This is a genomic window from Streptomyces sp. NPDC058092 (assembly GCF_042884935.1).
Taxonomy (GTDB): domain Bacteria; phylum Actinomycetota; class Actinomycetes; order Streptomycetales; family Streptomycetaceae; genus Streptomyces.
In genome coordinates this window covers 57672-113017 of record NZ_JBHVSY010000018.1, presented here as the reverse complement: position 1 = coordinate 113017, position 55346 = coordinate 57672, and the positions used below count along the sequence as shown (strand labels likewise).

The following is a 55346-nucleotide window of genomic DNA, read 5'->3' as shown; positions in this document are numbered from 1 at the left end:
ACAGTGGAGGAACCTGGTGGCCGTGGACCTTTCTTTCTACAAGTCACCCCTCTCGGAAGAAATCCGGGACGAAGGCCGCGCAGAGGGCCGCGCAGAAGGTCGTACGGAAGGTCTCGCGCGGGGCATCCTGCTGTTCCTTGCTCAGGCCGGTATCGATGTACCCGACGAGGCCCGCGAACGCATCACGGGCTGCACCGACCTTGACGCTCTGAGCCGCTGGCTCCTGCGTGCTCCCACTGCCACATCGGTCGAGGACGTCTTCACCGAGAAGTAGGTGGACTGCGGCCGGGACCCGCCGATGGCCCATACGAACCGATGGGTCCCGGCCGCACAACAGTGGAGGAACCTGGTGGCCGTGGACCTTTCTTTCTACAAGTCACCCCTCTCGGAAGAAATCCGGGACGAAGGCCGCGCAGAGGGCCGCGCAGAGGGCCGCGCGGAAGGTCGTACGGAAGGTCTCGCGCGGGGCATCCTGCTGTTCCTTGCTCAAGCCGGTATCGACGTACCCGACGAGGCCCGCGAACGCATCACAGGCTGCACGGACCTTGACACCCTGAGCCGCTGGCTCCTGCGCGCCCCCACTGCCGCAACCGTCGAGGACGTCTTCGCAGTGGGGTAGCCGCAGCCCGACGAGGAGGAGCGCACCGGCACCTCTTTGGCGGTAGGGCGTAGCGAGAGGGCAGGGGGGCGCCAGAGGGCTGTGCGACATCCCGCACGTTCCTCTGAGGTCTGCTGAGAGCTTGCCCCTGTGGCCAGGGGCTTCTTCCTCCGTCGGGTGCCCTTCCGTCCGGTGACGGATCTTCTGGATTCTTGAAGCTTTCTCATCTCGCCCGACCGGCCTGCGGTCTGAGCGAAGGCGAGGAGGCTCGGGCCGGCGGCACTGGCAGTCGCAAGAGGCCCTCGCAGCATCAGGCGCCGGCAGGCCGCCCGCTACCCGGCCCGGCGGGGTTGACGCCTCCTGCGCGGGGCGATGGCCGGGCGGGACCGGCAGCCGTCGACCTCGTCCGGGGACCGACCGCTGATCGCCGCGCAGAGGTGACTGGTCTTGTGCTCGGCGACACCGGGCCCGCGCAGATGAACGTAGTTTCTGCCGCTCCTGGGGAAGCTATTTGATCTTCGCGGCGATGGTCCGGACGAACTCAGGGAGCACATCGTCCCGCCAGACGAAAGGTGCTGGGGCCGACACGCCCTTGAAGGTCACGCTGCTCTGCCCGCCCACGGTGAACAGCAGCGGACCTTTGCGGCAGTTCCAACTGCCCTCGTAAATACCGGTGATGACGCAGTGATCAGCGCCCTTTGCACCCTGGTTGGTATTGGTTCCGGACACGACGCGATCTCCGTAGCTGACAATCAACTTGGGGTCGGCCACGGCCTCGATGCGGAACCAGAACTGGGTAGCGGCGTAGGTCTCGCCCGGAAGGCGCATGCTGTAGAGGCACTGGCCGGACTTGGACCTGTCACTCTCCTTCCACGAGGAGTCCGCAGCGAAGTCCTTGATCGACAAAGCGCTGATCGGAAGGCTCTCCCGTTCGATGTCCTTGGCGCCAGGGAAGATCGCCTTGATCTCCTCCTGGTTCACGAACGAGCACGCGTCCGGCCACTGATCCGCGGCCAGGATTGCCCCACCCTTGAGTTCAGGAAGGTTGACAGTCGCATCTCGGGGGGCGGCCTTGCCTATCGCAACATCACCCTCGGACGGCATGTTCGTAGCGACCAGGAGCGTCAGCAGGACGACATTTGACATCAGCAGGGTGAGCACCATGGCTCTGTTCTTCCACATGGCGGCCGATTCTCCCCGAGGAGCGAGCTGATCGTCGACCGCATCCGCTGCACCGAGGCATCCCGCTGCCGGGAGATCCCGGACACAGCCGCAGAGCAAGACCGGCCGTCGGTTCCCGTGAACCCGAGGGCCAGAGCCGCCGGACAAGGCTGAAGACCAATGAGTTCGTCCCAAAACCCCTACAGTTCGCGTGAACTCATGGGCCTTTTCGGGTGCGAGTAATTGAGGTACCGGAAGTAGCGCTGAGATCGATCTCGGTCGCTGAGCCGGCTGTCCCTGTGGCCGGCGGTACAGCAGGGGTCCTCGGCGATGCCGTGGCCCTGTCGGCGGTGGCCGGCAACAACTGGGCCCCGCGCACACAGCACCCCAGGAAAGATTCGTTATCGTGCGTTGCGTATCCCGAGAATGTATGCCGCAGTAAGCGCAACGGCACGGTCTTCGTCATGTGACAGATCTGCGAGGGCACGTGACGCTGTGATTCCCGGGATATCCGCGAGTGCCTGTGCCAGCCGTCGACGTGCAGACGATTCAACGGTGCCGTGGGCGAGGCAATCAACGAGCCCGGTAGCGATCTGATCCGCCAACGCGGGACGACTCGCCAGCGCGCTCAGTGCATCGGCTGCATCGACGTCGTTCGTCTCCTCGACGACCATACCGAGGAGCGTCGGGACCGCGTCGGCTACTCCACGTGCCCCGAGCGCCAGAGCTGCATACCTGCGGACCACGATGTCGGGGTTCGTGAGGGCGTCCTGCAGCAGTGCGGTCGCCTCACCGTTCGGAATCTCGGCGATGGACTGGACGGCACGTTTCCGCACCTCGGCCACTGGTGAGCCGAGGCCCTCCGCCAGCAGCGCCGATGCGCCATCACCCGATTGCGCCAAAGCCCATCGAAGGGCCCCGGCGACGTTCGGGTCCGTCTCGCTCAGCACTGCCTCGACCAGTGCTTCCACGGGCACCGGAACCTCTTCGATCGAGGACAAGGCCGCGCGCTGGCGCGTCCCAGCGCTCTTTGACCCCAGCGCCTGGAGGAGTGCAACGATCTGGAGGACGTCCTCCCAGCCGGCGGGTTCCGCGGCACCGATCCGACGGAGTCGCGTGAGCAACTCCGTCTCACCCGCAATGCGTTCTCGCGTCTCGCGGATGAGGTCGTCGACGAGCTCCGAGGGCGTGAAGCCCTGATCGTCGAGCGCGCGCCCGACTTCACGCAGCGACAGCCCCAATGACCGCAGGCTCTCGATATGGAAGATCCGTCGGATGTCCTCGCTGGAGTACTCGCGATAGCCGGCGTCGGTACGACCCGTTGGCCGCACCAGGCCGAGCGAGTCGTAATGCCTGAGCATGCGGGCGCTGACCCCGGACCGTCGTGCCACATCACCGATCAACACTGCCTATCCCCCCTCCTGGCTGGTCGTGCCGAGGGCTACGACGCGCTTCGCCTCCTCGATCGTGAACTCGAATCCGGCATCCGGGTCGCGCAACAGCCGTTCCGTGGCGATCGCGTGCGCCCGCACGCGAGGGTCGAGATCCGTCATCGCAGCGCGCAGAGTTGGCAGAATCACCTCACCGAGCGCGATCAGCGCCCGGCTGAGACTCAGCTGCGTCTCACGTTCGCCGCGTCCGAGCTGTGCCGACAACACTGCGGCCAGCTCGGGCTCTTCACCCTCGGGCACGAGCACGACCGCTGCCCGCCAGGCGCTCCGCGCCACCTCATCGTCGGCGTCGGACAGAAGCGCCCGTGTGATCGCCGGCCACGCTTGCCGATCCCCGATCTTGGACAGCGTGTGCAACGCCTGGCTTCGTGCCTGCGCACGCTCCGAGCGGACTTCATCAAGAAGCTCTGGGACCGTCATTGATGCTGAGTGGCGGGTGAGTGCCCACGTAAGCATTTCGCGCACGTAGAACTCGGGTTCGATCGCGCATCGTTCGATGAGTTTGTCGATGAACCGCGGGTCAGGGGTCGTGCCGACCGCCAGGGCTGCCCGCAGCCGCACTGACGAGCGGCTGTCCTCCAGCCCCTGGAGAGCTCGAATCGTATCCGTGTCCTGTTTCGGCATGGTCATCGGGACCACCTCCTTGACACAGTGAAGACCTTGTCACTGTGTCAAGGTCAAGCGGGGCCACGCCGCGAGACCACCAGGCACCCTCTGTCCACCGAGTTCGGTGCGTGTCACGTCGGATGAGACGTGCGTGACGTTATGACGCACGTTCACGTGTACGCCGACATCACGCAACGTCACGAATCAGGAGCTGTGACACAGGCACTCAGCTTGTTCTTTATGGTCCGGCCTGGTCGCGTTCGGTGATGGAATCGGGTCGTCCGGCTGTTCTGCCTACGTCGTAGCGGGTGGCGGGTCGCCGGTTCTTCGAGCCGATCGGCCTGCCAGGGCCGGGCCGGTCGGGTTTCGGCGCGGCGTCGATCAGCCAGGTCCAGCGGTCGGCTGCCTGTGGGGTGCGGAGTTTCGGGCGGGTCCAGCCCAGTGTCTGCTTGATCATTCTGAAGGTGTGTTCAAGGTCGGAGGGACGCCGGAGGGCGTCCGGGGCCGCTCACAGTCCCCGGTACTTCGGCGTACGCCGTTCAACGAAGCTCGCCACGCCCTCGTTGGCGTCGTGCGTCGTCATATTGATTTCCTGGGCCATCGCCTCGGCCGCGAACGCCGTCGCCCGGTCGGAGTCCAGTGATGCGTTCACCAGCTGCTTGGTGAGGGCGATCGCGCGGGTCGGGCCGTCGGCCAGGCGCTGGGCCCACGCGCGGGCCCTCGCCGTGAGTTCCTCGTCCGGGACCACCCGGTTGACCAGACCCAGACGCTCCGCCTCCTTCGCCGGGAGCGAGTCGCCGAAGAACATCAGCTCCTTGGTGCGCTGCGGGCCGATCAGGCGCGGCAGCAGGTACGCGCCGCCGCCGTCCGGTACGAGCCCGCGGCGCACGAACACCTCGATGAACTTCGCCGACTCGGCGGCCAGCACCAGATCACAGGCGAACGCGAGGTGGGCGCCGATGCCGGCCGCCGTGCCGTTGACGGCCGCGATCACCGGCTTCTCGCAGTCCAGGACCGCGGCGATCAGACGTTGTGCGCCGAGCCGGATCGTACGGGCCACATCCCCCGGCACCCGGTCACCGGTCGCGGGGGCCCCGCGCAGGTCGGCGCCCGCGCAGAAGCCGCGGCCGGTGGCGGTGAGGACGACGGCCCGGGCCGCCGGGTCGGCGGAGGCCTCGGCGAGCAGGGCGATGACGCGTTCCCGCTGGTCCCAGGTGAGGGCGTTCATCGCTTCGGGGCGGTTGAGCGTGATCCGGGAGACGCCGTTGTCAGTGGCGTGGAGTATCAATGATTCAGGCGACCCGGACGGGTCGGCGGTGTCTTCGGGGGAGGACGGCATGAGGCAGCTCCTGGGTAGGTGGCCGGGAAATCGGCGGGGCCGGTCAGCGGCAGACGGCGAGCGCGTCCAGCGCCACCGCGCCCTGCCCCCGCCCGAGCACCATCAGTGGGTTGATGTCGAGTTCGGCGAGGTCGTCGCCCAGTTCCAGGGCCATCCGCTGCACCCGCAGCACGACCTCGACGAGCGCGTCCACATCCACCGGCGGACCGCCGCGTACGCCCTCCAGCAGGGCCCGGCCGCGCAGTTCGCCGAGCATCGACCGCGCCTGGTCCTCGCCGAACGGCGGCACCCGTACCGCCGCATCGTGCAGCACCTCGACCAGTACGCCACCGAGCCCGACCGTCACCGTCGGCCCGAACAGCGCGTCCTGCGTGACACCGACCATCATCTCGACGCCCCGCTCGACCATCTGGCAGACCAGGATCCCGTCCAGCTCGACGCCCTCGTACCGTGCGATGTCGGTCAGTTCGCGGTACGTGTCCCGCACCTGGCTGGCGGAGGTGAGCCCGACCTTGACCAGGCCCAGCTCGGTCTTGTGGGCGAGCCGGGCGCCCGAGGCCTTCATGACGACGGGGTAGCCGACCTGCCCAGCGGCCCGGACGGCCGCCGCCGCGCTCGTCACCAGCTGCTCGCGCGGAACGCGGATTCCGTACGCCCGCAGCAGCTGCTTCGCCGCGTGCTCGCTCAGCTGTTGGCCGGGGCGCATCAGTGCCTGCGCCTTGCGGAACGAGGGCGACGGCGTGCGCGGCGCCTCGTCGAAGGGCGAGCGGTACGAGGCGACGAAGCGGTGGTGGTCCAGATAGGCCTTCACGGCGGTGATGCAATTGCCGAAGGTACGGAAGGTGGCGACGCGGGACGAGCCGAGCAGCGTCGTACGGTACGCGTCCTCCGTACCGACCGGCGAGCCCCACACCACGCACACCAGCTTGTCCGTGGTCTTGGCCGCGTCCACCAGGTCCTGCGCGAGTTTGTCGCTCATCGGGGGGAAGGGGCCGGTGATCGGGCAGATCAGCACCCCGACGGCGGGGTCGGCGAGGATCGCGTCGATGATCTTCCGGCCGCGCCAGTCGCCGACCGGATGGCCGCCGTTGTCGACCGGGTTCGCCACGCTCAGATAGCCGGGGATCCACTCGTGCAGCTCGCGCTGCTTCTCCTCGGACAGAGCGGGAAGCCTCAGCCCCGCGCCGGTCGCCAGGTCCGAGAAGTGCGCGCCCGTGCCGCCCGAGATCGAATACACGACGACGCCGTCGGCCAGCGGCTTCCGCGCCCGGGCCAGCAGGGCCGCGGTGTCCTGGAGTTCGTCGAGCCCGTCCACCCGGATCACGCCGAACTGCCGCATCGCCGCGTCCACCACCTGGTCGGCGCCGGTCAGCTTGCCGGTGTGTGACGCGGCCGTCCTGGCCCCCGCCTCCGTACGCCCCACCTTGACCGCCACCACCGGAACCCCGGCCCGCGCCGCCCGGTCGGCGGCAAGGAGAAAGGAGCGCCCGTCCTTGAGCCCCTCCACGTAGCAGGCGATGGCCCCGACCTCGGGGCGCTGCGAGAAGTACGAGATGAAGTCGGCGGTCTCCAGATCCGCCTCGTTGCCCGTGGGCGCCCAGTGCGAGAGCCGCACACCCAGCTCCTGAAGGGTGTAGACGGGGCGCCCCTGATGGCCGGACTGGCTGATCAGCGCGATCGCCGGCCCGTCCAGATCGTCCCGGAACTCCTCGAAGGCGTTGAGGTTGGTGTTCGGCCCGAGCAGCCGCAGCCCGGACCGCTCCACCGCCGCGGCCAGCCGCGCCTGGGCGGCGGCGCCCTCCTCGCCGGTCTCGGCGAACCCGGAGGCGAAGGCGACGGCGAACTTCACCTTGGCCTGCGCGAGCTCCTCGATCACCGGGAGCGGATCGCCGACCAGCAGCACCGCCAGATCGACCTGCTCCGGCAGGTCCGCGACGGAAGGAGAACAAGCCCGCCCGAACACGGACTTCCGGCTGGGATGCACCGGATGCAGTCGCGCCCCGACCCGCTCGGCCCAGCCGATCAGCTGCCGGGTGATCCCGGTGTTGGGCCGTCCCTCGGTGTCGGACGCGCCGATGACGGCCACGGACTCGGGCCGGAAGAACCGGTCCAGATCCGGCACGGGCGCGTGCAGCGGGCGGCCGCTGACATCGAGATCGCCCTCCGCGGCGGCGGCCGCCATGCTGTGGACGATGGCATACGGCTCTTCGCCGCAGGCCACCACCCTGGCGCGGAAGTCGGTGGTGAGGGTGCCGTGAGTCGATCCAAGCATCGTTCCGCCCACTCCTGCTCGAAGTCCGTCGGGTGATCGTGCCCGGCCAGCCTGAACCTGACACTCTGTCAGGTTACTGAACTGACGGCCCGTCAGGAATGGGTGTGCAGGCAAAAGCTGGTCCGAGGATCGGACGTGGGACCACGCCATCTGCGGGCAGCTGTACAGGCCTTCGGCGCGGAGCGGCAGCATCACGGTCTGGAGATGCTGCAGCTGTACAGGCCTTCGGCGCGGAGCGGCAGCATCACGGTCTGGAGATGGAGATGCATGCCGATATCGCCCCACTGGGCCGAGCCCATTTCGCAGTCGATGTAACAGAGCAGCAGGGCGGGGCGCCGAAGCACTGCCAGTTCTGGGCGACGGCCTCCGGGTGTGCCTGGGCGTCCTCGCGACGGATTCCGGGCGCGCCGAAACGCTGTGCCGCGGCAGCGGAACGCCGCACGCGTGTTGTCCACGCCAGGGGGGTGAGCCGGTTGGGGCTCCGGGTCGAGTCGGTATGTCCCCGCCAGCTCGCGGGTATTTTCGGATCGATACAGTCAGAACTCGTCGAACTCGTCGAACTCGCCGATCCAGGTGTCTTCCAGGTCGCCCGTGGCCTCTTCGGTGTGCCGGACGCGGAACACGGACAGGGTGCGGCCCTTGCGGAGCAGCGGGGTGACGCGCTGGAGGGCGAGCCTCGTCAGGCCCTCCCAGGGGAAGGCCCCGGGGCGGGCGTCGAGGTCGATGTCCTTCCGTTCCAGGGCATCGGGGCCGATGCCGAAGGCATCGATGACGTCTTGCGGAGTGCCTTGGCGGTCCCAGTCCTCCTTGCCGCTCCACCCCGCGGCGAACAGGCGTGCCCCGTCCGGGTGGTAGATCACGTGGGTGCCGTAGGTCACGTTGTAGTCGATCGTCGCCGAGCCGATGACGACCGCTCCGGGGAAGCGCTCGGCCAGCTCGTCCGCCTGCTCCGCGAGAGGGAAGGTCCCCCCGGTGAACACCAGGGCGGGATCGTTGATCTCGGTCACCGTTCCCCAGCACCCGACACTGACCCGGTCGAGGTCCGCGCGGGTGGCGAAGGGAAGCCGCTCGGTCGCCTCGATCCGGTCAACCTCCTCCACCACCGTGTCGATGGTGCCCAAGGCGGTGGCGAACTCTCGCGCCCGTGCCGGGTCATGAGCGGGCAGAACCCCTCCGCCGGTGGGGAAGGGCCGCTCGATGAGGGTGAGCCTGAACTCCCCGTGCTGCGCGACGCACTGCTCCGGCGGGCACTCCCAGAAGTCGTTCTCAGTCATCGGATTACCTCCGCGGCCATCAGGAAGGATCACGGCGCGGGCCGTGAGAATCCCCTCCCTCGAGGGAGGAGAGCGTCAAGGGCGCCACGAGGGTGAGGGCCCTTGACGGACCGTCGCGGCGGGGAGTGCGGGACGGTCCGGCCGACCTCCCTTGCGGGGGTGGCCCTGGGAACGCCCCGTACCGGGCGGTCTCAGCGCGGGTGCGCCAGCCTCTTGGCGATCTTCCGTGCGTCCAGGGCCAGTTCGCGGAACATGCCGCTGATCGGGTTGGTGAACCCGGTGAAGTACAGGCCGGGGGCCTTCTTGGGGGGTGCGGGCGCCGTGCGCCACCGGCCGGCCCCGGGCGTCCAGGACGCCGAGGTGGCCGACCAGGCTCTCCAGGGCCCGGTGGTAGCCCGTCGCCGCGATGACCGCGTCCGGGGTGATCCGGCCCCCGTCGGCCAGCACCACCGCGTCCTCGTCGAACGACTCGACGGCTGCCACCGGTACCACCCGGCCGTCCTTCACCGCGTCGATCAGTCCCACGTCCTGCACCGGGATGGCGCCGTCCCTGACCCGTGAGTACAGGCCGGTGTCGGGGCGCGGGAGCCCCTGTGCGGCGAGGTCGGGCACGGCGATCCGGGCCATCAGCCCCCCGGCCCGGTCGACGAGACGGACCGGCAGCCTGCGTACCAGGATGCCGGTCGCCTGGGCGGGCCAGCCGGCGGTCGAGCGGCGCACGATGTGCGGCACGGTGCGCACGGCGATCCGTACCCGGGACGCCCCGCCCTCCACCAGGTCGACGGCGATCTCCGCACCCGTGTTGCCGATGCCGACGACGAGGACGTCCCGGCCCGCGTACGGGCCCGGATTGCGGTATTCGGAGGCGTGCACGAGGTCGCCGGTGAAGGTGTCGCGCCCGGACCAGTCGGGGATGCGCGGGGTGTGGTTGTAGCCGGTGGCGACGACGACGGCCCGGCCGGTCAGCATCCGGCCACCGGTCGCGGTCAGCTGCCAGCCGGCGCCGTCCGGGGCCCGGTCGATCCGGGACACCTCGACGCCCGTCACCACTTCCAGCTCGTGGTGCTCGACGTACTTCTCCAGATAGCGCACCACATCGTCCCTGGCCACCCAGCGTCCGAACCGGCGCGGCATCGCGAGCCCCGGCAGCGCGGACCGGCGCCGGGTCGTGTGGAGGTGGAGCCGGTCGTAGTGGCGGCGCCAGGACGCCCCCACGTTCTCGGACCTCTCCAGCACGACCGCTCGTACCCCCCGCTCACGCAGGGCCGCGGCGGCGGCGAGACCGCCCGGGCCGGCGCCGATGACGTATACGGGCCGGTCCTCGGTGAGGTCGGTGGGGGCCGGGGCGGTGCCACCGGCGGTCAGTGCGCTGTCGGGCATGGTTCGGAGCGTAATCGCGCACGTGCTTGATGGGTCTCGGTCAAGAGGGGAATCGATTGCGAATTGATCACTGGTGCGCGCTCCTGAGCGCCTCGGCCGGCCAGTTGATTGCGCACGCCTCTTGCGGCAGCCCTCGCCATCAGGTGAACTGACGTACCGTCAGATTCTGGTTCCAGTGAGCGGGAGACCCATGCAGACGATCTGGCTCGGTGGCGCCGAGTGGCTCGCCGTCCTCCGGATAGGCCTCGGCCTGTGGTGGCTGGAGAGCTGGCGGCACAAGGACAAGAAGGGGTGGTTCGAGCGCGGTACGGGCATCGCCTGGGCCGCCGACGTCGCGGGCAGGCACCGGTGGGCGGCCGTACACACGGGCTTCCGGCGGATCGTCGCCCCGCGTCCCAAGGCCATGGCCTACCTCGTCGTGTACGCCGAACTTGCCCTGGGCCTCGGCCTGATCGCCGGATTCCTCACCCCCGTCGCGCTGGCCGCGGGACTCCTCCTCAACCTTCTCTATCTCGTGCTGATGATCCACGACTGGGCCGAGCAGGGGCAGAACGCGATGATGGCGCTCATCTCGCTCGTCGCCTTGTTCGCGATGTCCTGGCAGACCTGGTCCCTCGACGAAGCGATCGGACTCTTCCTGTGACCACGGCAGCGTTACGTTTCGACCTCCCCGAGCCCGATGCCTTCACCCGCCCCTACTGGGACGCCGCCGCCCAGGGGCAGTTGCTGCTGCGCCGCTGCCGCGCATGCGGGCGCGCACACCACTACCCGCGCGAGTTCTGCCCGCACTGCTGGAGCGAGGACGTCACCTGGGAGCGGGCGAGCGGAGACGCCACGCTCTACACCTGGTCCGTCGTCCACCGCAACGACCTGCCGCCGTTCGGCGCCCGGGTCCCGTACGTCGCCGCCGTGGTCGACCTGGCCGAGGGGCCGCGGATGATGACGGAGATCGTGGGATGTGAGGAATCCGGCCTCGCCATCGGTATGGCGCTGCGGGTGGTCTTCCGGCGGGAGGAGGGGGAAGAGGCCGTTCCGGTCTTCCACCCCGGAGACCGCTGAGGTTCCTGAGGCTGCTGAGTGCGTTTTGCACGTGCTGGTCGCAGCCACTCGTTGATGACTGCGACCAGCACATCGAGATCCACTTCTGGAACGCGCGAACGCGCGAACGCGCGAACGCGCGAACGCGCCCTAGTTCCGCTGTGCCGGCCCGAGGGTGGGTGGCCTCTGGTGGTCCCCGGCGGGGCCGACGTCGCCGCTCTCCCATCCGGGGTTGTAGGCGCAGGGCACGGTGGCGCCGCCGGTGAAGTACTCCCGGTCCGGGTACCAGGCGAAGGACATCCGCTCGGCCCCGTCGTCCCGCTGGACGAACAGGTCCCAGTCCTTGCCCTTCGCGCCCTCACGGTAGGACGTGACCTCCCAGCCGTTGTCCTTGAGGTGCTGGTGCAGCCGGCGGAGGCCGGAGACGGCCCGGCTCGCGGGCACGTGGTCCAGCGCCCAGCTGTGGCTCATCCGGTAGGCGCCGTCGACGGTCTTGTCCTCCAGCCCCAGCAGGCCACCGTCGTAGCAGAAGTCGGAGCTGAACGTGTTCTCCGTGCTGACGCCGATGTCCTTGACGCCTGGTTCCACGGTGCGCGTGAACCCCGCGACGTCGTACGCCTCCTGGGAACGCTGGAAGGCGCGGCCGGCCATGTCCTCGGGCGTGACGCGGGGAAAGTCCGTCGACCCCGATGAGCCCCCTGCGAGCGGGACGACCAGAACGAGAACGAGTACGACGACGAGCGCGGCGCAGCCACATCCGAGGGCCCCGAGGACGGAAGAGGGGGACCTGGACCCGGTCGGGGCGGGGGTGGTGTCGGTGGGTACGGTCTCCTCGGGCATACGGGGACGGTATGCCGACGGCGGAGCGCGGCGGATGGGTGCGATCACCCGGCAAGGAGTAGGTAGGCGTACTCAGTTGATCCGCGTTCGTATGCTCGAAGGACGACGGCTTGAGAAGCTGGGCCCGGCGCGAGTCGGTGCGACTCAGGACTCGATGCTGCGCAGCTTGCGGCGTTCGCGGAAGTTCGGGTGGCGGACGACCACACCGCCCATGCCGCAGGAGCCCGTCAGCCGGAGGAGCGGGGCGCCGGGCGTTCTCTTGTCCATGGTCCTGTCCTTCAGGCCGCCGAGGCCGTGATCCAGGTTGTCGGTGTGCACGGTCCAGCCCTCCGGGATCACGATCTTCACCCCGGCCATCTCTCCGCGCACTTCCAGCGCGATCTCGCGCAGTCGGCACTCGGCGCGGGTGAAGTCGATCCGGACGCCGCCGATGCCGCCCTGGGCGCGTATCACCGGGGGGACCTTCCAGACGCCCGAGCGCGTCACGCCGTGCATGCCGCCCTTGAGGACCAGCGGCTCACCCGTCGCCACCTCGATGGGGACCAGATCCTCGGTGAGGGGTGCCAGTTCGGCGTAGGTCTTGGCGGACAGCGCCAGCCCGAGCCGGGTGTCCAGCTCGTCCATGTCGATGCGGCCCTCGGCCGCCGCCTCCCGCAACTGCTCGACCACCGCCTCGCGATCGGCATCCGAAGCGCGCATACGGTCGGCGGAACGGGAGGGCTCAGCAGTCATGGAAACGATGATACGGGCGGGTGCGACGCCGGGCCCCTGTCATCGGCCCTCCCCGCGTCACAGCCCCGGCGCCCCCCATACCGGGAACCACCGGGCCAGGTCCTTCTCCATCCGCAGGTCGTCCCCGAGCACCGCCCTGACCTGCAACTCCAGCTGGTTGTCCCGCTTCTCGGCACCGCCAGGCACCGGCGCGAACGGATAGAACGTGCCGCGCTTGTAGAGGTAGACCAGGGCCAGCGGACGGTCCCGCGCGTCCCGGAAGCCGATCAGGGAGCAGAGCAGCTGCGGCCCGAAGCCACCGTCCTGGAGCAGGGTGTTGACCGCGTGCAGGTCGTTGACCAGGGAAGCGGTGTCCTCGGCCGGCTGACGTGCGAGCAGCCAGGTGTAGCCGTACGTGTCCTGGCTGAATTCCACCGGGATGCCACCCCGGTCCGTGTCGGCGTCGAGCAGCTCGCGTACGTCCTGCTGGATGCGGGCGAAGGTGCCGCCTTCGGCGCCGGCGAAGCAGACCGAGCCGAGACCGGTGGGCTCGAACCCGGCGCCCGCCTGGAGGGTGAGGGCGGCCGAGGGCACCGCGAAGAGCTGGTCGAGGTCGGGGCGGACCGGTTTGCTGCGGCCCAGGATGGTGTCGAGAAGACCCATGGACGCTCCTCAGGGGCGGTCGAGGTCGGCGGAGATGCGGGCCAGCTGGTCGAGACGCTGTTCGAGAGTCGGGTGGGAGGAGAGCAGCCGGCTCAGGCTCTCCTTGGAGGAGAACGCGGGGACGAAGTAGAAGGCGTTGTACGGCTCCGCCTTGCGCAGGTCCTCGGTCGGGATGCGCGCCATCTGACCGCTCACCTTCGTGAGGGCGGAGGCGAGCGCCGAGGGGCGGCCGGTGAGCAGGGCGGCGGCGCGGTCGGCGGAGAGCTCGCGGTAACGCGAGAGCAGCCGGGTGAGCAGGAAGCTCAGGGCGTACACGACCGCGCTGATCAGCGGGATCAGCATGACCACGATGCCGACGGGGTCGTTGCTCCGGCTGCTGCGGGAGAGGCCGCCCCACAGGGCGACGCGGGTGATGATCCCGGCGAGCACACCGAGGAACGAGGCGATCGTCATGACGGCCACGTCGCGGTGCGCGACGTGCGACATCTCGTGCGCGAGCACGCCCTCCAGCTCCTCCGGTTTCAGTCTGCGGAGCAGACCGGTGGTGGCGCAGACGAGGGCGGTCTTCTCGCTCCGGCCGGTGGCGAAGGCGTTCGGGACATCGCTCTGGGCGATCGCCACCCTTGGCTTGGGCATGTCGGCCAGCGCGCAGATCCGGTCGACGGTGCCGTGCAGTTCCGGCGCCTCCTCGGGGGTCACTTCCCGGGCGCCCATGCTGAAGGCCGCGATGCGGTCGCTGAACCAGAACTGTGCGATGAAGAGTGCGCCGGTGAAGATCAGAATGATCGGCCAGGCGCCGCGCAGCACCGCGAGCAGCACGCCGACCAGGACCACGTACAGCAGGCCGATCAGGAACATGGTGGTCACCATGCGCGTGGTCAGACCGCGGTCCGCGGCGTAACGGGAACGGGTTCGGCTCATCGGTGCCTCCAGCCCTCATCGGGACCTGTCTCCGCCTGTCTCCCATAGTGCCCCTTCACTGTTGAAACCGAATAAGACAGAGCGGGACGGCCGATATCAGGATTCTGTGGTGGCTGCCCTCCCTACGGCCAGAGCAGTTCGCGCATCCAGTCCGTGCCTTCCCGGCGGTAGCGCAGCCGTACGTGCCTGCGCCGCGCGTCGCCCTGGAAGAACTCGACCTCCCGCGGCTCGACCACGTACCGCGTCCAGCTCGCGACCTCGGCGTCCGGCTCGGCCTGCGCCCGCTCCCAGGCGGCGTCGGCGGCCCGGGTCAGTTCCGCCTGTGAGCCGAGCACCTCGCTCTGTGAGCCGGTCAGCGCCGATGCGAGCGCCCCGGTCGAGCGGGCGTGCAGGTCGGCCAGGCTCTCCGCCCGGCTCGTCTCGGTGACCGGCCCCCGTACCCGTACCTGCCGGCCCTGTACCGGCCAGTAGAAGCCGAGCGCGGCGTACGGGTGGTCGGCGAGCTGGCGGCCCTTCGTGCTGGTGCGGTGCGTGGCGAAGTGCCAGCCGCGCTCGTCCGCGTCGTGCAGCATCAGCGTCCGCACGTCGGGCCGGCCGGCGGCGTCGACGGTGGCCAGCGACATCGTGTGCGGCTCGGCCTGCCCGGCGGCCACCGCCTCGGCGAACCAGGCGTGGAAGAGGGGGAGCGGGGCGGGGGGTGCGCCGGCCGGGTCGAACGCGGGAAGCTCCACGTCCCAGACGCGCTGGGCGTGGAGCAGGTCCAGGAAGCTCTGCCGCGCGTCGCTCTGCCGCGCGTCGCTCTGCCGCGCGTCGCTCTGCCGCGCGCCGGACTTCGGTGCGTCGGTCTTCTGCGCTTTGGGATTCTGCGCGTTGGTTTTCTGTACGTCGCTCATGGCCCCATTGCAGCGCATGGGGTCCCGCCCGGGACCTCACCCCCGTCCCAGCACCACCGTGCCCGACGAGCAGAACCAGCCGCCCGTCCCCGACGCCACCGCCAGCTCCGGCAGCCGGCCGCCGGCCCTGCGCACCTGGCGATCGCCCGCCTCGCCGCGCAGCTGCCGTACCGCCTCCACCAGCAGGAACAGCCCGCGCATCCCGGGATGGCAGGCGGACAGGCCGCCGCCGTCCGTGTTGACCGGCAGCTCGCCCGTCAGGCCGGTCCGGCCCTTCTCCACGAACGCGCCGCCCTCGCCCTTCGCGCAGAAACCGAGGTCCTCCAGCGTCACCAGCGTCATATAGGTGAACGCGTCGTAGATCTCGGCGAGGTCGATGTCGCCCGGCCGCACCCCGGCCCGGTCGAACGCCAGCCGGCCGGAGACCGCCGCGGGGGAGACCGTGAAGTCGTCCCACTCGGACATCGTGGAGTGCGAGACGTGCTCACCGGCACCGAGGATCCACACCGGTTCCTTCGCCGTGTCCGGCACGTACTCCTCGGCGGCCAGCAGCACCGCGCAGCCGCCGTCGCTGCGGATGCAGCAGTGCAGCTTGGTGAACGGGTCCGCGATCACCGGCCCCGACAGCACGTCGTCCACGGTGATCGCATCACGGAACATCGCGTCCGGGTTGGCCGCCGCGTTCGCCCGCGCCTGGACCGCCACCTCGGCGAGCTGCTCCAGTGTCGTCCCGTACTCGTGCATATGGCGGCGGGCGGCCATCGCGTACTTGGCGATCAACGAGTGCCCGTACGGCACCTCGAACTGGAGCGGGCCGCGCGCCCCGAAGGAGAGGTTGGACGTCCGGCGGCCCGCCTTGATGTCCGCCCGGGCCGTCGACCCGTACACCAGCAGTACGGCATTGGCGTGCCCGGCGGCGACGGCGTCCGCCGCATGGGCCGCCATCACCTCCCAGGTCGAGCCGCCGACCGCGGTGGAATCCACCCAGGTGGGTCTCAGCCCCAGATACTCGGCGACCTCGACCGGAGCGAGCGTGCCGAGCCCGGCGGAGGCGAAACCGTCGACGACGGACCGGTCCAGCCCCGAATCGGCCAGGGCCCGGCGGGCGGCCTGGGCGTGCAGGGCATACGGCGTGGCCTCGTCGACGCGTCCGCAGTCGGCGAGGGATATGCCGACGACAGCGACCTTGCGGTGGGAAGAAGGCATGAATCTGACGGTACATCAGATAAGTGCCGAGCGGACCGCCGAGTGGGCCTCGGAGTGGGGCGCGGGGCGGGGTGCCGGGTGGGCTGCCGACGTGCGTGGCTCTGGGCATCTCGGAGATTCACCCCTAGCATGACGGACCGTCAGATCAGAGGCCGAACGCCCCTGAGGAGAAGGAGCCCGACGATGGATGCCGCCTTCACCGCGGAACAGGACGAGATCCGCCGCGCCCTGCGCGAACTGCTCGCCGAACACGGCGGACCCGACGACGTCCCGAGCGCCGCGCGGACCGCCGACGGGTACGACGCGGCCCTGTGGCGGCAGCTCGCCCAGGACCTCGGGCTGCCCGGACTCGCCCTCCCCCAGGAGTACGGGGGCGTCGGCCGCGGCCTCGCCGACCTCGCCGTCGCCTGCGAGGAGACCGGCCGCGCGCTGCTGCCGTCACCCCTGATCGCCACCGCCGCGCTCGCCGCGCCCCTGATCGCCGCGCTCGGCACCGGGGCCCAGCGCGCCGCCCTGCTGCCGCGCATCGCCGCCGGGGAACTGACCGCGACGCCGGCCGTCCCCGGCGGCTCGCTCGGCACCGCGCTCGGCCTCACCGGTGACCCGACCGGCGGCGCCTGGGCGGGTGGCGGCCGGGCGGGCGGCGTCCAGGCGAGGCCGGTCGGCGGCGGGGCGGGCTGGCGGCTGTACGGGGAGGCCGACCAGGTCCTCGACGGGCACAGCGCGGGGCTCCTCCTGGTCGCGGCCCATGCCGGCGGCTTCCCGCGCAGCCGTACGCTCCTCTTCCTGGTCCGCCCGGACACGGCGGCCGGAGTCGTCCGCACCCGCCGGACCTCGTTGGACGAGACCCGCCCGCTGGCCCGCGTGGAACTCCGCGACACCGAGGCCGAGCTGCTCGGCGCGGACGACACCGCGGACGTGACCGGCGCCCTCGCGGCAGTCGGACACGGGGCCGCCGCCGTGCTCGCGGCGGAGGCGGTGGGGGCGGCGGCGGGCGCACTGGAGCGGACCGTCGAATACGTCGAGGCGCGCGAACAGTTCGGCCGGGCGCTCGGCTCCTTCCAGGCCGTGAAGCACCGTCTCGCGGATCTGTACGTACGGGTGCAGGCGGCCCGTTCCGCCGCGTACTACGCGGCCTGGGACCCGGCCACGGCCGGGGGGCTCGCTCTCGCCCAGGCCCTGGAGACGCTGCGGATCACCACCGCCGAGGCCGTCCAGCTGCCCGGCGGGAACGGCTTCACCTGGGAACACGAGGCACATCTGTACGTCAAGCGGGCCGCCGCCGATGAACTGCTCTTCGGTCCCGTCCACCGGCTCCGCGACCATGCGGCGCAGCGGGCCGGGCTCTTCGCCGCCCCGGAACCGGCCGCCCCGAAACCGGTCACCCCGGGCCCGGCCGGGCAGGTGGCGGTCTGATGGCGCCCGGCGTCCGGCTGATCCAGAAGGTCTCCTCGACCCGCACGTTCGCGAGGATCGCCCCGCATGTCGTGCCCGCCATGGACCGTACGGTGCACCGGCTCACGCGCGGCAAGGTGCTGCTCAGCGCCCGGATGCTGCCGGGACTGATCCTGACGGTGCCGGGCGCGAGGAGCGGGCAGCTCAGGACCACTCCGCTGGCCTGCATGCCGGAGCGAGGGCCGGAGCCCGGACGGGGCAACGGGGCGGAGCAGAGCTGGATCCTGGTCGGCAGCAACTTCGGCCGTACGGGGCACCCGGCCTGGACCGCGAATCTGCTGGCCGGTCCCGACGCGGCCGTCGTCAACTGGAAGGGCCGGGACATTCCGGTGCGCGCCACGCTGCTGAAGGGTGCCGAACGGGAGGCGGTGTGGCAGACGGCGCTGAAGTTCTGGCCGCCGTACGCGGCATACCAGGCGCGGGTCGAGCGGGAGATCAGGCTCTTCAGGCTGGAACGGCGGGACGGTGCCACGACCTGAGACGGCCGGACGCAGCGGCCCGAGGCGGCCGGACGGGGCCTTACGCGGCCGGAGGCGGAATCGGTGCGCCGGACTCGACGGCTCGGAATCGGTGCGCGAACACCGTGTGCGGGAGCGGCCGTTGGGGCGATCACCGGAACGGTCCGGGTGCGCCGACGGCGGACCACCTGCGTGGTCCGCCGTCGGAGAGACAGGACCTGGGGCGCCCGGAATCACCGCGCGGTGCCCAGTACGGGGAAGGGGCCCGACGCGGCGCTACTTCGTAGGCTTCCTGCCGGTGATGCCCAGATGCACCAACAGTGCGAGATTCGGCTTGAGTTCGGCCTGCTTGACGCCCCAGGTCGTGAAGCCCTTCTGGTGCGAGGCGACCGCGGCCAGCATCGCGACCAGCGAGCCCGCCATCGCGGCGGCGCTCACGTCCTTGTCGACCTTGCCCTTGGCCTGGAGCTCCTTCACCGAATCAGTGAGGGAGTTGGTGACCGAGTTCAGGATCTTCATGCGGATCTTGTAGAACCGTTTGTCGCCCTCGGCCGCTCCGAGGTCGACCACGCGCAGGATCGCGTCGTGATGTCGCCAGAAGTCGAGGAATCCCTCGACGAGTTCTTCGGCGGTCTGCCAGCCGCCCTTGCCGACCCAGGAGCGGCCTGCGACCAGTTCGGTCAACCCGGCACCCTCCTTGGCCATTTCTTCGGCGATTTCGAGGACGGCGCCCTCGACGTCGGGGAAGTATTGGTAGAACGTCGCGGGTGAAGTCCCCGCCTTCCGGGCCACGTCGATGACTTTGACGTCCCGGTACGGCGAGGAACTGAGCATCTCGCTGAGGCAGTCGAGCAGCTTCTGCCGCGTCGCCTGTCCGCGTCGACCGGCCACGCGGCCGTCGACGGTGCGTACTTGTCCTGTCATGCCGTCAGCTTACCGAGGGGGGGTCGGAGCGCGATTCGGCCGACTGCAAATGGGGAGCGCCGCAGACGGGGTGGGGGGAGTGGCCGGATATCGACGCATGCGCCCCACGGGGCGATAAGTCTTATCAACAGCCTGTGGATAACTTCCGTGGATAACTTTCCGTGACGCCGTGAGCAAGGAAGTCCCCTGTCGAAAATCAGTTCGATGTGGATGGGTCGGGGCGCGGTGCGTGCCGCCGCCGGTTACGTTTGCCGTGACGAGCGTCACTCGCCGCGTACGACCGTGACGGAAGGACCCGGGCCCATGGCCGCATTCGCGCAATCCGCGCCGTGCTGGGTGGATGTGCAGCTCCCCGACCTCGAAGCGGGCAAGCGCTTCTACGGCGAGCTGTTCGGCTGGACCTTCCGGGCCGGCGACGGCCCGTACGCGGACGCCTTCAGCGACGGGAAGCTCGTCGCCGCACTCGCCGCCAAGCAGGACGGCCGGATGCCCACCGCGTGGGGCGTCTACTTCGCCACCGACGACATCGTCGCGACCGTCGCCCGGATCAGGGAGGCCGGCGGCCAGGTGATCACCGACCCCGTGCGGGCCGGCCGGGCCGGAGTGCTCGCCCAGGCGGCCGACCCCGGCGGAGCGGTCTTCGGGCTCTGGCAGGCCGGTGAACGCGAAGGCTTCCAGAAGCAGAACGAACCGGTTTCCTTCTGCTGGACCGAGGTGTACACCCGCGAGAAGGACCGCGTCGACGCCTTCTACGAGGAGGTCTTCGGCTTCCAGGGCACCGACCTCGACACCTCGGGCGCCTCCGAGCCCGGCGCCTCCGAGCCCGGCGCCCCCGAGCCGCGCGCCTCCGAGCCCCGCGCCCCCGAGCCGCGCGCCTCCGAGCCAGGCACCCCTGAACCTCGCGCCCCCGAGCCCGGCGCCTCCGAGCCCGGCGCCTCCGAGCCCGGCGCCTCCGAGCCCGGCGCCTCCGAGCCCGGCCTCGACTTCCGCATGTGGTCCCCGGCGGGCACCGAACCGGGACCGGACACCGCGATCGGCGGGCGCAGCGTCATCACCGACGCCTTCCCGGCCGAGATGCCCAGCTACTTCCTGAGCTACTTCGCCGTCGCGGACTGCAACGCCACCGCCGGACACGCCGTACGCCTCGGCGGCCGCATCTCCGCGCCGCCCTTCGACATCCCGTTCGGACGGATGGCGGTCCTCCAGGACGACCAGGGTGCCGTGTTCGCCGTACTTCAGCCCCCTGTGTCCGGGAAGAGGGCAGAGTGAGCTATGACACCCCGGTCGGCCCCCGGGTTCGCAACCAGGGCCTCAGCCAGGAACAATCGGGGTGCGCACCGCCGGGTGGTGCCCAGTGGTGAGACGCCGTACAGGGCGGGTTTTCGCGGGCTTCTGTTCCTGAGGCCCGTACGGGGAGGTGGCAGGGCAAGTGGTGGAGCAGCTGACGCAGCACGACCCGAGAAGGATCGGCCCGTTCGAGGTGCTGGGACGGCTCGGGGCCGGTGGCATGGGGCTGGTCTATCTCGCCCGCTCGGCTTCGGGCCGGCGGGTGGCGATCAAGACGGTACGTACGGAGCTCGCCGAGGACCAGCTGTTCCGGGTCCGCTTCACGCGTGAGGTGGAGGCCGCCCGGGCCGTCAGCGGCTTCTACACGGCCGCGGTGGTGGACGCCGATCCGAGGGCCGCCGTGCCGTGGCTGGCCACCGCCTATGTGCCCGCACCGTCGCTCGAGGAGATAGTGAATGAGTGCGGGCCCATGCCGGTCCAGGCGGTGCGCTGGCTGGCCGCCGGTATCGCCGAGGCGCTCCAGTCGATCCACGGTGCGGGCCTCGTCCACCGCGACATGAAGCCGTCGAACGTGCTCGTCGTCGAGGACGGCCCGCGGGTGATCGACTTCGGGATCGCGTCCGGGGTCTCCAACACCCGGCTGACCATGACGAACGTCGCCGTCGGCACGCCCGCGTACATGTCGCCCGAGCAGGCGCGGGACTCGCGCAGCGTCACCGGCGCCAGCGATGTCTTCTCGCTCGGCTCGACGCTGGTCTTCGCCGCCACCGGCCATGCGCCGTTCCACGGCGCCAACCCCGTCGAGACGGTCTTCATGCTGCTGCGCGAGGGCCCCGACCTGGAGGGCCTGCCCGACGAACTGCGGCCGCTGATCGAATCCTGCATGCAGATGGACGCCGGGCTGCGGCCCACCCCCGCCGACCTGCAGGCCCAGCTCGCCCCGCACCTCTTCGCCTCCGGCGGCGACGACAGCGGTACGGCCTCGGCCTGGCTGCCCACCTCCGCGACCGCGATGATCGAGCAGCGCCGCGGCGGCGGCCGCAAGGCCGCGGCTCCCTCTCCGGCGCCCGCGCCCGCCCCGGCCCCCGTGCCGCCGCCGCAGCAGCAGCCGCCCGGCGCCGACCGGGGCCCCGCCTGGCGCAGCGGCGCGGACCTGCGCTCCCCGGCCGCCGCTGCGGCCCAGCTGTCCGACGGGGGCGGTCCGGTGCGGCTGCCCGGAGCGAAGGTGCCGATCGGCCCCGGCCCGCGCGCCCAGGACGTCCGGGCCGCCGCCACGGCCACCGCGGACGCCGGCCCCGCGACCGGCTGGGTGCGCCCGCCCGCCGGGGTGAACGGCGCGGCCCCCGCCGCCCCGCCCGCCCCCCTGCCCGGACCCGCGCACGCCCCCGAGTCCGCGCCCCCGGACCCGGACCGCTGGCGGCCCTGGCGGTTCCGGATGTCCAACGACGTCTGGGGGACGCCCGTCGTCGCCGGGGACCTCCTCTACGTCACGTCGTTCGAGGTGCACGCCCTGGACGTCGGCAACGGACGGCGCCAGTTCAAGACCCGGGACGTGGCCTGGGTGATGGCCGTCGAGGGCGGCCGTATCCACGCCTCCGACGGGCCGTCCCTGTACGCCCTGGACGCGGCGACCGGCGCCGAACGGTGGCGGCTGCAGACCGACGCCTGGGTGTACTCCCTCAAGGCCGACCGCGGCACCGTCGTCACCGGCACCCGGGGCGGGGGCGTCCAGGCCTGGGAGGCGTCCACGGGCGAGAAGCTGTGGGAGAGCGGCGGCGTACAGACCGACTTCGAGACGCCGGAGGCCGGGCCCGTGATCCACGACGGCACGGTCTACCTCTGGCAGGACGCCCGGCTGCGCGCGGTCGACGCCCGTACCGGCATCGAGCGCTGGTCGTACCCCATCGGCGACGCCACCTCCTGCGGCGGAGTGCCGGTCCGGGTGACCTCGGCGGCGGACGGCTTCGTGTACGTCAGCGCCGGGGCCCGGGTCCTGGCCGTCGACACGGTGTCCGGCCATGTCCGCTGGCACTTCGAGTCGCCCGCGGTCTTCCTCTCCCCGCCCGCGTTCGCGCCGGGGCCCGCCGTCACCGGCGGCGGTGTGTACCTGGCCGACTACCTCGGCACGGTGTACGCGCTCGACGCCGCGACCGGCAAGGACCGCTGGCGCATCGCAACGGAGGCCCGGCAGTCGATCGAACCGGTCCTGGTGGCGGCCGGGAACGTCCACGTCGGCAGCGGCAGCGCCCTGTACACGCTCGACGCGGTCACCGGCACCCCGAAGTGGCGGTTCGCGGCGGGCGGCGAGGTGGTGGGGGCCCCGGTGGTCGCCGACGGCCGGGTCCACTTCGGCTCCGCCGACCACGTCCTGTACACCCTGGACGCGGCGGGCGGCCAGCTCCGCTGGAAGCTCGCGACGGGCGGCGAGATCACGGGCTCGCCGGTCGCCCGGGGCGGTGTCGTGTACGCGTGCAGCAAGGACCGCTGCGTGTACGCGCTGGACGCGCTGAAGGGCACCGGCACGGGCAACCGCGCCCGGGCATAGCGCCTCGGGGCGTCGTGCGCCTCAGGGGCGCGGGGGCCGGTGAGTGTCAGGGCCCTCGTCCGGCAGGGAGGGGTGCGGCGCCGTGTCCTGGTCCTCCGGCCGGCCCCTCGTCCGCGGGCCCTCCGGAGGCGGCCCCGTGTACAGGTCCGGCTCGGGCTCCGGCAACGGACTCGTCTGCACCGAAGGCCCCGGCTCCTGCGTCGGCGGCCACGTGTCCGGGTTCTCCGAACCGGGCGCGGCGTACGGCTGGTCATGACCCCCGCCGACAGGCCGCCGCCCGCCACCGCGCCGTCCCGACATCACCGACGCGCCCAGCAGCATCAGTACCGCGCCCGCCGTCGCGTCCGCCACTCCCCACCGCAGCCCGGAACCGTCGCCCGAGACCGTCAGACTGCCCACCGCCTCCCCCTGGCGCACCATCCACAGCACGGTGAACCCGAGCGTCACCGCACCCGCGGCCGCCACCAGCAGCCGCGACCGCAGCACGACGCCGACCACCGTCAGCAGAGCGGCGAAGAGGAAGACGAGCAGGATCGAACCCAGCGGTCCGGGCCGGCTGCCGGTGATACCGGTGAACAGCTCGTCGATCCGGTAGTGACGCCCGAGACGGCCGTCGTACCAGTGACGGAAGGGGCTCAGCACGGCGGCCGCCGCTCCCAGGAGAGCGAGGAAGGAGCCGAGGACGTTGCGGATCACCATCGGCCTCCTGCCTGTGCGCGGACCGGCGTCACGGGTCTGTACCGCTACCGCCCCCGACGCTACGCCTGGCCTCTGACCGCCGCATCCTTGCGCTACGGTGTCGCGCGGTCGTTCGACACAGGCAGAAGTCCGACAGCAGCAGAAGAGCTCGACACCAGCAGAGACGGACAACAACTCAAGGGGGGCTGCATCGATGATGCGGCAGCACATAAAGCTTTCCGCGGTACTGGTCGTGGTGGTACTCGCACTCACCGGCTTCTCGACCTCCAGCCACGGCGGCCGAAGCGGCAAGAGCAAGGGGTCGAGCGGCAGCGGGGGCGGCTGCTCCAACTCCAAGAAGAGCAACAGCGGCTACCACCGCAGCGACTACGACAACAACAACGACGACTACGACTCGTCGAGCGGCTCCTCCGGCAACGCCGGCTACGAGACGCCGGCCCCGAGCGCCTCGGACGCGCCCCAGGCGTACGTCGTCCGCTGCGCCCAGCCCCGCAAGGGCAAGCGCAAGGCCGTCACCACCTCCACCGTCAGGCTCACGGCGGAGGCCCTCGGCTCACACACGTACGACGTCGACGTGGCCTTCCTCGACGCGCAGGGCAACACCATCGACCGCGGGGAGGCGAGCGTGGCGGCCGAGGGCGGCGAGACGAAGACCGTCTCCGTACGGATGGACAGCCCGCGCAAGGTCTCCAAGGTGAAGACGTGCCGGGTGGAGGCCGAGCTGAGTTACTGACCTCAGCGCAGCCGGAAGCCGCTGCCGCCCCGCCCCCGGAACAACTCGGCCTGCCGCTCCGGTGCCAGGTTCCCGAGCGCGATCAGGTGCGGGGCGTGCGCCATGGCCTGCGCCCTGGCCGCCTCCTTCGCGGACCACACCGCCCGAACCGTCCCCTGGACACCATCCGTCGGGTACGAGGCGATCACCGCCGCCGCCCGCAGCGCCGCCGCCACGGCGCCGCCGGCCGCCGTCACCTCACTGACCAGCCCGGTCTCGTACGCCCGCCGGGCCGTGACCCGTTCGGCCGTACCCATCAGGGACATCCGGGCCACCTCGCCGAACGGCATCCGCTGCGCCATGGAGATCGCCTCGTACGCGCTGACCATGCCGTACGTGGTGTGCGGGTCGAAGAACGTCGCCTCCTCGGACGCGATGACGAACTCCGCCTCGCCCAGCAGATAGAACGCCCCGCCGCAGGCCATCCCCTCCACGGCCGCGATCACCGGCTTCCACAGGTCGTTCGCCTTCGGCCCGATCGCGATCAGCGGATCGTCGATCGTGTACGGGGACGAGGGCTGCGGCACCGTCACGCCCCGGTCGATCCCCGTACAGAAGGCCCGGCCGCCCGCACCGGTGACGACGACGGCCCGCACCCCGTCGTCGAAGCGGAACGCCCGCCAGGCGGCGGCCAGTTCGACGGCCGTAGCCAGGTCGATCGCATTGTGCTTCTCGGGCCGGTCGAGGGTGACGAGCGCGACCCCGGTCTCCTGGTCCGTCTCCGTCCGCAGCGCCATCGCCGGTCACCTCTCCAGCAGCCAGCGCACCAGCGTCACCCCGGACCGGGACGGGCAGAACACCGCCCGCACCGGCGCCCCGATCCGCAGCCGCCCCGGATCGACCGAGTCCAGCGGGGCATCCGGACCGCTCACCACGTTCCCGACCAGCCGGATCTCCGGGGCGTCGGCCAGCTCGACCACGACGGCGTTGTACGGGGCCTGCGCGGCGTACGCGGGCAGCAGCGGCGGATGCGGCAGCACGTACGACCAGATGCGGCCGCGTCCGCTCATCGGCCGCCACTCGCTCGCGAAGGACTGACAGCGCGGGCAGCACGGCCGGGGCGGGAAGCGGAGCCGTCCGCACTCCGGGGCGGCGCACGCCTGGACGCGGAGTTCGCCGCGGGCCGCGTACTCCCAGAAGGGGGCGCCGTCCTCGTCCACGACCGGCATCAGCAGAGCATCCGTTTCAGCACCCATGTCGGCTCCTCAACTCCTCAGCAGTACGGCGGAGGTGGGCACACCTTCCCCGGCGGTGACCAGGCACGTTCCGGCGTCCGGGACCTGGGCGGTGGAGACGCCGCGCAGCTGCTTCACGCCCTCGTTGATCAGGTTGAAGCCATGCACATACGCCTCGCTGAGCCCGCCGCCGCCGGTATTGATCGGCAGCCGCCCGCCGCTCTCCAGCGCCCCGCCCTCGGTGAACGCGGCGCCCTCGCCGCGCCCGCAGAAGCCGTAACCCTCCAGCGAGAGCGGAATGAGCGGGGTGAACGCGTCATAGATCTGCGCGACATCCACGTCGTCGGGGCCGAAGTCGGCCTGCTTCCACAGCTGCCGGGCGGCCGTCCAGGCGGGGCCGGTGAGCGGGTCGTCGTTCCAGTAATTGACCATGCCGTGGTGCTGGGCGGGCAGCCCCTGGGCGACGGAGTGGATGTAGACGGGCTTCTGCCGGCAGTCGCGGGCCCGCTCCGCCGAGACGATGACGCAGGCCAGCGCGCCGTCCGTCTCCAGGCAGTTGTCGAAGAGGCAGAGCGGCTCGCTGATCCAGCGCGAGGTCATATACATGTCGCGGGTCAGTGGCCGCTCGTACATCACCGCGGCCGGGTTCTGGTTGGCGCGGTTGCGGCAGGCGAGGGCGACGTTGAAGAGATGGTCGCGGGTCGCCCCGTACTCGTGCATGTACCGCCGCGCCAGCATCCCGATCTCGTCGGCCGGCCGCAGCAGTCCGTACGGCCGGGTCCACTGGGCGGGGGTGGGCAGTTGCACGGTGGTGTTCTTCCAGGGCCGGGGCCCCGATCCCCGCTTCCGCGACCGCCAGGCGACACCGACACTCGCCTGCCCGGTCGCCACGGCCGCGGCGAGATGTGCGATCGTCGCGCACGAACCCCCGCCTCCGTACCCCACCTTGCTGAAGAAGGTGACATCGCCCGCACCGATGGCCTTGGCGATCTCGACCTCGTCGGTCTCCTCCATCGTGTACGAGGCGAAGGCGTCCACCTCCGAGGCGGCGATGCCCGCGTCGTCGAGCGCCGCGACGATGGCCCGGCAGGCCAAGGTCTTCTCGGATTCCGGGAGTTGTTTCGCGAAGGGCGTCTGCCCTATGCCGGCTATCGCTGTCATGTCCTTGAGCGCCGCCACCGCCACCTCCGAGACCGTCATGACTGCTGACAGCGGCTGAGGCTACAGCTAATCTGACGGATAGTCAGCTACTGCGTCAGAGAGGGCGACCGATGCGCGGCGACGAGGAGTGGGGCAGCATCCCGGAGCTGGTACGGGCGGCGGCGCGGCGGTACGGGGACCGGGAGGCGGTCGTCGAGGGCCGGACCCGGATCTCGTACGCCGAACTCGGCGACCGCGTAGAACGGGCCGCCGCCGCCTGTATCGCCTCGGGCGTCGAGCCGGGGGACCGGGTCGCGGTCTGGGCCCCGAACACCCTGGACTGGATCGTCTCCGCGCTCGGTGCCGTCACCGCCGGGGCGGTCCTCGTCCCCCTCAACACCCGCTTCAAGGGCACGGAGGCGGCGTACATCCTGCAGCGCAGCCGGGCGAAGCTGCTCTTCGTCACGGGCACCTTCCTCGGCACGTCGTACGTGGCGTCCCTGCGCCGGGCCGACGTACCGCTCCCGCACCTGGAACGAGTGGTGGTGCTGGCGGACAGCGCCCCGGAGGACTACGTCACCTGGAAGGACTTCCTGGCCGCGGGGGAGGGGGTGCCGCCGGAGGCGGTACGGACCCGGGCCGCCGGCATCGCCCCTTCGGCCCCCTCCGACATCATCTACACCTCGGGCACCACCGGCCGGCCCAAGGGCGCGGTCATCACTCATGCCCAGACCCTGCGCTGCTACGCGATCTGGAGCGAGCTGGCTGATCTGTGCGAGGGGGACCGCTATCTGATCGTGAACCCCTTCTTCCATACCTTCGGCTACAAGGCGGGCATCATCGCGTGCCTGATGCGGGGCGCGACGATGGTCCCGCAACCGGTGTTCGACGTCGACACGGTCCTGGCCAACATCGCCGCCGAACGCATCTCGGTCCTGCCGGGCCCGCCCACCCTCCACCAGTCCCTCCTGGACCACCCGGCCCGGGACGCCCACGACCTCTCCGCCCTCCGCCTGGTCGTGACGGGCGCGGCGGTGGTCCCGCTGCAACTGGTGGAACGCCTGCGCACGGAGCTCGGCATAGCGACGGTCCTCACCGCGTACGGCCTCTCCGAGGCGAGCGGCATCGTCACGATGTGCCGCCGCGGCGACCCGGCGCGGACGATCGCCTCGACATCCGGCCGGGCGATCCCCGGCACGGAACTCCGCGTCCTGGCCCCCGCCCCCGGCACCCCCGGCGAGGTCCTGGTCCGCGGCTTCAACGTGATGCGGGGCTACTTCGAGGACCCGGAGACCACGGCCGCCACGATCACCTCCGACGGCTGGCTCCACACGGGCGACGTGGGCGTCCTCGACGAGGACGGCAACCTCCGGATCACCGACCGGATCAAGGACATGTTCATCGTCGGCGGCTTCAACGCGTACCCCGCCGAGATCGAACAACTCCTCGGCCTGCACCCGGATGTGGCCGACGTGGCGGTCGTCGGCATCCCCGACCCCCGCCTGGGCGAGGTCGGCAAGGCCTACGCGGTACGCAGACCGGGCGCGACGGTGACGGCCGACGACCTGATCGCCTGGTCGAGGCGGGAAATGGCGAACTACAAGGTCCCGAGAGCGGTGGAGTTCGTCGACGAGCTGCCGCGCAACGCGAGCGGCAAGGTGGTGAAGGGGGAGCTGCGGGGGCTTCATCCCAAGGGGTGAAGAAGGTGCGAGTACGCCCGACGCGCCGGTATGGTGATGGGTATGGCAACCAAGAAGTACACGGTCACGCTGCCGGAGGAGCTCGCGGAGGAGATCCGCAGCGAGGTGGGTCCGGGTGCGTTCAGTGCGTATGTCACCCACGCCATAGAGCGCCAGCGCGAGCATGACCGGCTGGGGGAGCTGGTGGCGTGGATGGAGGAGCGGCACGGGCAGGTGACGGATGCCGAACTGGCGGCGGCGGAGGCCGAGCGTCGCGAGATCGAGCAGTGGTTCGATGCCCAGGAGGCAAGTGCGAAGACGCACCGGGACGCTGCCTGATGGCGGGTGTCTGCTACGTGCTGGACTGCGAGGCGCTCTCGCGGGCTGCCCTCGGAGACCTGGAGATGAAAGCTCGGCTCAAGGATGCGCATCGGGCGTCCGTCCGGGTCGTGACCAGTTCCATGACCCTCATCGAGGCGTATCACGGCAGAATCCGGCGTGCGGACTGGAACTGGGCGATGTCCCGGATAGTTGTCGAGCCCGTGACCAAGGATGTCGCGGATGAGGCGATCGCGCTGCTCTCGGATACCGGCCTGCACGGCCACAAGTACGCCATCGACGCGGCGCTCGCGGTGATCGCGGGGCGGCAGCGGGGGCGGGTCGCGGTGTTCACCTCGGACGAGGACGACATGCGGAAGCTGTGCGCGCCGGGGGTGCAGGTCAGGGGGGTGTAGGGGCGCTCTCTCCTGGCTGGTTCGCGTGCGGGGCAGGATCAGTTGGCGTGCATGTCCTGCGTGGTGGCATGCATGTCGGCGAGGGCCGGGGCGACCGCGCCGAGGCCGAGGGCCACGGCGAACGTGGCGGCGACGAGCGTCTTCTTCGTGCGGCTCATTCCGACGCCTCTGACGGGAGCGAGCTTCCGGACGTGAAGTGAGGCTAGTGACAGGGGGCGACGCCGGTACCCCTTGGGCGGGAATCGGTCGAACGGTGCCTCGATTGCGCTGACAGTAGGCAGACATGCAGCAGCCGCGACGGCTCCCCCTCCGCGCCGCCGCGGCTGCTCCCCCGTCCAGTGAGGCTTTAGGCCGTCTCGGAGCCCGCGTGGTTCTCCTGCGTCTTGAGAAGGTCCTTCGGCGTGCTGCCGGCGTGGTTCTCCAAAGTCGTGATGTCTTCGCTCACGCTGCCTGCGTGGTTCTCCAGCGGCTTGACGGTGCCGTCATCGCTGGCCGGGCTCCCTGCGTGGTTCTCCTGCGTGGCTGCGGCACCAGTCTTGGGCTTCAGTGTGTCGCTCATGCCTGTCAACTCCCAGAGGTCTTGCTTGCTTGATCGGCAATGCCCGTCCGGCGACTCCCCCGTGGGCCGCCGGACGGGCGTATCAGGGCCGTTCACCCTAGCGGTGTGGCCCCCCGTGCAACCCGCCTGCCCCCCGACGCGACGGATCGATGGGCTAAAGACTGACGAGTGGCGATAAACAATCGATGAACGCCGACGGTTCTCCGGCAGCGACAGTGCCTCAGGCAGTGGCGGCCGGGGTGAGAAGGGCCCGCACTTCGTCCGCCTCAGCGGCTCCGAACTGTTCGTGGATGGCCAGTGCCTCGGTCCAGCATGCATGCGCCCGGTCGATCTGACCGAGGCGTTCGAGGGCGTGTCCCAGCGTAATCAGGACGTTGCCCCGCATCCATTCGCCTCCGATGACACGCAGGGCCAGTGCCCGTTCCGCATGCTGAGCCGCCTGCGCGGGACGCCTGTCGGCCAGATGAGCCTCCGCCATGCGGTAATGGGTTGAACCTTCCCAGAGCCGCTGGCGGTTCCCCCGGAACACGTGCAGCGCTTCGTTGAGCTCCTCCAGTGCCTCGGCCGACCTTCCAGCCTGAGTGAGGGCGATGCCCAGCGCGAAGCGACCGTTGGCCGAGCGGAGGCTCAGCCCCATTTCGTCGAAGATGGCTGTGCCCCGCTGGGCGAGCTCGACCGCGCTTGCTGTCCGGTTCATGTTCACGTGGATACGCGAGAGGTTGCACAGCGCCGATGCCTCGCCGACCAGGTTTCCGTCCCCGCGGTAATTGTCTATCGCCTCCTGCAGGAATTTCTCGCCCTCTGCGTGCCGGCCTTGGTAGAACGCGATGATGCCGCGGTCGTTGGGTGCCCAGCACGCGGGGATCGGGTCCTTGGTGCTCTTGGCCAGCGCCATCGCGTGCAGGGCTTCCTCGTCGGCCAGGGTGAAACGGCCGGAGACGAGGTAGACGGTGGACAGAGAAGCGCGGGCCCGCGCCTCGCAGTGGGGGTCGCCGGCGGCCTTCGCCGCGTCGCGCAGGGCCGTGCCCGTGGTCTCGTACTGACGCGAGTTCGCTCCTGACTCCGCCAGGTCCTTTGCCGCGCACAGCAGGTCGACGGCTCGCCGCAGCATTCCGCTCGAAGCGCTCTGATGGGCACAGGCAAGCAGCGAATCGGCCTCGTTGTACAGCCAGTCCACCGCTTCGTGCCCGTCGATGAATTCGAGCCCCGGGTGCTCGGTGGCCACCAGGTGGGCGACAGCGCGATCCCCCGGCCGCTCCAGCGCATACACCCCCGCCGCCGTCGCCAGATAGAAGTCCAGCAGTCGTGACAGCGCCAACTCGCGCTCCTCGGGCGGCTGTTCGTCGCGTTCGGCGCAGGAGCGGGCGTAGAGGCGAACCAGGTCGTGGTAGCGGTAGCGGCCCGGGGCGGCCGATTCCAGCAGGCTCGTGTCGACCAGGGCCTCCAGGAGGTCCTCCGCCGCGTGGGTCTCCAGGTTCAGCAGGGCTGCCGCCGCGGCCAGGGAGATGTCGGGGCCGTCGGCGAGGCCGAGGAGGCGGAAGGCGCGGGCCTGGGCGGGCTCCAGCTGGCCGTAGCCGAGTTCGAAGGTGGCCTTCACCGCGAGGTCGCCGGCCTGGAGCTCGTCCAGGCGGCGGCGTTCGTCGGCGAGTTTGGCGGCCAGGACCGAGACCGTCCAGGTGCGGCGGGCGGCCAGGCGGGAGGCGGCGATGCGGATGGCCAGGGGGAGGAAGCCGCAGGCGGCGACCACGTCGAGGGCGGCCTTGCGCTCGGAGTTGATGCGCTCCTCGCCCACGATGCGGGTGAAGAGCTGGAGGGCCTCCTCCGGCGACATCACGTCCAGGTCGACCAGGTGGGCGCCGGCCAGGTCGACCATGCGGACGCGGCTGGTGACCAGGGCCGCGCAGCCCGCGGTGCCGGGGAGCAGGGGGCGGATCTGGGCCGCGTCGTGGGCGTTGTCGAGGAGGACCAGGACGCGGCGGCCGTCGAGCGTGGAGCGGTAGAGCGCGGCGCGCTCGTCCAGGGAGTCGGGGATCGCCGAGTCCGCTGTGCCCAGGGCGCGCAGGAACGCGCCGAGGACCGTCTCCGGTTCGGCGGCCCGTGCGCCGGCGCCCTGGAGGTCCACGTACAGCTGGCCGTCCGGGAAGTGCTGGCGGGCCTGATGGGCGACGTGCACGGCGAGGGTCGTCTTGCCGACGCCACCGATGCCGGCCAGCGCAGAGACGGCCATGACCGACCCCTCGGCGCTCGCCAGCCGGTCGCCCAGCTCGCGTACGAAGGAGGCGCGGCCGGTGAAGTCCGGGACCGTGGCCGGAAGTTGGGCGGGGCGGACGGGTGCGGGGGCCGGGGCCGGTGCGTCGGCCGGACGGGCCAGCTCCTCGTCGGCCCGCAGAATGCGCTGCTGGAGCTGGGAGAGCTCGGGGCGCGGGTCGACGCCCAGTTCGTCGGCGAGCAGCCGGCGGGTGTCGGCGTACACCGCGAGCGCCTCCGCCTGGCGGCCGCTGCGGTACAGGGCGATCATGAGGAGTTCGCGCAGCCGTTCACGCAGCGGGTGCGCGGCGGTCAGCGCGGTCAGTTCGGAGACCGCCTCCGCGTGGCAGCCGACCTCCAGGTCCAGGTCCAGGCGGGTCTCGGTGAGCTGGAGCCGCCACTCCTCCAGCCGGCTGCGCTGATACTCGGCGTACGGGCCGGGCACGGAGGCCAGGGCCTCGCCGTCCCACAGGCCGAGCGCCTTGTTGAACAGGGCGCGGGCCCGGGCGCGGTCGCAGGCCGCACGGGCCTTGTCCGCCTCGGCCGCCAGTTCCTGGGCCACGGTCAGGTCGAGGGCGTCGCGACTGGTCCGGATCGCGTATCCACCGGCGTCGCTGACCAGCGTCTGCGGATCGAGGACCTTCCGGAGCCGTGAGGCGTACGTGCGTACCGCGGCGAGCGCCTGCGAGGGCGGGTCCTCGCCCCAGATGGCGTCGATGAGTTCGGACGCGGTGGCGGTGCGGCCACCGCGCAGGAGCAGCGCCGTCAGCAGGGCGCGCTGCTGCGGTGAACCGGACGGCAGTGCCTCGCCGCCCCGCCATGCCCGTACCGGGCCGAGCACGGAGAATCGCAGATCGGCTCCGTCGGCCGACCCCTGTTGTGGAGCTCGCTGCTCCGGAACATGCATGCGCGGCCCGTGGTCACGGTCCATTGCTGCCCCCTGCCCTGCTCGCCCCGCCGGTCCTGCCGATCGTGCTGATGCTGTCCGCTTCGGATTGCCCGCCCATGTGCCGGTCGGGTACGGGTGAATCCGGATTGTTCGGTACCGCTGGTATCGCGCTCAACAGTCTGCCTTGTCAGGGGCGGACACGTCAGCAGTGGGTGACTCTCTGCACAAGCCCTCGACAACGATTGTGGAACGGGGGCCGGTACAGATAGCTGACGGTTCGTCAGATCAGCGCTACCGTGGAAGCCATGGAGACCTTCCCGGAGATCATCTCGGTGGACGACCACACGGTGGAGCCCCCTCATGTCTGGCGGGACCGGCTCCCGTCCAGGTACCTGGACCGCGGCCCGCGGATCGTCCGCGCACCGCTCAAGGAAATGACCTTCATGGGCGGCAAGTTCGCGCCCGTGATGGGTGCGAAGGGCGACGACGGGCCGATCGGCGACTGGTGGGTGTACGAGGATCTGCACCGCCCGCTCACCCGGCTCGACACCTCGGTCGGCTACGACCGGGACGAGATCAAGCTCGAGGTCATCACGTACGAGCAGATGCGACCGGGTTCCTTCTCGGTTCCCGACCGGCTGGCCGACATGGACGTCAACCATGTCCAGTCCGCCCTCTGCTTCCCCACCTTCCCCCGCTTCTGCGGCCAGACCTTCACCGAAGCAAAGGACCGTGAGCTGGGGCTGCTCGGGGTGCGGGCGTACAACGACTGGATGGTGGAGGAGTGGTGCGGGCCCGAGGCGCGGGGCCGGCTCATTCCGCTCACCCTGATCCCGCTCTGGAACGCCCGGTTGGCCGCGGACGAGGTCCGGCGGAACGCCGCGCGCGGTGTGCGCGCGGTGGCGTTCTCCGAGATACCTCCGCATCTGGGGCTGCCTTCGATTCATACGGACGAGTGGGATCCGTTCCTGCGGGCCTGTGACGAGACGGGCACGGTGATCGCGATGCACATCGGCTCGTCCTCGAAGATGCCGTCCACCTCGGCCGACGCGCCGCCCGCCGTCGGGTCCACCATCACCTTCGCCAACTGCTGCTTCTCGATGGTCGACTGGCTGATGAGCGGCAAGTTCGAACGGTTCCCGAACCTCCGGATCATGTACGCGGAGGGCCAGATCGGCTGGATTCCGTACATCCTGGAACGCGCCGATGTGGTCTGGGAGGAGAACCGTGCCTGGGGCGGCGTCGCCGACAAGGTCCACCGGCCGCCGTCGGAGCTGTTCGCCGAGCACATCTACGGCTGCTTCTTCGACGACGCCTTCGGGCTGAAGAACCTGGACGCGATCGGCGTCGGGAACGTCCTGTACGAGACGGACTACCCGCACTCCGACTCCACCTGGCCCAAGTCGCGCGAGGTCGGCGAGGCGCAGATGGGGCATCTGGACGCCGACGTCGTGGACCGGATCGTGCGCCGCAACGCGATCGACCTGCTGGGGCTGACGGACGACGGGCTGTGGGCGGGGCCCGGAGGAGGACGGTAGGGGTTGGAAAAGAACGTGACACTCCAGGCACCAGGTGTCACGTTCTTTTCCGCCTATGTGTGTCCGGAGCGGGTCAGGCCCTGGTGATCGGCTCCTGGAGTTCCGTCACCCACTGGTCCTGGTCCTCGGGGCATTCCAGACTGATCTCGCGGGCGTATCCCGTGGACCGGTAGCCGTTGGTGTCGATCCAGCGGGCCAGGGTCTGGGCCGTCGGCGGTACGCCGTCCATCGAGCCCCGGTGCACCATGGTCGCCGCCTCGAACGGGGGCAGCTCGACCACCGTGATTCCGGTGTCCCCGAGCGGGCCCACCGGGGCGGAGACCGTCACCCCGGCGTGGACGACGACCGCGCCGCCACCCCCCACGGCGCGGGGGCGCCGAAGCGCTCCGGTGCCGCATCGCCCGCCGCCCGGGAAAGGGCAGGAGCCCCGCTCCCCGCCGAAGCGGAGGAGCGGGGCTCCTTGGGTACTGCTTACCGGCCGCGATCGGCCGACCCGGGCAACTAGGCCGGGGTGACGTTCTCAGCCTGCGGACCCTTGGGTCCCTGAGTGACGTCGAAGTTCACGACCTGGTTCTCCTCGAGGGAACGGAACCCGGACGCGTTGATCGCGGAGTAGTGAACGAAGACATCCGGGCCGCCGCCGTCCTGGGCGATGAAGCCGAAGCCCTTTTCAGCGTTGAACCACTTGACGGTTCCGGTAGCCATAAGCCCTCCTTGGGCCAAAGGGTTGCCCTGCTCCAGAACCTGCAAAGAAGTCTGAAAACTACAAAAGCCTGCGGGTTACATGCTCCGCAGGCTCTGTACTGCAAGGGAAACCAAACTGCAACTTGCGTCGAGCCTAGCACGCAGCATGTGGGGAAGGGTAGAGGGAAAGATCACTTCACCCGGATGTTTGATTGCCGTGCCGATGACCTGACGAAGTGGGTGTCGCGAGGGGTGTCGTGAACGGCTCGCGAAGGCCCCTTCAAGGGGGTGCGGGCAACGGTACGGGCAAGGCTTCGGCGCGTTCCCCGGGGTGGGATCCGGTGACGCCGCGCGTACCCGGTGCCTTCCGGGCGGCACCACGGGTCTAGCCTCGCGATGTGGACAATTCAACCGTCTCAACCGTCGCAGGCGACGACCGTCGCAGCAGGCCGCGCGTCGGCCACATCCAGTTCCTCAACTGCCTCCCCCTGTACTGGGGACTGGCGAGAACCGGAACCCTGCTCGACCTGGAGCTTTCGAAGGACACCCCGGAGAAGCTCAGTGAGCAGCTGGTCAGGGGCGATCTGGACATCGGCCCGATCACGCTGGTCGAGTTCCTGCGCAACGCCGACGACCTGGTCGCCTTCCCGGACATCGCGGTGGGCTGCGACGGGCCCGTCATGTCGTGCGTGATCGTGTCGCAGGTGCCGCTGGATCAGCTGGACCGGGCCCGGGTGGCGCTCGGTTCCACCTCGCGCACCTCCGTGCGCCTGGCTCAGCTGCTGCTCGCCGAGCGGTACGGGGTCACCCCGGACTACTACACCTGCCCGCCGGACCTCGGCCTGATGATGCAGGAGGCGGACGCCGCCGTGCTGATCGGCGACGCCGCGCTGCGCGCCAACCTGCACGACGCGCCCCGGCTCGGCCTCCAGGTCCACGACCTGGGCCAGATGTGGAAGGAGTGGACCGGGCTCCCCTTCGTGTTCGCGGTCTGGGCGGCCCGCAAGGACTACCTGGCGGCCGAGCCCCACCACGTGGGCAAGGTGCACGAGGCCTTCCTGGCCTCGCGGGACGTCTCCCTGGAGGAGGTCACCAAGGTCGCGGAGCAGGCGGCGCGCTGGGAGGCCTTCGACGCGGAGGTGCTGGAGCGGTACTTCACGACCCTGGACTTCCGCTTCGGCCCGGACCAGCTGGCCGGCGTACGGGAGTTCGCCCGCCGGGTCGGTCCGACGACCGGCTTCCCGGCGGACGTGAAGGTCGAGCTGCTCGGCGGCTGACCGGACGAGGGGCGCGGGCGGGACGGGGCGCGGCGCGGGCGCAGGGTGTGCCGGACGCGGGAATGGGCCGGGATATAGGTGAATCCCGTACCTCCGGGTCGGATATCGCTTCCCGCCCCTTCTCCCCTGTCTTTCTCCCGGTCCTTCTCCCACCCCTTCCTCCGGCCCGGCTGTCGAATCGATTCGGGTTAATACGCGTCGAATAGTCGATTCCCGGATGGTGTCCGGGGTGAGTCCCCGTCGTGTACCGGAATCGCTCGGGTGAACGACACATTCACGCCTTTTGTTGTGTCGAAAGCCGTTGTTCGTTCCCTTAGGGGGGAAATCGGCGGATGGTTTCCTCTGTGACCCGATGACCTTCGCCCCTAGGCTTCGGTCGGAGGTCCGGCCGGTCCACAGGGGGAGTCCATATGCAGCCGCTGGAAGCCGGCGAACCGCTGACCATCGGTGCCTACCGATTGCTCGGCAGGCTCGGTGCGGGCGGCATGGGCCGGGTCTATCTGGGGCGCAGCGCGGGCGGACGTACCGTCGCGGTAAAGGTCGTGCATCCCCATTTCGCTCTCGACGAGCAGTTCCGGGCCCGCTTCCGGCGGGAAGTGGACGCTGCGCGGCGGATCGGTGCGCAGTGGACGGCGCCCGTCCTGGACGCCGACCCGGACGCGCCCATTCCGTGGGTCGCCACCGGCTACGTGGCCGGGCCCCCGCTGTCCGCCGCGGTCGCCGAGCACGGGCCGCTGCCCGACCACGCGGTACGGACACTGGGCGCCGGACTGGCGGAGGCCCTGGCGGCGGTGCACGCGCAGGGCCTCGTCCACCGTGATGTGAAGCCGTCCAACGTACTGCTCGCCCTCGACGGCCCCCGGCTCATCGACTTCGGCATCGCCCACGCCATCGGTGCCACCGCCTCCCTCACCTCCACCGGGGTCTCGGTCGGCTCGCCCGGCTACATGGCACCGGAGCAGATCCGGGGCGTGGACATCTCGGGCGCGGCCGATGTCTTCTCGCTCGGCGCGGTGCTCGCGTACGCGGCGACGGGTACTGCCCCCTTCCTCGGCGACTCCTCCGCCGTACTGCTCTACAAGGTGGTGCACGAGGAGCCCGAGCTGGGGGAGCTGGACGGGGAGTTGCGGGACATCGTCGCCGGGTGCCTGGCGAAGGAGCCGGAGGACCGGCCGACCCCGACGGAGCTGGCCCGGCGGCTGGCGCCGGGCGGGGCGGCGGCGCTGGTGGCGGCGGGCTGGCTGCCCGGCCCGCTCGTGCGCGAGGTCAGCCGGGCGGCGGTCGCGCTCCTGGACCTGGAGCCGCAGGACGCGCCGGTGCAGTCGGGGCCGGTGCCGTTCAGCAGTGCGGCGTGGGGCGCCAACGGTGCCGTCGGTGCGGATGGTGCCCATGGTCCGTACGACGGGAACGGTGCGAACGGTCGGGGTGGTGCGGGCGGTGGGTTCGGCCCGCCGGTCGAGCCGGCCCTGCCGTATGAACCGACCCGGCCGCCCCGGCCGAACGGGCCGCCCTCGTGGCCCGCGACCGCCGGTACGGCCGAACCGGCCGGGCCGTCGGGAACACCCGGGCCGGCGGGGCTGCCCGGGCAACGTGCGTCCGACCCCCACTTCTCCGTCACCGTCAGCGCGGACTCCGGCCCGGCCCGCACCGATGCGAACCGTGGCCGCCGGCTGAGCTGCACCGTGGCCCTCGCCGTGGCGGGCGCGCTCGCCGCCGTGACCGTGGGCGGTGCGTACCTGTTCGATCTGATGCCGGGCGGCGGCGGCCGGGACACCGCCGAGAACGGCGGTGTCGGCCACACCCCGTCCGCCGCCACGCCCTCCACGGAGCCCTCGCGGCCCTCGGAGTCGGGCACGGGGGGCACGGGTGGCGCGGGCCAGGTCACCGAGCTCCCGAAGGAGTTCATCGGTACGTGGAAGGGCCCACTCACCGAGAAGACCACCAGGCAGTCCCACGGCACGCTCACCGCCGTGTTCACCGCCGGGAAGAAGGGCGCGGACGTGGTCCGCATGACCACGGAGGTCTCCGCTCTCGGACTGACCGTCCGCTGCAACAGCGTCGCCCGCCTCTCCTCAGGCACCCAGAAGGAACTGACGCTCCACGAACGCGCCGATCCCGAGCGCCCCGGCGACCCGACCTTCTGCACGTCCACCTCCACCGACGTCCACTTCACGCGCGCCGCCGACGGGACTCTCCGCTTCCGGTCCGAGGAGAGGGGCGCGGGACTCCCGTACGGCACGCTCAGCCGGTCCGGCAGCTGACGCCGACGGGGGCTGGCGTAGGGTGAACCGGTCCGTAGATCCGTTGAAAAACCGCCGAAAGGTGACAGCCCGGTGACCGAGAAGGCCGACCTCCAGCCCATCCTCGACCGAGCCGCCGAGGGCGGTCGGATCACGCCGGAGGAGGCGCTCGACCTCTACCGGTCGGCGCCGCTGCACGCACTGGGTGCTGCCGCCGACGCCGTACGCCGCCGCCGATACGCCGGTACGGAGCACATCGCGACGTACATCATCGAGCGCAACATCAACTACACGAACGTGTGTGTCACAGCCTGCAAGTTCTGCGCCTTCTACGCAGCGCCCAAGGACACCGCCAAGGGCTGGTCCCGCGATCTCGACGACATCCTGCGCCGCTGCGCGGAGACCGTCGAACTCGGCGGTACGCAGATCATGTTCCAGGGCGGACACCACCCGGACTACGGCGTCGAGTACTACGAGGAGCACTTCTCCGCCATCAAGAAGGCGTTCCCGCAGCTGGTCATCCACTCGCTGGGCGCCTCCGAGGTCGAGCACATGGCCCGGATCTCCAAGGTCTCCGTGGAGGAGGCCATCCAGCGCATCCACGCCGCCGGGCTCGACTCCTTCGCGGGGGCGGGCGCCGAGCTGCTGCCGGCCCGGCCGCGCAAGGCGATCGCCCCGCTCAAGGAGTCCGGCGAGCGCTGGCTGGAGATCATGGAGGCCGCGCACCGCCTCGGTGTCGAGTCCACCTCCACCATGCTGATGGGCACCGGCGAGACCAACGCCGAGCGCATCGAGCACCTCCGGATGATCCGTGACGTGCAGGACCGGACGGGCGGCTTCCGCGCGTTCATCCCGTACACGTACCAGCCGGAGAACAACCACCTGAAGGGCCGGACGCAGGCGACGCTCTTCGAGTACCTGCGGATGATCGCCATCGCCCGGATCTTCCTGGACAACGTCGCGCACATCCAGGGCTCCTGGCTGACCACCGGCAAGGAGGTCGGCCAGCTGTCGCTGCACTACGGCGCCGACGACCTCGGTTCGATCATGCTGGAGGAGAACGTCGTCTCCTCGGCCGGTGCCAAGCACCGCTCCAACCGGCTCGAAATCATCGACCTCATCCGCAAGGCGGGCCGCGTGCCGGCACAGCGCGCCACGACGTACGAACACCTCGTCGTGCACGACGACCCGGCGAACGACCCGGTCGACGAGCGGGTGGTCTCGCACATCTCGTCCACGGCGATCGAGGGCGGCACGGCACACCCGGAGCTGAAGCTCCTCAACGCCAACTAGCCCGCCCGTGCTGACGATCCACGCCGCCGACGCGGTGCACGGTGCCCCGGAAGGGGCGGACTCCGTGGCCGTCGACGGCGGCGTGGTCGTCGCCATCGGTGCGTACGGGGAACTGACCGCCGCCCGTCCGCAGGCCCGGATCCGGCGGTGGTCCGGCCTGATCACCCCGGGACTGCTGAACGCGGGGGCACCGGCGCTGCTGGAGGCCGCCTACCACCCGGACCCGCGCGAGGCGGACGCGCTCGGCAGCGACCCGCTCACCGGTGACGCGCTCACCGCCCTCGGCATGGACGACGCCCGCTGGGGCGCGAGTGCCCGGCGCGGACTGCAACGCATGCTGCGGCACGGCACGACCGCCGTACGGGGTCCCTTCACCCGCCCCCCCGTACGCACGGCGGTCGCCCGCTCGGGGCTGCGCGTGCACGCTCCGGGCCCGGCGCCGGAACACGTGTCGCTCGACCCGTTGGCGTCCGTACGGGAGCCGGCCGACGCGTTCGCCGCGGTCCTGGCCGTCGGCGGGCCTGCGGATCTGGCGGTGTTCGCCGTACGGGACCCGGCGGCGCTGCGCACCGCGGGCGCCCGGAGCTGCGCGGCGACGGTGCTCGGCGGGCGGCTGGTCTTCCGCCGCAGCTGAGGGATGTCACGGCACGGAAGGGCCGCTCAGGTAGTGGCCCTCGGCGTCGTACGGCCAGGCGTTGGAGACGCACCCCTTCAGACCGTAGATCTGCTGCATCATCGCGGGGGCGGGCCGGCCCTTGCCCGGGCAGGTCTCGTGGCCGTGGCCCAGCCAGTGTCCGACCTCGTGGTTGATGATGAGGGCCCGGTAGTCGGCGAGCGGGCCGTGGAATTCGGGCGATCCCTGTTGCCAGCGCTTGAGGTTGACCATGACGTCGGTGCCGACCCGGCAGTTGACCTCGCCGTGGGTGTCGAGGCCGCTCTGCCCGCAGACGGCGTCGGTGGTCCCGGGCGTGGCGATCCGGATGACCAGTCCCGCCGGGTCGTCGGCGACCTGACGGAAGGTGTGCTCGCCGTGGTGCGACCAGCCCCGTGGCGAGGCCAGGATGCGGGCGATCTCGACGGCGGCCCGGTCGGGGTCGACGCCCGAACCGTCCTCCACCTCGACCCGGTAGGCCTTGCCCTTGCGAGTGTCCGAGGTGTCCGAGGCGCCCGCGCGGGCGACGGTGAACCTCCCGGTGTGCGACGAGCTCCCGGACGCGGACGGCGCGGCCGCCTTCCCCTCGCCACCGGCGCTCCACCGCGGCCCCACCACTGCGGCGGCGCAGATCAGCGCCGCCGGGACGACGGCGGCGACGATCAGCCGGCTGCGGCGGCGCGCACCTTGTGCGGACATCTGGGCCCCCCTGGCTCCTGGTGACTCGGTGCTCCCCTCTGTACTGACTGCCGGTGGACCGAATTGGTTCAGTCCACCCGGGCCCCGGTCACGACCGGCGCGAAGCACCGCGGACCGGGCTGCTTGAATGGGTGGGTGACCCGAGCTTCCCTGGACAAGCAGCCGCACGAAGTCGCCACGATGTTCGACGGCGTGGCGGCGAACTACGACCTCACCAACGATGTGCTGTCCCTCGGCCAGGCCCGGCTGTGGCGCAAGGAGGTCGCGAAGGCGGTGCACGCCCGGCCTGCGGAGAAGGTCCTCGACCTGGCGGCGGGCACGGCGACGTCGTCGCTGCCGTTCGCCGCGACGGGCGCGTACGTCGTGCCCTGCGATTTCTCCCTCGGCATGCTGCAGGAGGGCAAGAAGCGCAATTCCTGGCTGCCCTTCACCGCGGGCGACGCCACCCGGCTGCCGTTCCGTGACGAGACCTTCGACGCGGTGACGATCTCCTTCGGGCTGCGCAACGTCCAGGACACGGACGCGGCGCTGCGCGAGCTGTACCGGGTGACCAAGCCGGGCGGCCGGGTGGTGATCTGCGAGTTCTCGCAGCCGACGTGGGCGCCGTTCCGCACGGTGTACACCGAGTACCTGATGCGGGCGCTGCCGCCGGTCGCGCGCGCGGTGTCGTCCAATCCGGACGCGTACGTCTATCTCGCCGAGTCCATCCGGGCCTGGCCCGACCAGGCCGGGCTCGCGGCGAAGCTCCAGCAGGCCGGCTGGGCGCAGGTCGCCTGGCGCAATCTCACCGGCGGTGTGGTGGCGCTGCACCGGGGCGTACGTTCCTGAAACAACGGGCCGGTGCCGCCTGTCGACGGGAAACCGGGAGGTGGCGCCGGCCGGTTCCGCGCTCTCGCCCGCAACTGTACGGAGGGCCCGGCCGACATCGGGGAGCCCTTCGGGAGGTCGCCCGGCGGGCCCCCATAGACTGCATGGGACAGGTGCCGCGCGGCACGCGATTTCGAGTCCTCGGGAGATCCGACCGTGACCGAGCCCCTCTCCGGACACAGCGCGGACGTGATCGTCGTCGGGGCTGGCCCGGCCGGTTCCACGACCGCGTACTACCTCGCCAAGGCCGGACTGGACGTCCTGCTCCTGGAGAAGACGGCCTTCCCCCGGGAGAAGGTCTGCGGCGACGGCCTCACCCCGCGCGCCACCAAGCAGCTCGTCTCCATGGGCATCGACATCTCCGAAGAGGCCGGCTGGCTGCGCAACAAGGGCCTGCGCATCATCGGCGGCGGCGTCCGCCTCGAGCTGGACTGGCCGGATCTCGCCTCGTACCCGGACTACGGACTGGTCCGCAAGCGCGACGACTTCGACGAGCAGCTGGCCAGCCAGGCGCAGAAGGCGGGCGCGCGGCTGTACGAGCGCTGCAATGTCGGCGCCCCGATCGTCGACGACCGTACCGGCCGCATCACCGGCGTCAACGCGAAGCTCGGTGAAGAGAAGACCCCGGTCACTTTCCACGCCCCGCTCGTCGTCGCCGCCGACGGCAACTCCACCCGGCTGTCGCTCGCGATGGGCCTGCACCGCCGCGAGGACCGCCCGATGGGCGTGGCCGTGCGTACGTACTTCACCTCGCCCCGCCACGACGACGACTACCTGGAGTCCTGGCTGGAGCTGTGGGACCGCCGCGGCCCCCAGGACCGGCTCCTGCCCGGCTACGGCTGGATCTTCGGCATGGGCGACGGCACGTCCAACGTCGGTCTCGGCATCCTCAACTCCTCATCCGCCTTCAGGGAGTTGGACTGGCGCGAGGTTCTCAAGGCGTGGTGCGCGTCCATGCCGGAGGACTGGGGCTATACCCCGGAGAACATGACGATGCCGATCCGCGGCGCCGCCCTCCCGATGGCCTTCAACCGCCAGCCGCACTACACCAAGGGCCTGTTGCTCGTCGGTGACGCGGGCGGCATGGTCAACCCGTTCAACGGCGAAGGCATCGCGTACGCCATGGAGTCGGGCCAGATCGCTGCGGACGTCATCGTCCAGGCCCACGCCCGCGCGACCCCGGCCCAGCGCGAACTGGCGCTCACCAACTACCCGAAGGTGCTCAAGGAGACCTACGGCGGCTACTACACGATGGGCCGCGCCTTCGTGAAGCTGATCGGCAACCCGAAGGTCATGAAGGTCGCCACCCAGCGCGGGCTGACGCACCCGCTGCTGATGAAGTTCACGCTGAAGATGCTCGCCAACCTGACCGACCCGACGGGCGGCGACGCGATGGACCGGATCATCAACGGTCTGTCGAAGGTGGCCCCGAAGGCCTGAGCCGCCCCCGGACCGGCCGTCGCCTCGCTCAGTCCGTGAGCGAGGCGATGACGATCCGCTGTATGTACGCGATTCCGGAGTCGGCTCCGGTGGGGTTCAGCGAATAGACCACCCGGTGTCCGAGATCCCGGGTGGCGAAGAACCCGTTGTCCCAGCCGGGCCGCGACCCCGTCTTTCCCCAGACGGACTGTCCGTTCGGCAGCTTGTACCGCATCAGCCCGCCGACACTGAAGCAGGCTTTCCCGTCGGCGCAGTTCTTGTTGGTGGTGGCACTGGACACGTGGGGGACCGCGAACACCAGCTTCTGCTGGGCGGGCGGCAGCAGCCTGCCCCGGAACAGAGCCGTCAGGAAGCGGTCCAGGTCGGCGGCGGTGGAGATCATGCCGCCCTCGGCCCACGGGTACGGGCTCTGCTCGGTGACCTCGTCCCCGTCGACGTACACCCGGGCGTGCGGCGAGGGAATGGTCGGGTCGTCGGCAGCGGGCAAGCTCGTGTGACGCAGTCCCAACGGCCGGATGATGCGGTGCCGGAGCTCATGGGTGAAGGAATGGCCGGTGACCTTCTCGACGATCAGCCCGAGGGCGAACGCGTTGAGCCCGTTGTACTGCTGTACGGAGCCCGGCTCGGGCGGTGTCTCCGAACGGTCCGCCGCGGCGGCGAACGATGCGCTCAGCAATCCGGTCGGGGTCACCGACCGCAGCCACCAGCCCGCACCGTCGTCCGGGGCCGGAGTCCTGGCGGGCTGCGGAAAGCCGCTGGTGTGGTCGAGGAGCCGGCCCACGGTGACCCGCTCGTACGCGGCAGGGACGATCGTCGGCAGGTAGGCGCGGACAGGGGTGTCCAGCCCGATCCGTCGCTCGGCCACCAGCTGGAGGACGACGGTCTGGGTGAAGATCTTGGTGGTGCTGCCGATCCTGAAGTAGGCGTCGGGGACGACCGGCCCCATGGCCGCGCCGACACCGTCCCACCTGATCAGTGCACCTGTGTAGACCGATTTCGGCAGCGAGTCGACGATGTCCTGCGCGGACGGGCTCGCGGGGGCGGTCGCCCCAGCGGTGTCCGGGCGCAGTTCCGCCGCCGTCGCGGGCAGGGCCGCACCCAGGACGAGGGCGGTGGCGACGAGGGCGGAGGCGAGACGGCTTCGCATGGGCTGGCTCCAGCGGGGAGAGTTCGGCGGATGCCCTCAACTCTCCTTCGGGAACGGGACGTTGGCGATCGGGAATCACCCTGAGGCGTCCCTGAGTGATCCTCGCTGCCCCCTTGGGGATTCCCCCCAGGGCCCGCATGGCCCCGGGAGCCGCGGGCCCGCAGTCCACCGGAGCCGTGGACCCGCAGCCGCCAGGGGCTTGGGGGCCGTCCTGGGCGGTTCCTGCCGGCCCGTCGCGGCGACCGGGCCGCCGCGTGTCCTACGCCCGTTGCCCGGCGTCCGCGCGCGGGCGCCGGTCGTCCGCGTCCTCCTCGGCGCACTGACCGCCGGCGGCGACCACACGCCCCCCGGTCCGGGGCCGCATCAGCCGCATCCGGGCCAGCAGGTCGGTGATGGCGAAGTCGTAGCGGGGCTGGAGCAGCAGAATCAGGCCCAGCCCGCAGATGAACGCGACGGCGAACAGCATCCAGGACTTGGCGCCGCGCGCCGAGTAGGCCACGATCCCGAACGAGAACAGCGCCGACCAGAAGTACATGAGAAGCACGGCCCGGCGTTGCGAGTGTCCGAGCTGGAGAAGCCGGTGGTGGAGGTGCCCCTTGTCGGCGGAGAAGGGGGACCGCCCGTTCCACGTACGCCTGACGACGGCGAGCACGAGGTCCGCGACCGGCAGCGCGATGACGGACAGCGGAAGCAGCAGCGGAATGTAGACCGGCACCATCGCGGCCGACCCGGACGTACCGTCGACGGTCTGCTTGAGGAGGCTCGGATCGACCTCGCCCGTGACGGAGATGGCGCACCCGGCGATGAGCAGCCCGAGCAGCATGGACCCGGAGTCCCCCATGAAGATCCGGGCCGGGTGCGTGTTGTGGACCAGGAAGCCGAGGCACATGCCCACCAGGATCGCGGAGATCAGCGTGGTGGCCGCGGCGGACTCGATCCCGTAGCCGTACCAGAGCCGGTACGCGTACAGGAAGAACGCCGTCGCCGCGATGCCCACCGTCCCGGCGGCCAGCCCGTCGAGCCCGTCGACGAAGTTGACCGCGTTGATGGTGAAGACGATCAGTCCCACGGTCAGCAGGGTGCCCTGCCAGTCGGCGAGATAGATCCCGTCGGTGCCCGGCACCGGGAGCCAGAGGATCGTCAGCCCCTGGAACGCCATCACACCGGCGGCCAGCAACTGCCCGCCGAGCTTGACCAGCGAATCGAGCTCCCACTTGTCGTCGAGCACCCCCAGCAGCCAGATCAGCGCGGCACCGGACAGCAGCGCCCGGGGCGTCGAGCTCTGGGTGAAGATCTCCTCCAGGTGCGGGAGGTGCGAGGCCACCAGGTATCCGGCCAGCAGCCCGCCGAACATGGCGATGCCGCCGAGGCGTGGAGTGGGTTCGCGGTGGACGTCGCGCGCCCGGATCCCGGGCATCGCCCCGACGGCGATGGCGAACTTCCGTACGGGGCCGGTCAGGATATGGGTCACGGCCGCCGTGATGAACAGCATGAGCAAGTAATCCCGCACGGGCGGCCTCACATTCCGGCCCAGCGGGCCGATACCTGAGCCCGATCGATGCCCTCGCTGCGCCCCGGCGAGCCTAACTCATGAGGAATTCTGTGCGACGGGGCGTGGGGCGGGATGGTGGTGGGTGCGGGTTTCGAGCGATACGTACGTCAGCGGGCGGATGTGCCATTCGATGTGCCGGCCACCCCGCAGTATGAGCGTGAACCCGCAGGGTTGGCCGCGATGGAGCGCCCCCAGGGCCTGCACCCAGCCGCCCTGGTCCGACCAGTAGTGGGCGCGGATCAGTTCGCGCGGTGTGAGTCCCCACGATCGTGCGGGACTTCGTGGCGACGGTGCTGTGGGCCACCGGGCACCCGCGCCTCGTCGACGACGCCCGGCTCTGTGTGAGCGAGGTCGTCTCCAACGCGTACTGCCACACGGACTCGCCGCAGGTCCGGGCGGAGGTCACCGTCGATCACCGGCAGGTGACGGTGTATGTGACGGACGACGAACCCGGCCGCCTGCCCGCACCGGCGCCTCCGCGCACTCCCGGGCCGGATGCCGGTGCGGACGAGGGGCGGCCGGGGGCTCCTCCTCGTGGACGGGCTCGCCGCCCGGTGGGGGACCACCGCGTACGGGACGCAGCCGCCGCACTCGAAGACGGTGTGGTTCACCCTCGCCGCCTCCGGACGCTGAGGCGTTCCGCCCCGCACGCAGGGCGCGAAGCCTCATCCGCTGCCCTGCCGGGAGAGAACCCGGGCACCTTCATGGCGTACGGCCAACTGAACGGGCACGGTGCGAGCGCCTTGTGCGACAACGGCCCTCGGTGTGTTCTTCTCCCGTACGACGAGCAGCCCTGCCAGCACCAGCAGCACCCAGAGCACCGGACCGAGCGGATTTCCGGGGGAAATGAACCCCTGCGCAGCAAGCCCGAGGAGGCCGCCTGCGGAAAGCACGGCCGCGAGAACGACCTTGCCGAGGCTCATATCCGACGCCGCACCGGAACGGTGACGGAATTCGAACCGGCCGAAAAGTCTGGTGAAGCACACCAGGAAGATTCCCGAAACGCCGACCCATAGCGGTGCCACCGCGAACCACATCGGGCTACCGGGCGTCGGTGTCGCGAAGCCGAGTCCGACAATTGCGATTCCCGCTGTCATCACGAGCGCGGGCATGTGCCAGAGGTACAGGGTCATGAAGCGGGTTCCGCACCACTGCAGGAAGGCGGTGGCCAGTGGACGTTCGGCGAACCGCGTTATTGCCGGCTTGAGCGTCAGCCAGAGTCCGAGCTGGCCGATCGCCAGCGACAGCATCAGCGCGGTCGGAGGGCTCATGTTGGAGACCGGGGCTCCGGGCATTCCGATCGCGGATGCCGGGTAGGGCCCGAAGAACACAGCGGCCGCGGTGAGTCCGAAGCCGACCGCGGCCAGACCCGGCGATGCCCACCTGCTCCGCATGCGCAGGCCGCCGTCGGCGTAGTGGAAGCCGAACTGGTGGGCTGCCAGCCAGACGAACAGGGCGTTCAGGAAGCCGATCGCGGGGCTGACCTCGAAGCGCAGTACGTCGACGACCAGGGCACAGACGGCGAGTACGCCGATCACACGCCATCCGTACCGGCGGTACCACCTGAACATCACCGGCGTGAGCGCGACCACGAGCACGTAGACGGCGAGGAACCAGAGCAGCTGCCCGGCTATTTTGCCCGCCATCAGCACGGGTTGCTGAGGCACTCCCGCGCCGATCAACGCGTGGGGAAGCAGCAGCCACACGGCTGCCAGGGGTATGACCGGCACCAGGAGACGCGCAATTCTGCTCCGGAGCCAGATGCGCACCGATTTTGCCGATCGGAACGAGAAGTAATTGGCGGCTCCGCCGGCGAAGAAAACCATGGGCATGACCTGTGTCAGCCATGTGACAATCCACCAGCCGGGACTCGCGAGAGCATTCCCGGTGCTCAAATGCCCGTTCTCATAGGCCAGTACGGGCATGAGCCAGTGCTGGGAAATCACGGCCAGCACGCATAGTGCTCTGATGACGTCTATGAATGGATCGCGATCGCGACCGGGCGAATGAGCGCGCGTTTGCTGCATGCAATCATCGTGCGGTCAGTAGGCGATACGGACAGTAAAGCGGCCCCCCGAATTCATTGGGGTGCCAGCACTGCATGCCATGGTGGGGTTCTCCCCACCATGGCATCGATCGTGTTCGTGGGGACCGGACAGGTCCGAATCCTGCCGACCCGGACAAGTGCGGCTCGGAGATCCACAGGAGTTCCAAGCAAGGTCGGGCCGGCCGAGGTCGGTGTCGCATTCTCCATGCCCGGGGCGGCAACCGGCCCTACGCTGGTGCGGTCCGACCGGGCCATTCCGTCAAATGGAGGATCATATGCGCGCACGGCTCGCCGCCGTCGTCGGAACGGTCGTCCTGGGCGCCGGCATGCTGGTCAACGCACCCACCGCCCACGCGGCCGACCCCGTCACCGAGTTCGACGTAACTGTCGGGAACACCTACACCAGAGGCACGATCACCTGGCACAACCGGTCAGTCACCGTGGCAGGCGAACAGAAGTCGGTTTCCTCGTCGAGTTGCCGGGGAACCACCGCTTTCACCCTCGATGCCAGTAACAAGCAGTTGGGCCTCAACTACACCTCCCGAACCTGCGGTGCCAGTGAGAAGTTCACCGCGTTCACCGTGCCGGCGGACGTTCCTGGCGGAGCCGCAGTCGTGCGGATCTGCCTCGACGACGGCGCGCTCCCGGCGACCTACCTGAGCTGCAAGCGTTACGGGCGCCCGTCGAGTCGACCCGGGTCCTGAAGGACCGGGCTTGAGGGGGACCGCCCGAGCGACTGTTGGGCGGGTTCCTCCGTCCAGGCGCCCCTCGGAGGTCATCTCAATCGGCGGGCCCCCGGACGCCGAGGCGCCCGGAGCGTGGCCCCGTCACGATCGCCGCGATCACCGCGAGCGCCGCGGTCGCGCCGCCGAGCGGCATGAGCGCCGACACGGACATGTGGTCGAGAACGGCTCCGCCGGCCAGGGCGCCGAGGGCGAAGGTGGCCTGGAAGGACGCGGTGAAGAGGACGGACGCCGCTTCGGGCGCGTCGGGTGCGGCCCCGGCGAACCAGGCCTGCGAGCAGACCGGCACCGCACCGTAGGCGACACCCCAGACGACCACCAGCGCGACCGCTCCGGCCTCCCATCTGCCCAGGACCGGGAGCAGCGCGGTCGCCGCGGCGATCAGCCCCGCGGCGAGGGCGATCGCGGCGCGCGGCCGGCGCGAGACGAGTGCGCCGCCGACGAAGTTGCCGACGATCCCGGCGGCACCGTAGATCAGCAGGAACACCGTGATCAGCGCCGGGCCGGCGTGGGTGATCCGTTCCAGGAAGGGAGTTACGTACGTATACGTCGCGAAGTGCGACAGAACGAGGAGAAAGGTGAGGAGCAGCGCGAACCGGGTGCCGCTCCGGCCGAGCACGGCACGCAGCACGCTCGCACGGGTGACCTGGGTCGGGGGCAGAGCCGGAACCACCAGGAGCATCAGGGCCAGTACGCCCACGCTCAGCACCCCCATGACCACGAACGCCGTCCGCCAGCCGGCCAGGTCGCCGACGAACGTACCGACGGGGACGCCGAGCACGGAGCCCAGCGGGACCGCCGAGAAGATCACCGCGGTCGCACGGGCGGCCGACGCCGGGCGGACCAGCCGCCCGGCCAGTCCGGCGCCGATGGACCAGAAGCCGCCGATGGTGATCCCGACCATCACCCGGGAGACCAGGACGAGGCGGTAGTCCGCGGCGGCGGCGGTGAGGAAGTCGGCCAGGGCCAGCAGGAGCATGAACGCGCAGAGCATCACCCGCCGGTCGACGCGCGCCGTGGCCATGGTGACCAGGGGGGCACAGACCGCTGCGAGGAGTCCGGGCATGGTCATCATCAGGCCCGCCGTGCCGTCGGAGACGGCGAAGTCGGAACCGATCGAGGTCAGCAGGCCGATGGGCAGGATCTCGGTGGTGACGATCGAGAAGATGCCCAGTGTCACGGAGAGGACGGCGAGCCGGCCGCGTAAGGGGGTGCGGGGCGGCGTGGCGGTCGGTCGGGTGGCGGGGGTGGCCGCGGTGGTCATGGCGGGTGCCGTCCTGTGCTCGGTGGGGCAAGGGCTGTTCGCCCCAGTTCACAAGCGGCGGCGCACGGTGTCCGGCAGGTTCGCGACGTCGACGCTCCCCGCCCGGGGTGATGTCGTGTTTCCGCCGGAAACGGCAAAGGGCCGTCGCTCCCGAGCGGGGGAGTGACGGCCCTTTGCCGCGCGCCCGGAAGGCGCTTGTGAATCCGAGAACTCGGCGAACTCCGGGACTCAGAGAACGCGGACCGCGCCCGACGGCGGGTCGTAGGACAGCGGACGCTGCACCACACCGGTGCTGGAGTTCTGCGCGCCGACGAACTCGCCGCCGCCCACGTAGATCCCGACGTGGTACGCGCTGCCCGCGCCGCCCCAGTACAGGATGTCGCCCGGCTGGAGGTTGCTCAGGGAGACCTGGGTACCCGCGGTGGACTGGGCCTGCGAGACGCGCGGCAGGTCGACGCCGACCGAGCGGAACGCGGCCTGGACGAGGCCGGAGCAGTCCCACGAGTTGGGGCCGGTGCCGCCGGAGACGTACGCGTCGCCGACCTGGGCCTGCGCGAAGGCGATGACGGACGCGGCGGAGCCGGTCGCGCTCGACGAGTACGAGGAGGCCGAGGACGAGGACGCGGCGGTGCTCGCGGTGGCGCCGGAGGTCGCGCTGAGCGTCGTACGGGCGGCGGTGCGGGAAGCGCGCTCGGCGGCTTCCGCCTTGGCCTTGGCGGCGGCCTCCGCCTTCTTCTTGGCCTCTGCCTTGCGGACCGCCTCGGCCTTGGCCTTCTTGGCGGCCTTGGCCGCGGTGGCGGCTGCGGCGTCCTCCTGGGCCTGCGTCTGCAGGTCCTGGGCGACCTGCTGCGTGGCCTGGGCGGACGCGGCGACGGCGGTGGAGAGCCCGGCGGTGATGGTGGGCATCTCGATGGTCTGGGTCACCGGCTCGGCCTGGGCCGGACCGGCAGCGCCTGCGACCGCGATGGTGCTGAGGACGCCACCGGCAACTCCGGCCCGCAGCGCCGTCTTCGGCGCGTTTCGGCGGGGCTTCCGGTGGCTGGGTATGTGAGCGGTGAGGGACATGAGTACTAGCGCTATCAGGGCTCCGGGGCTCCCATCAAGAAACGTGTGTTGCGACACAGTTACGTACGGAATCTGTGAATCCGCTTTCCGGTGGCCCTTATTGACGCCGTAACGGGCAAACCGGGCAGGCCTGATCAGGGCTGTGATCACGGACTTTCGGCAATACGCCCGAATTGCCCGCCGCTTACCATCCGTTTACGCCGATGGCCAAGCCCGCTTTTATCGAAGACCGTGCGGGGTGACGCAGGTCACAGCGTGATCAAGGTGCCGCCGCGGTGCGACCGCGATGCGGAGGGTGTGGGTGTACCCGGCGCCCGAAGTGCCACCGGGTGCCGGCCGGGCCGCCCGCCGACCCTGCATCGCCGCCCTCCCGTTCGTCCCGAAGATCGTGAATGCGCGCACACGTCCACTTCGCTCCCCGGGGACCCCTCGTCGGGGTGAGCCCGGAGCGGGGCCGCTCGGCTTATCACGCCCCTGCTGTCCATTGCCAATTTGCTTCGCCGGGTATCTGATTGTTAGAGGAAAATCTTCTTGACCAGCGAAGACAGCATCGGATGTCACGTCTCGTGATCACTCGGCCGCTTTGCGTACGAAGATCACTGCTCAGGTGACTTCGTGGCTCTTCGCCTGGTGGTGGAGATCACAAACTCGTTGTCGTACCCCGTGTCGCAGATCACAGGACGGCGGGCATAGGATGCGGGGCAGTCGGGCTTGTGAACTGCCTCACATGTGCACGATCTTGGTGGGGTGGCGAGCCGAATCGCCCGATGCGGTCCAACGGTCAAGGACGACTGGAAGGAGCGAGGAGCGTGAATGCCTACGCGCCCATCCTCGTGCTCGGCGCCCTCGGGGCAGGGTTTGCGATCTTCTCCGTGGTCATGGCCACGCTTATCGGCCCTAAGCGGTACAACCGAGCAAAGCTCGAAGCGTACGAGTGCGGTATCGAACCCACCCCCACTCCAGCCGGAGGCGGCCGCTTCCCCATCAAGTACTACCTGACGGCGATGCTCTTCATCGTCTTCGACATCGAGATCGTCTTCCTCTATCCCTGGGCGGTCACCTTCGACGCCCTGGGGATCTTCGGGCTCGTGGAGATGCTGCTCTTCGTGCTCACCGTCTTCGTCGCCTACGCGTATGTGTGGCGTCGCGGCGGCCTGGAATGGGACTGAGGGGCTGAGGGGCACACCATGGGACTCGAAGAGAAGCTGCCCAGCGGCTTCGTGCTGACCACTGTCGAGCAGGCCGCCGGCTGGGTACGGAAGTCCTCCGTCTTCCCGGCCACCTTCGGCCTGGCCTGCTGCGCCATCGAAATGATGACGACCGGGGCCGGGCGCTACGACCTGGCCCGTTTCGGCATGGAGGTCTTCCGCGGATCGCCGCGCCAGGCGGATCTGATGATCGTGGCGGGGCGGGTCAGTCAGAAGATGGCGCCCGTCCTGCGGCAGGTCTACGACCAGATGCCCAACCCCAAGTGGGTGATCTCCATGGGGGTTTGCGCATCATCGGGCGGAATGTTCAATAATTACGCCATTGTTCAGGGTGTTGATCACATTGTCCCGGTTGATATTTATTTGCCGGGCTGCCCGCCGCGGCCCGAGATGCTGATGGACGCGATTCTCAAGCTCCACCAGAAGATCCAGAGCTCCAAGCTCGGGGTCAACGCGGAGGAGGCCGCCCGCGAGGCGGAGGACGCGGCGCTCAAGGCACTGCCCCTGATCGAGATGAAGGGGCTGCTGCGATGAGCGAGAACCCCGAGCACGGCGAGCAGAACAACAACGGCGTGCCCGCACCGCGCGACGAGACCGGCGAGGTCATCGGCGTACGCAAGGGCATGTTCGGCGCCAACAACGGCGGCGACACCTCCGGTTACGGCGGCCTCGTCCGCACGGTGACCCTGCCGGGCGCCACGTCCCGTCCGTACGGCGGCTGGTTCGACGAAGTCGCGGACGAGCTCGAAGGGGCCCTGGAGGAACAGGACCTGCTTCCCGGGAACGCCATCGAGAAGACCGTCGTCGACCGCGGCGAGCTCACCTTCCACATCGCCCGCGAGCACCTCGTCCGGGTCGCCCGCACCCTGCGCGACGACCCGGCGCTGCGCTTCGAGCTCTGCACGGGGGTGAGCGGCGTCCACTTCCTCGGCGACAAGGGCCGCGAGCTGCACGCCGTCTATCACCTGCGCTCGATCACGCACGGCCGGCTGATCCGCCTTGAGGTGTCGGCCCCGGACAGCGATCCGCACGTCCCGTCGCTCGTCGAGGTCTACCCGACCAACGACTGGCACGAGCGCGAGACCTACGACTTCTTCGGGCTCGTCTTCGACGGGCACCCCGCCCTCACCCGGATCATGATGCCGGACGACTGGCAGGGCTTCCCGCAGCGCAAGGACTATCCGCTCGGCGGCATCGCCGTCGAGTACAAGGGCGCCCAGATCCCGGCTCCGGACCAGCGGAGGTCGTACTCCTGATGTCTACTCCCCAAGCCCACCCGTCACCCGGCCACCACCCCTCATCGGGTCCCTCCGGGACGCCCCTTTCGGATGCCCGGGCGACAACCGAGGGGACTGTATATACAGTCACCGGCGGCGACTGGGACGAGGTCGTCGAGTCGGCGGTCAAGTCGGACGACGAGCGCATCATCGTCAACATGGGCCCCCAGCACCCGTCCACGCACGGGGTGCTGCGGCTGATCCTGGAGATCGACGGCGAGACCGTCACCGAGGCCCGCTGCGGCATCGGCTACCTCCACACCGGCATCGAGAAGAACCTCGAATTCCGGAACTGGACCCAGGGCACCACCTTCGTGACGCGCATGGACTACCTGACGCCGTTCTTCAACGAGGCGGCGTACTGCCTCGGCGTCGAGAAGCTGCTCGGCATCGAGGACCAGATCCCCGACCGGGCCACCGTCCTGCGCGTGCTCCTGATGGAGCTCAACCGGATCTCCTCGCACCTGGTGTGCATCGCCACCGGCGGCATGGAGCTCGGCGCCACCACGATCATGATCTACGGCTTCCGTGATCGTGAACTCGTTCTCGATCTCTTCGAGCTGATCACCGGCCTGCGGATGAACCACGCGTTCATCCGGCCCGGCGGACTCGCCCAGGACCTGCCGCCCGGCGCGATCGACCAGCTCCGCGAGTTCCTGAAGACCATGAAGAAGAACCTGCCGGAGTACGACAAGCTCGCCACCGGCAACCCGATCTTCAAGGCCCGCATGCAGGACGTCGGCTATCTCGATCTGACCGGCTGCATGGCACTCGGCGCCACCGGCCCGATCCTGCGCTCCGCCGGACTCCCGCACGACCTGCGCAAGACGGACCCGTACTGCGGGTACGAGAACTACGAATTCGACGTCCCCACCGCCGACAGCTGCGACGCCTACGGCCGCTTCCTCATCCGGCTGGAAGAGATGCGCCAGTCGCTGCGGATCATCGAGCAGTGCATCGACCGGCTCGCCCCCGGACCGGTGATGGTCGCCGACAAGAAGATCGCCTGGCCGGCGCAGCTCGCGCTCGGTCCGGACGGGCTCGGCAACTCGCTCGACCACATCAAGAAGATCATGGGCACCTCCATGGAGGCCCTGATCCACCACTTCAAGCTGGTGACCGAGGGCTTCCGCGTCCCGGCCGGACAGACGTACACCGCGGTCGAGTCGCCCAAGGGCGAGCTCGGCGTCCATGTCGTCTCGGACGGCGGTACCCGCCCCTACCGGGTCCACTTCCGCGACCCGTCCTTCACCAATCTGCAGGCCATGGCGGCGATGTGCGAGGGCGGCCAGGTCGCCGACGTCATCGTCGCCGTCGCGTCCATCGACCCCGTGATGGGAGGCGTCGACCGGTGACCGAAGCACGTCAGGAAGTCAGTCTGGGGATGCCGCAGCTCCCCGCCCCCGCCTACCCGGCCGAGGTGCGCGCCAGGCTCGA

At 70.2% G+C, this 55346-nt stretch carries 51 protein-coding genes and 5 pseudogenes (1 of these 56 only partly in view); 27 read left to right on the top strand and 29 right to left on the bottom strand.

Features of this window, described 5'->3' with window-relative positions:
* Both ACFVV1_RS27090 and ACFVV1_RS27085 read left to right on the top strand, forming a co-directional pair.
* Positions 1 to 274 (top strand): annotated as a pseudogene (locus ACFVV1_RS27090) (hypothetical protein); the annotation flags it as partial.
* Positions 275 to 349: 75 nt separating this feature from the next.
* Positions 350 to 619 (top strand): hypothetical protein, encoded by a 270-nt coding sequence (locus tag ACFVV1_RS27085; protein ID WP_389994070.1) that lies wholly within the window; start codon positions 350 to 352, stop codon positions 617 to 619.
* A 486-nt stretch (positions 620 to 1105) separates the two neighbouring features.
* Here ACFVV1_RS27085 and ACFVV1_RS27080 read toward each other — a convergent pair whose 3' ends face one another.
* From ACFVV1_RS27080 to ACFVV1_RS27045, 8 genes and pseudogenes are all read right to left on the bottom strand, one after another.
* Complete coding sequence (locus tag ACFVV1_RS27080) at positions 1106 to 1762, bottom strand: hypothetical protein (RefSeq protein WP_389994067.1); 657 nt, start codon at positions 1760 to 1762, stop codon at positions 1106 to 1108.
* A 398-nt stretch (positions 1763 to 2160) separates the two neighbouring features.
* Positions 2161 to 3165, bottom strand: coding sequence for a HEAT repeat domain-containing protein (locus ACFVV1_RS27075; protein WP_389994064.1), 1005 nt, complete (start codon positions 3163 to 3165; stop codon positions 2161 to 2163).
* 3 nt (positions 3166 to 3168) lie between these two features.
* Positions 3169 to 3840 carry a HEAT repeat domain-containing protein gene (locus ACFVV1_RS27070; protein ID WP_389994061.1) on the bottom strand — a complete coding sequence of 224 codons (672 nt, stop codon included), beginning with the start codon at positions 3838 to 3840 and terminating at the stop codon, positions 3169 to 3171.
* Positions 3841 to 4054: 214 nt separating this feature from the next.
* Positions 4055 to 4303 (bottom strand): annotated as a pseudogene (locus ACFVV1_RS27065) (transposase); the annotation flags it as partial.
* A 21-nt stretch (positions 4304 to 4324) separates the two neighbouring features.
* The gene (locus ACFVV1_RS27060; protein WP_389994058.1) at positions 4325 to 5155 is read right to left on the bottom strand and encodes an enoyl-CoA hydratase/isomerase family protein; all 831 of its coding nucleotides are present in this window, start codon (positions 5153 to 5155) and stop codon (positions 4325 to 4327) included.
* A 43-nt stretch (positions 5156 to 5198) separates the two neighbouring features.
* Positions 5199 to 7427: an acetate--CoA ligase family protein gene (locus ACFVV1_RS27055; protein WP_389994055.1), complete on the bottom strand. Its 2229-nt coding sequence runs from the start codon at positions 7425 to 7427 to the stop codon at positions 5199 to 5201.
* A gap of 536 nt (positions 7428 to 7963) precedes the next feature.
* Entirely contained in the window at positions 7964 to 8701 is a 738-nt protein-coding gene (locus ACFVV1_RS27050) for a DUF6333 family protein (protein WP_389994053.1), read from the bottom strand.
* Between the two features lie 191 nt (positions 8702 to 8892).
* Positions 8893 to 10081: pseudogene (locus ACFVV1_RS27045) on the bottom strand (flavin-containing monooxygenase).
* A gap of 190 nt (positions 10082 to 10271) precedes the next feature.
* On the opposite strand from ACFVV1_RS27045, the gene ACFVV1_RS27040 reads away from it, so the two are divergent.
* On the top strand, positions 10272 to 10724 hold the full coding sequence (locus ACFVV1_RS27040) for a DoxX family protein (protein ID WP_389994050.1): 453 nt from the start codon (positions 10272 to 10274) through the stop codon (positions 10722 to 10724).
* On the top strand, positions 10721 to 11140 hold the full coding sequence (locus ACFVV1_RS27035; protein ID WP_389994047.1) for a Zn-ribbon domain-containing OB-fold protein: 420 nt from the start codon (positions 10721 to 10723) through the stop codon (positions 11138 to 11140). The genes ACFVV1_RS27040 and ACFVV1_RS27035 overlap by 4 nt, the downstream gene beginning before the upstream one ends.
* 129 nt (positions 11141 to 11269) lie before the next feature.
* Here ACFVV1_RS27035 and ACFVV1_RS27030 read toward each other — a convergent pair whose 3' ends face one another.
* The 6 genes from ACFVV1_RS27030 to ACFVV1_RS27005 form a co-directional block, all read right to left on the bottom strand.
* A complete protein-coding gene (locus tag ACFVV1_RS27030) occupies positions 11270 to 11959 on the bottom strand; it encodes a hypothetical protein (RefSeq protein WP_389994044.1) in 690 nt (229 codons plus the stop codon).
* 144 nt (positions 11960 to 12103) lie between these two features.
* Positions 12104 to 12691, bottom strand: coding sequence for a DUF1707 domain-containing protein (locus tag ACFVV1_RS27025; protein ID WP_389994042.1), 588 nt, complete (start codon positions 12689 to 12691; stop codon positions 12104 to 12106).
* A 57-nt stretch (positions 12692 to 12748) separates the two neighbouring features.
* Positions 12749 to 13333, bottom strand: a complete 585-nt coding sequence (locus ACFVV1_RS27020) for a hypothetical protein (protein ID WP_389994040.1) — start codon at positions 13331 to 13333, stop codon at positions 12749 to 12751.
* A gap of 9 nt (positions 13334 to 13342) precedes the next feature.
* Positions 13343 to 14254 carry a zinc metalloprotease HtpX gene (gene htpX / locus ACFVV1_RS27015; RefSeq protein ID WP_389994037.1) on the bottom strand — a complete coding sequence of 304 codons (912 nt, stop codon included), beginning with the start codon at positions 14252 to 14254 and terminating at the stop codon, positions 13343 to 13345.
* 122 nt (positions 14255 to 14376) lie between these two features.
* Positions 14377 to 15147 carry a pyridoxal 5'-phosphate synthase gene (locus ACFVV1_RS27010; RefSeq protein WP_389994034.1) on the bottom strand — a complete coding sequence of 257 codons (771 nt, stop codon included), beginning with the start codon at positions 15145 to 15147 and terminating at the stop codon, positions 14377 to 14379.
* A gap of 36 nt (positions 15148 to 15183) precedes the next feature.
* Positions 15184 to 16353 carry an acetyl-CoA acetyltransferase gene (locus ACFVV1_RS27005; protein ID WP_389994031.1) on the bottom strand — a complete coding sequence of 390 codons (1170 nt, stop codon included), beginning with the start codon at positions 16351 to 16353 and terminating at the stop codon, positions 15184 to 15186.
* 183 nt (positions 16354 to 16536) lie between these two features.
* On the opposite strand from ACFVV1_RS27005, the gene ACFVV1_RS27000 reads away from it, so the two are divergent.
* Together ACFVV1_RS27000 and ACFVV1_RS26995 are read left to right on the top strand one after the other, a co-directional pair.
* Positions 16537 to 17769 (top strand): acyl-CoA dehydrogenase family protein, encoded by a 1233-nt coding sequence (locus ACFVV1_RS27000; protein WP_389994029.1) that lies wholly within the window; start codon positions 16537 to 16539, stop codon positions 17767 to 17769.
* A complete protein-coding gene (locus ACFVV1_RS26995; protein ID WP_389994026.1) occupies positions 17769 to 18287 on the top strand; it encodes a nitroreductase family deazaflavin-dependent oxidoreductase in 519 nt (172 codons plus the stop codon). The genes ACFVV1_RS27000 and ACFVV1_RS26995 overlap by 1 nt, the downstream gene beginning before the upstream one ends.
* Before the next feature lie 255 nt (positions 18288 to 18542).
* Here the strand turns inward: ACFVV1_RS26995 and ACFVV1_RS26990 are convergent, their stop codons facing one another.
* The gene (locus tag ACFVV1_RS26990) at positions 18543 to 19190 is read right to left on the bottom strand and encodes a TetR family transcriptional regulator (RefSeq protein WP_389994023.1); all 648 of its coding nucleotides are present in this window, start codon (positions 19188 to 19190) and stop codon (positions 18543 to 18545) included.
* A 303-nt stretch (positions 19191 to 19493) separates the two neighbouring features.
* Between ACFVV1_RS26990 and ACFVV1_RS26985 the strand changes: the two genes are divergently transcribed.
* Entirely contained in the window at positions 19494 to 20459 is a 966-nt protein-coding gene (locus tag ACFVV1_RS26985) for a VOC family protein (RefSeq protein WP_389994020.1), read from the top strand.
* Positions 20460 to 20619: 160 nt separating this feature from the next.
* Positions 20620 to 23022, top strand: coding sequence for a PQQ-binding-like beta-propeller repeat protein (locus ACFVV1_RS26980; RefSeq protein WP_389994018.1), 2403 nt, complete (start codon positions 20620 to 20622; stop codon positions 23020 to 23022).
* Between the two features lie 21 nt (positions 23023 to 23043).
* Here ACFVV1_RS26980 and ACFVV1_RS26975 read toward each other — a convergent pair whose 3' ends face one another.
* Positions 23044 to 23718, bottom strand: a complete 675-nt coding sequence (locus ACFVV1_RS26975; protein WP_389994247.1) for a hypothetical protein — start codon at positions 23716 to 23718, stop codon at positions 23044 to 23046.
* A gap of 196 nt (positions 23719 to 23914) precedes the next feature.
* On the opposite strand from ACFVV1_RS26975, the gene ACFVV1_RS26970 reads away from it, so the two are divergent.
* Complete coding sequence (locus ACFVV1_RS26970) at positions 23915 to 24454, top strand: hypothetical protein (RefSeq protein ID WP_389994015.1); 540 nt, start codon at positions 23915 to 23917, stop codon at positions 24452 to 24454.
* Positions 24455 to 24456: 2 nt separating this feature from the next.
* Here ACFVV1_RS26970 and ACFVV1_RS26965 read toward each other — a convergent pair whose 3' ends face one another.
* From ACFVV1_RS26965 to ACFVV1_RS26955, 3 genes are read right to left on the bottom strand one after another with little or no spacing between them, the layout of a single operon-like run.
* Positions 24457 to 25230 carry an enoyl-CoA hydratase/isomerase family protein gene (locus ACFVV1_RS26965; protein WP_389994012.1) on the bottom strand — a complete coding sequence of 258 codons (774 nt, stop codon included), beginning with the start codon at positions 25228 to 25230 and terminating at the stop codon, positions 24457 to 24459.
* A gap of 6 nt (positions 25231 to 25236) precedes the next feature.
* Positions 25237 to 25689, bottom strand: a complete 453-nt coding sequence (locus tag ACFVV1_RS26960) for a Zn-ribbon domain-containing OB-fold protein (protein ID WP_389994009.1) — start codon at positions 25687 to 25689, stop codon at positions 25237 to 25239.
* Between the two features lie 9 nt (positions 25690 to 25698).
* A complete protein-coding gene (locus ACFVV1_RS26955) occupies positions 25699 to 26847 on the bottom strand; it encodes a lipid-transfer protein (protein WP_389994245.1) in 1149 nt (382 codons plus the stop codon).
* A gap of 92 nt (positions 26848 to 26939) precedes the next feature.
* Here ACFVV1_RS26955 and ACFVV1_RS26950 point away from each other — a divergent pair, with 92 nt between their 5' ends.
* The 3 genes from ACFVV1_RS26950 to ACFVV1_RS26940 are packed head-to-tail and all read left to right on the top strand — an operon-like array spanning position 26940 to position 29221.
* Positions 26940 to 28508, top strand: coding sequence for a FadD3 family acyl-CoA ligase (locus ACFVV1_RS26950; protein WP_389994006.1), 1569 nt, complete (start codon positions 26940 to 26942; stop codon positions 28506 to 28508).
* A 42-nt stretch (positions 28509 to 28550) separates the two neighbouring features.
* Positions 28551 to 28826, top strand: coding sequence for a hypothetical protein (locus tag ACFVV1_RS26945; protein WP_266747836.1), 276 nt, complete (start codon positions 28551 to 28553; stop codon positions 28824 to 28826).
* A complete protein-coding gene (locus tag ACFVV1_RS26940) occupies positions 28826 to 29221 on the top strand; it encodes a PIN domain-containing protein (RefSeq protein WP_389994002.1) in 396 nt (131 codons plus the stop codon). Before ACFVV1_RS26945 ends, ACFVV1_RS26940 begins: the two co-directional genes overlap by 1 nt.
* Before the next feature lie 346 nt (positions 29222 to 29567).
* Here the strand turns inward: ACFVV1_RS26940 and ACFVV1_RS26935 are convergent, their stop codons facing one another.
* A complete protein-coding gene (locus ACFVV1_RS26935) occupies positions 29568 to 29780 on the bottom strand; it encodes a hypothetical protein (RefSeq protein WP_389993999.1) in 213 nt (70 codons plus the stop codon).
* 220 nt (positions 29781 to 30000) lie between these two features.
* A complete protein-coding gene (locus tag ACFVV1_RS26930) occupies positions 30001 to 32958 on the bottom strand; it encodes a BTAD domain-containing putative transcriptional regulator (RefSeq protein ID WP_389993996.1) in 2958 nt (985 codons plus the stop codon).
* Between the two features lie 263 nt (positions 32959 to 33221).
* Between ACFVV1_RS26930 and ACFVV1_RS26925 the strand changes: the two genes are divergently transcribed.
* A complete protein-coding gene (locus ACFVV1_RS26925) occupies positions 33222 to 34454 on the top strand; it encodes an amidohydrolase family protein (RefSeq protein ID WP_389993993.1) in 1233 nt (410 codons plus the stop codon).
* A 73-nt stretch (positions 34455 to 34527) separates the two neighbouring features.
* Here the strand turns inward: ACFVV1_RS26925 and ACFVV1_RS26920 are convergent.
* Together ACFVV1_RS26920 and ACFVV1_RS26915 are read right to left on the bottom strand one after the other, a co-directional pair.
* Positions 34528 to 34821, bottom strand: a pseudogene (locus ACFVV1_RS26920) (GyrI-like domain-containing protein); the annotation flags it as partial.
* Positions 34822 to 34955: 134 nt separating this feature from the next.
* Complete coding sequence (locus tag ACFVV1_RS26915) at positions 34956 to 35159, bottom strand: cold-shock protein (protein WP_003967102.1); 204 nt, start codon at positions 35157 to 35159, stop codon at positions 34956 to 34958.
* A 377-nt stretch (positions 35160 to 35536) separates the two neighbouring features.
* On the opposite strand from ACFVV1_RS26915, the gene ACFVV1_RS26910 reads away from it, so the two are divergent.
* The 4 genes from ACFVV1_RS26910 (at position 35537) to ACFVV1_RS26895 (ending at position 40582) form a co-directional block, all read left to right on the top strand.
* On the top strand, positions 35537 to 36415 hold the full coding sequence (locus tag ACFVV1_RS26910) for a menaquinone biosynthetic enzyme MqnA/MqnD family protein (RefSeq protein ID WP_389993990.1): 879 nt from the start codon (positions 35537 to 35539) through the stop codon (positions 36413 to 36415).
* Between the two features lie 410 nt (positions 36416 to 36825).
* Positions 36826 to 38676 (top strand): protein kinase, encoded by a 1851-nt coding sequence (locus ACFVV1_RS26905; protein WP_389993987.1) that lies wholly within the window; start codon positions 36826 to 36828, stop codon positions 38674 to 38676.
* 72 nt (positions 38677 to 38748) lie between these two features.
* Complete coding sequence (gene mqnC / locus ACFVV1_RS26900; RefSeq protein ID WP_093894616.1) at positions 38749 to 39948, top strand: cyclic dehypoxanthinyl futalosine synthase; 1200 nt, start codon at positions 38749 to 38751, stop codon at positions 39946 to 39948.
* A gap of 7 nt (positions 39949 to 39955) precedes the next feature.
* Entirely contained in the window at positions 39956 to 40582 is a 627-nt protein-coding gene (locus tag ACFVV1_RS26895; protein WP_389993982.1) for a hypothetical protein, read from the top strand.
* Between the two features lie 6 nt (positions 40583 to 40588).
* On the opposite strand, the gene ACFVV1_RS26890 is transcribed toward ACFVV1_RS26895, so the two are convergent.
* On the bottom strand, positions 40589 to 41299 hold the full coding sequence (locus tag ACFVV1_RS26890) for a DUF3152 domain-containing protein (protein ID WP_389993980.1): 711 nt from the start codon (positions 41297 to 41299) through the stop codon (positions 40589 to 40591).
* A gap of 135 nt (positions 41300 to 41434) precedes the next feature.
* On the opposite strand from ACFVV1_RS26890, the gene ACFVV1_RS26885 reads away from it, so the two are divergent.
* Positions 41435 to 42127, top strand: coding sequence for a demethylmenaquinone methyltransferase (locus ACFVV1_RS26885; RefSeq protein WP_389993976.1), 693 nt, complete (start codon positions 41435 to 41437; stop codon positions 42125 to 42127).
* A 195-nt stretch (positions 42128 to 42322) separates the two neighbouring features.
* Complete coding sequence (locus ACFVV1_RS26880) at positions 42323 to 43606, top strand: geranylgeranyl reductase family protein (RefSeq protein WP_389993973.1); 1284 nt, start codon at positions 42323 to 42325, stop codon at positions 43604 to 43606.
* A gap of 28 nt (positions 43607 to 43634) precedes the next feature.
* On the opposite strand, the gene ACFVV1_RS26875 is transcribed toward ACFVV1_RS26880, so the two are convergent.
* Both ACFVV1_RS26875 and ACFVV1_RS26870 read right to left on the bottom strand, forming a co-directional pair.
* The gene (locus ACFVV1_RS26875; RefSeq protein WP_389993971.1) at positions 43635 to 44753 is read right to left on the bottom strand and encodes a serine hydrolase domain-containing protein; all 1119 of its coding nucleotides are present in this window, start codon (positions 44751 to 44753) and stop codon (positions 43635 to 43637) included.
* A gap of 259 nt (positions 44754 to 45012) precedes the next feature.
* Positions 45013 to 46245 (bottom strand): MraY family glycosyltransferase, encoded by a 1233-nt coding sequence (locus ACFVV1_RS26870; RefSeq protein WP_389993969.1) that lies wholly within the window; start codon positions 46243 to 46245, stop codon positions 45013 to 45015.
* Between the two features lie 329 nt (positions 46246 to 46574).
* On the opposite strand from ACFVV1_RS26870, the pseudogene ACFVV1_RS26865 reads away from it, so the two are divergent.
* A pseudogene (locus tag ACFVV1_RS26865) lies at positions 46575 to 46748 on the top strand (ATP-binding protein); the annotation flags it as partial.
* 58 nt (positions 46749 to 46806) lie between these two features.
* Positions 46807 to 46938 (top strand): hypothetical protein, encoded by a 132-nt coding sequence (locus ACFVV1_RS26860; RefSeq protein ID WP_389993966.1) that lies wholly within the window; start codon positions 46807 to 46809, stop codon positions 46936 to 46938.
* Positions 46939 to 46970: 32 nt separating this feature from the next.
* Here ACFVV1_RS26860 and ACFVV1_RS26855 read toward each other — a convergent pair whose 3' ends face one another.
* Positions 46971 to 48332, bottom strand: a complete 1362-nt coding sequence (locus ACFVV1_RS26855) for an acyltransferase (protein ID WP_389993963.1) — start codon at positions 48330 to 48332, stop codon at positions 46971 to 46973.
* Positions 48333 to 48627: 295 nt separating this feature from the next.
* Here ACFVV1_RS26855 and ACFVV1_RS26850 point away from each other — a divergent pair, with 295 nt between their 5' ends.
* Positions 48628 to 49056, top strand: coding sequence for a hypothetical protein (locus ACFVV1_RS26850; protein ID WP_389993960.1), 429 nt, complete (start codon positions 48628 to 48630; stop codon positions 49054 to 49056).
* A gap of 76 nt (positions 49057 to 49132) precedes the next feature.
* Here ACFVV1_RS26850 and ACFVV1_RS26845 read toward each other — a convergent pair whose 3' ends face one another.
* Both ACFVV1_RS26845 and ACFVV1_RS26840 read right to left on the bottom strand, forming a co-directional pair.
* Positions 49133 to 50359 carry an MFS transporter gene (locus ACFVV1_RS26845; protein WP_389993957.1) on the bottom strand — a complete coding sequence of 409 codons (1227 nt, stop codon included), beginning with the start codon at positions 50357 to 50359 and terminating at the stop codon, positions 49133 to 49135.
* Between the two features lie 228 nt (positions 50360 to 50587).
* Entirely contained in the window at positions 50588 to 51424 is an 837-nt protein-coding gene (locus tag ACFVV1_RS26840) for a C40 family peptidase (protein WP_389993954.1), read from the bottom strand.
* Positions 51425 to 52233: 809 nt separating this feature from the next.
* On the opposite strand from ACFVV1_RS26840, the gene ACFVV1_RS26835 reads away from it, so the two are divergent.
* The 5 genes in view from ACFVV1_RS26835 to nuoE are tightly spaced (at most 29 nt apart) and all read left to right on the top strand, a layout consistent with a single transcriptional unit that may run on beyond the window.
* The gene (locus tag ACFVV1_RS26835; protein WP_003992243.1) at positions 52234 to 52593 is read left to right on the top strand and encodes an NADH-quinone oxidoreductase subunit A; all 360 of its coding nucleotides are present in this window, start codon (positions 52234 to 52236) and stop codon (positions 52591 to 52593) included.
* Positions 52594 to 52611: 18 nt separating this feature from the next.
* Positions 52612 to 53166 (top strand): NADH-quinone oxidoreductase subunit B family protein, encoded by a 555-nt coding sequence (locus ACFVV1_RS26830; RefSeq protein WP_030975705.1) that lies wholly within the window; start codon positions 52612 to 52614, stop codon positions 53164 to 53166.
* On the top strand, positions 53163 to 53888 hold the full coding sequence (locus tag ACFVV1_RS26825; protein ID WP_389993952.1) for an NADH-quinone oxidoreductase subunit C: 726 nt from the start codon (positions 53163 to 53165) through the stop codon (positions 53886 to 53888). Before ACFVV1_RS26830 ends, ACFVV1_RS26825 begins: the two co-directional genes overlap by 4 nt.
* Positions 53888 to 55264, top strand: coding sequence for an NADH-quinone oxidoreductase subunit D (locus ACFVV1_RS26820; protein ID WP_389993949.1), 1377 nt, complete (start codon positions 53888 to 53890; stop codon positions 55262 to 55264). The genes ACFVV1_RS26825 and ACFVV1_RS26820 overlap by 1 nt, the downstream gene beginning before the upstream one ends.
* 29 nt (positions 55265 to 55293) lie before the next feature.
* Positions 55294 to 55346: the beginning of an NADH-quinone oxidoreductase subunit NuoE gene (nuoE, locus tag ACFVV1_RS26815; RefSeq protein WP_389994242.1), read on the top strand. Its footprint extends 730 nt past the window's final position; the window shows 53 of its 783 coding nt (coding positions 1–53); the start codon lies at positions 55294 to 55296; its stop codon lies beyond the right edge, outside the window.

What these genes read in the sequence shown, in the direction of transcription:
- ACFVV1_RS26995 (WP_389994026.1), top strand. Translation starts at nt 17,769, where the DNA reads ATGGCGCCCGGCGTCCGGCTGATCCAGAAGGTCTCCTCGACCCGCACG.
- htpX (WP_389994037.1), bottom strand. Translation starts at nt 14,254, where the DNA reads ATGAGCCGAACCCGTTCCCGTTACGCCGCGGACCGCGGTCTGACCACG.
- ACFVV1_RS26945 (WP_266747836.1), top strand. Translation starts at nt 28,551, where the DNA reads ATGGCAACCAAGAAGTACACGGTCACGCTGCCGGAGGAGCTCGCGGAG.
- ACFVV1_RS27080 (WP_389994067.1), bottom strand. Translation starts at nt 1,762, where the DNA reads ATGGTGCTCACCCTGCTGATGTCAAATGTCGTCCTGCTGACGCTCCTG.
- ACFVV1_RS26965 (WP_389994012.1), bottom strand. Translation starts at nt 25,230, where the DNA reads ATGGCGCTGCGGACGGAGACGGACCAGGAGACCGGGGTCGCGCTCGTC.
- ACFVV1_RS26870 (WP_389993969.1), bottom strand. Translation starts at nt 46,245, where the DNA reads ATGCTGTTCATCACGGCGGCCGTGACCCATATCCTGACCGGCCCCGTA.
- ACFVV1_RS27025 (WP_389994042.1), bottom strand. Translation starts at nt 12,691, where the DNA reads ATGACTGCTGAGCCCTCCCGTTCCGCCGACCGTATGCGCGCTTCGGAT.
- ACFVV1_RS26950 (WP_389994006.1), top strand. Translation starts at nt 26,940, where the DNA reads ATGCGCGGCGACGAGGAGTGGGGCAGCATCCCGGAGCTGGTACGGGCG.
- ACFVV1_RS27010 (WP_389994034.1), bottom strand. Translation starts at nt 15,147, where the DNA reads ATGAGCGACGTACAGAAAACCAACGCGCAGAATCCCAAAGCGCAGAAG.
- ACFVV1_RS26820 (WP_389993949.1), top strand. Translation starts at nt 53,888, where the DNA reads ATGTCTACTCCCCAAGCCCACCCGTCACCCGGCCACCACCCCTCATCG.
- ACFVV1_RS26915 (WP_003967102.1), bottom strand. Translation starts at nt 35,159, where the DNA reads ATGGCTACCGGAACCGTCAAGTGGTTCAACGCTGAAAAGGGCTTCGGC.
- ACFVV1_RS26825 (WP_389993952.1), top strand. Translation starts at nt 53,163, where the DNA reads ATGAGCGAGAACCCCGAGCACGGCGAGCAGAACAACAACGGCGTGCCC.
- ACFVV1_RS26970 (WP_389994015.1), top strand. Translation starts at nt 23,915, where the DNA reads ATGATGCGGCAGCACATAAAGCTTTCCGCGGTACTGGTCGTGGTGGTA.
- ACFVV1_RS26985 (WP_389994020.1), top strand. Translation starts at nt 19,494, where the DNA reads ATGGCCGCATTCGCGCAATCCGCGCCGTGCTGGGTGGATGTGCAGCTC.
- ACFVV1_RS26845 (WP_389993957.1), bottom strand. Translation starts at nt 50,359, where the DNA reads ATGACCACCGCGGCCACCCCCGCCACCCGACCGACCGCCACGCCGCCC.
- ACFVV1_RS26875 (WP_389993971.1), bottom strand. Translation starts at nt 44,753, where the DNA reads ATGCGAAGCCGTCTCGCCTCCGCCCTCGTCGCCACCGCCCTCGTCCTG.
- ACFVV1_RS27050 (WP_389994053.1), bottom strand. Translation starts at nt 8,701, where the DNA reads ATGACTGAGAACGACTTCTGGGAGTGCCCGCCGGAGCAGTGCGTCGCG.
- ACFVV1_RS26830 (WP_030975705.1), top strand. Translation starts at nt 52,612, where the DNA reads ATGGGACTCGAAGAGAAGCTGCCCAGCGGCTTCGTGCTGACCACTGTC.
- ACFVV1_RS26890 (WP_389993980.1), bottom strand. Translation starts at nt 41,299, where the DNA reads ATGTCCGCACAAGGTGCGCGCCGCCGCAGCCGGCTGATCGTCGCCGCC.
- ACFVV1_RS27070 (WP_389994061.1), bottom strand. Translation starts at nt 3,840, where the DNA reads ATGACCATGCCGAAACAGGACACGGATACGATTCGAGCTCTCCAGGGG.
- ACFVV1_RS27005 (WP_389994031.1), bottom strand. Translation starts at nt 16,353, where the DNA reads ATGCCTTCTTCCCACCGCAAGGTCGCTGTCGTCGGCATATCCCTCGCC.
- ACFVV1_RS27000 (WP_389994029.1), top strand. Translation starts at nt 16,537, where the DNA reads ATGGATGCCGCCTTCACCGCGGAACAGGACGAGATCCGCCGCGCCCTG.
- ACFVV1_RS26905 (WP_389993987.1), top strand. Translation starts at nt 36,826, where the DNA reads ATGCAGCCGCTGGAAGCCGGCGAACCGCTGACCATCGGTGCCTACCGA.
- ACFVV1_RS26855 (WP_389993963.1), bottom strand. Translation starts at nt 48,332, where the DNA reads ATGCAGCAAACGCGCGCTCATTCGCCCGGTCGCGATCGCGATCCATTC.
- ACFVV1_RS26930 (WP_389993996.1), bottom strand. Translation starts at nt 32,958, where the DNA reads ATGGACCGTGACCACGGGCCGCGCATGCATGTTCCGGAGCAGCGAGCT.
- ACFVV1_RS26935 (WP_389993999.1), bottom strand. Translation starts at nt 29,780, where the DNA reads ATGAGCGACACACTGAAGCCCAAGACTGGTGCCGCAGCCACGCAGGAG.
- ACFVV1_RS26940 (WP_389994002.1), top strand. Translation starts at nt 28,826, where the DNA reads ATGGCGGGTGTCTGCTACGTGCTGGACTGCGAGGCGCTCTCGCGGGCT.
- ACFVV1_RS27060 (WP_389994058.1), bottom strand. Translation starts at nt 5,155, where the DNA reads ATGCCGTCCTCCCCCGAAGACACCGCCGACCCGTCCGGGTCGCCTGAA.
- ACFVV1_RS26850 (WP_389993960.1), top strand. Translation starts at nt 48,628, where the DNA reads ATGCGCGCACGGCTCGCCGCCGTCGTCGGAACGGTCGTCCTGGGCGCC.
- ACFVV1_RS26990 (WP_389994023.1), bottom strand. Translation starts at nt 19,190, where the DNA reads ATGACAGGACAAGTACGCACCGTCGACGGCCGCGTGGCCGGTCGACGC.
- ACFVV1_RS27030 (WP_389994044.1), bottom strand. Translation starts at nt 11,959, where the DNA reads ATGCCCGAGGAGACCGTACCCACCGACACCACCCCCGCCCCGACCGGG.
- ACFVV1_RS27020 (WP_389994040.1), bottom strand. Translation starts at nt 13,333, where the DNA reads ATGGGTCTTCTCGACACCATCCTGGGCCGCAGCAAACCGGTCCGCCCC.
- ACFVV1_RS26925 (WP_389993993.1), top strand. Translation starts at nt 33,222, where the DNA reads ATGGAGACCTTCCCGGAGATCATCTCGGTGGACGACCACACGGTGGAG.
- ACFVV1_RS27040 (WP_389994050.1), top strand. Translation starts at nt 10,272, where the DNA reads ATGCAGACGATCTGGCTCGGTGGCGCCGAGTGGCTCGCCGTCCTCCGG.
- ACFVV1_RS26840 (WP_389993954.1), bottom strand. Translation starts at nt 51,424, where the DNA reads ATGTCCCTCACCGCTCACATACCCAGCCACCGGAAGCCCCGCCGAAAC.
- ACFVV1_RS26960 (WP_389994009.1), bottom strand. Translation starts at nt 25,689, where the DNA reads ATGGGTGCTGAAACGGATGCTCTGCTGATGCCGGTCGTGGACGAGGAC.
- ACFVV1_RS27055 (WP_389994055.1), bottom strand. Translation starts at nt 7,427, where the DNA reads ATGCTTGGATCGACTCACGGCACCCTCACCACCGACTTCCGCGCCAGG.